This window comes from Haloarcula sp. KBTZ06 (genome assembly GCF_048595605.1).
Lineage (GTDB): Archaea > Halobacteriota > Halobacteria > Halobacteriales > Haloarculaceae > Haloarcula > Haloarcula hispanica.
The window spans coordinates 3,036,925-3,089,659 of the sequence record NZ_CP184337.1; the positions used below are offsets into that span (position 1 = coordinate 3,036,925).

Below are 52,735 nucleotides of genomic sequence, written 5' to 3' on the forward strand. Positions count from 1 at the left end.
AGGCCAGAAACGTGAACCAGAAGTCCCCTAATTGGGTGATGAGGGCGAACAACACGACGACTGCGCCGGGCAGCGCCGACAGCACCTCGGTGACGCCGACAGCCCGTATCACTGTCGCCAGTCGCGCACTCGGTCGACGAGCCGTCCGGGGAGGCCGGTGGCAGTAAGCGTCACACCGACAGCAATCATGATAGCGTAAAGGCCCAGTACCGACAGCCAGATGACCAGCATCGCCAGCACGGCCCAGAGCCCCTTCAGGTAGTAGAACGCGCCGAGGGTCATGATCGTGCCGTACAGCAAGACGATGTAGGGGCCCCACTGTCGGGCGTGGCCGCGGCGCATCCGGCGGCGGACGTACTGCTTGAGGTCCGACCGCACCTCGTCACGGTGGAGTGTCCGGTCCTCGACGTCCTCGCGAAACGACTCGAACTCTTCGCGGAGTTCCTGTAGCTCCTCGTCTGTCAGCGCATCAGTGTCTCGTCCGGTCGGCCCGGTTCCGGCTGGCGGGGGTGTGTCGGTCTCGTCAGCGTCCTCACTCATCGCTTTGCCGGACCGTCGGTGCGATACCTGTTGTAGTTGCCGGTCCGCGAGCGCCGCGTTGACCGCTGCGCCCACGAGTAGCACCTGTCCGGCGAAGTAGAACCACGTCACGAGCAGGAGGACCCCGCCGATGACGCCGTACACCTGGTAGGAGTCGGCCTGCGCCGCGTACACGTTGAACCCTGTTCCGAGCAGCGTCCACCCGGCACCGGCGAACACCGCGCCGGGGACGGCCGCCCGTATCGTCATCTCCTGATCGGGAAACAGGTAGTACAGTGGGAGGAAGGACACCGTTAGTACAGGGATGAGTGCGAGTCCGCCCAGCGCAACCTGGACGCCCAGCACCGTTCCGAGAGCGCCGATGACGCCGAGCCCGCCCAGCGCCACGACGATGCCGCCCAGCGCGGCCAGCCCGTCGACGAGCTCGCCGACAATCGAACCGGGGCCGTCCGTCCCGTAGACGCGGCTGAAGGCCGCGTCAAGCCCGCGGAACACCTTGAGCGCGCTCCAGAGCGTGACGCCGACGCCGAGCACAGTCGCTCCCCCGCGGCCAGCCCCGCTTGTCAGCGCGTCTTCGAGCAGCGTCGATGCCGTCGGCGAGAGCACGTCTCCCGCAGCCGTCACGATTCGCTCGGCAAAGGCCTCCCCGCCCGCCAGCGTGCCGACGACCAGCGTCAGCAACAACAGCGGCAGGAGCGAGACGAACATGTAGTAGGCGATGCCGGCCGCGAGAAAGGAGACCTCCTCCTCTTGGACAGTGCGGACGACATCCCGAGCGACGGAGACAGCGCGTGTGCGATCCACGCGAGCATCTCGGGGTGGAGCCCCAAATATACTGTCGACTGGCTGACGCCAGACCGTCGTTCTGGCCGTCGACACCCGTCAGTCGTCGAGCGCCGCGTCGGGCCGGTAGGACCGGCTCACGACCCGCCACGTCCCCGACCGGAAGCGATAGTAGGTCACTGCCGCGGGAACGGCCGTCTCGACCACGAGCGAGGCGTACAGCGCGAGCTCGCCGAGCGGCGTGACGTAGCCGAGATACGCCAGCGGGAGGGCGAACAGGTACATCCCGGCCAGTTGGGAGTAAAACGGCCAGCGCGTGTCGCCGCTGGCCCGGAGCGGCCCGGTCGAGCCGCCGTCGACACCTCGGAACACGACACTGGCACAGGCGACGGAGACGAACACCGTCACCAGTGGGAGCACTGTGGGGTCCGAGACGAACAGGCGGGCGATGCCCCGCGAGAACGGGAGCAGCGTCGCCGCGACCACGATGTACACGCCGACACTTAGCCTGAGCACCGTCTGCGCCCAGACGGTCGCCTCGGCCTCGTTACCGTCGCCCAGAGCCTGTCCGACGAGGCTGCTCGACGCGAGGCTCAGTCCCCAGTTCGGCGTGTCAAGCAGCGCTCGGACGCGGAGCGCCACGACGTAGGCCGACACGACGCCGGGCCCGAACAGGCCGACGATGAACAGCCGGGGGAACTGCGCCCCAGTCCGCGCGAGGTTGGCCCCAACCAGCGGCGTCCCGGTTTTCGCGAGGTCCCGCCCCAGTCCCCGGTCGAGGAACGGCCGCGACACCGGAATCCGGACCGGAAACGCGCCGATTATCGGCAGGCCGCCGCGAGCCAGCCCGACAGCGAACCCAGCCGTGACGAGCACGTTCGCAATGACCGTGCCCAGCGCCGCACCGACGACGCCGAGGCCGAACCCGAAGATGAAGACGGCGTTCAACGCGATGTTGACGACCGCGCCGCCGGCCCGCAACAGCATCGGCGTCCAGGCGTCGTCGGCTCCCACGAGCGTCCGACTGGCGATGAGGTTCAGTGCGGCGAAGGGGACACCGAGGGCGACGACGCGCAGGTACTCGACCCCGTACCCGACGGCCTCGGACCCCGTCCCGACGAGATCGACGAGCAGACCGGGGATGACCCAGTACGCCGCCATCAACGGAAGTGTCAGCCCCAGAACGACGGCGGCGCTGGTCGTGACGGTGACCGCCAGTTCCCTCTCGGCGTCGGCCCCGTAGCGCTGGGACACCATCCCGATGGTTCCTCCGGCGACGCCGCCGCCCAGTGCGAACACGAGTTCCCAGAACGGTGCGGCGAAGCCGACGCCGGCGATGGCGGTCGGCCCGAGTGCCAGTCCGACCATCGCCACGTCGACCGTCGACTTCGACATCCGGGCCAGTCCGGTGACGATCCGGGGCCAGGACAGGTCCGTCGCTCGGCGGACCCGCTCGCGCTCGACGAGGTCGAACCGCGCGAGCAGGCCGCCGATGAACAGCAGGACGCCACGGACCGGGTTGTACGTGGAGGGCACGTCTTCGCCACTGCTTTGCGGCCGAACCCGAAAGGTGTTAAGAAAGGGGAGCCGCCCTCACAGGGTTTATACAGCGCCGCTGCAACGACCGGATATGGATACGGAAGCGGCCATCCGGCACGGGACGATGCAGGTGACCGTCCTGTTGCTCGTCGCGGCCGCACTGGCTATCGGTTTCGGCGTCGCCGGCGTCGGCGCGTCCCTGCCGATTGTCGTGGGCCTGCTGGTACTGACGGCTGTTCTATTCGCCGCCCGACCGGACGAGGACCGATTCGGTCCCGTCGCCGGTGTCGACATGGACGGCATCGTCAAGTCGCTGTGGCTCGCGCCGCTCGTCACGGCCCTACCGCTGCTCGTCCGCCTGTCGGCCACACCCGGAGAGGTACAGGCCATTGGCGGCATGCTCGGCCTCGCGGGGATGGCGAACTACTTCCTGCGGCCGGTGTATCTGCTGGGCTACGACCTCGTCTCCGCGGTTCGAGAGAGCGTTGGCCGGGCGAACGGTCGGTAGTTCGTGTCCAGACGGAGCTATAGTAACAATTGAAACGATTTACACACTGATCGCACTGCCGTCGTGCGATCAGGTGTGCATTGATTTTCAATGGCTACTATAGATTCCCGACCCGCTACTCCGCCGTCGCCTCGCGGATTTCGACCACGTCGGCGTCCGTCTTGAACGTCGTGCCGCCGTAGTGCGTTCGAGAGGCCTCGTAGCCAGTGTCCCGAAGTTTCTCGATGAACTCGTCCATGGCTTCCGCGCCGCGTCCCCAGCGCTTGCAGAGGCGGTGCTGGTCGTAGTGGGTTGGCGTGTCGATCTCCTCGCTGAGCGTCGCCAGCAGTTCTGTCGCCTCGTTGGCGGTGCCCATCTCCTCGGTCACCTGTTCGGACACGGCGTCGGCGAATGCCGGGTCGCAGGTCCGACCGAGCCAGATGGGGCCGGCCGTCTGGAGGTGCTTGTCACAGACCGGACAGTCCTCGGGCGGGTCGGCGATGAGGCCGTAGTCGTGGTCGCGCCAGAGGCAGTGCTGGCAGTGGTGGACGTAGCCGAGTTCGTCGATGCAGTCGTTGGCGACCTTCGCGCCGTGGTCGAACTCCAGGTAGGTCCGGGCGTAGTGTTTCGTCGCGTGGCTGAGAATCGGCCTGGCGGCGATGTCGTAGCGGGCGGCCGTCCGGACCATCGCCGACAGGAGGACGCGCATCCCCATCTCGGCGTGGAACTCGGTGTTGCGCGGGACCGCGCCGTAGGACCGAACGCCGCTCTCGAAGTGTGCGCCACACAGCGGGGCGGTGTCGGTGGCCGTCACACAGAGGAGGTGTTTGGTGCCCTGTACCGCCGCGTCGGCGAAGGGAATCGGCGTGCCGAAGGGGTCGACGTCGACCACGTCGAACGCCTCCGAGTGCATGAGCACGTTCGCGTCCGACCGACGGACCGAGGCGGCAAGGTCGTTGCGTTCGAGATTCTGCTCGCACAGCGCCGTCGCGTCGTCGTCGATGTCACACAGCGTCGTCTCCCAGTCGTTGGCCGCCGCGCGGACGCCCCGGATGCCGCTCGCGGCGGTGGCGTCCAGGTACGTCGACACGCGGGGGGTTCGCTCTCGGTAGGCCCGCAGCGCCGCCACGGTGATGTCGCGGTTCAGCTCCTGGACGGGGTTGAAGAACACGTCCGCGCCCTTCCCCGCATCAGGCTGTTCCGGCACCGTGACCGTCACCCGGCCCTCACTGACGCGCATACTCCCCGGTCCGTGCGTGCGCCGTTAAGTCGTTCGAAGGCTCTCCGCTCACGCCGCTTCGGCGGCCGTCCGTTCCTGTGGCAGCCGAACGGTCACCGTCGTTCCGTCGCTCGTGTCGAAGTTGAGGTCCCCCTCAAGCGTCGTGGTCGTCCAGCGGACGAGCCAGAGGCCGATGCCGCTGCCGTGGTTCAGGTCCGTTTCGCGGCCCCGCTCCAGCACGCCGAGTTCGTGTTCTGGAACGCCAGGGCCGTTGTCGCTGACGGTCAGCACGACATCGTCGCCATCGACCTTCGCACCGACGGTGACGACGGCGTCCGGAACGTGCTGGAGAGCGTTCTCGACGAGATTGGTAAGCAGGATTTCCAGCAGGGCGGGCTGGGTCGTCAGCCGGAGGTCGTCGAGTATCTCAACCGTGACCGAGCCACCGTATTCCTCGCGGGCAGACTCGACGACTCCGGTGGCGAGGTCGGCAAGTGCGACGGATTCCAGGCCCGCGTCGCCAGCACCCGCTTCGGCGAGCGTTCGAGCCTTCTGGCCGGAGTCGACTAAACGACTGACCGACCGCTCGATGGTCGCCGCGTGGTCGGACTGCTCGCCGTCGAGTTCGTCAGCGAGCAGTTCCGCCCGGGCCTGGATGACGACGCTCTCGTTGCGGACGTTGTGTCTGAGAAAGCGGTTGAGCACTTCGAGGCGGCGCTCGCGGCGGATCTCGTCTGTGATGTCCTGAAAGACGACTGTGTATCCCAGTTGCGTCCCCGCCTCGTCCCGGAGCGCCGTCTGCCGGACCTTGAACTCCCGGTGTCGACCACCGGCCTCGATGGACGCCCGCGAACTCCCGCCGTCTGTCGCGATGTCGTCACCCGCTAGAAAGCTGTTCAGTGGCTCTGTCAGGCCTTCGCGCTTATCCACGCCCAGCATCCGCTCGGCGGCGGGGTTGAGGTTCACGACCCGTCCCTGTTCGTCGACGATGGCGACCGGCGTGGCGATGTCGTGGATGGCCGCCCGCTCGCCGGCCCGCCGGGTCGCCGGGTGGAACTCGAACATGTCGCTCCGGACGAACGCGTACAGGTCAAGGGCGATGTGGGGCAGGAACAGGAGCGTCGTCAGATTCACCGCCGGAACCGGTCCGACGCCGCCGGCCCACAGCAACACCCCGGCGCCGGGCGGTATCGGGCTCAGGCCGACCGCGAGCGCCTCGCGCCGGTACAGCGGGCCGTAGCTGACGACCGTATCGAACACCAGCAGGGTCCCGAAACTGACGAACAGCATCGCGACGATGATCGTGAGCAGCCCCACCGGCAAGACGGCGTAGTCGGCTCCCGCGCTACCGGCGGTCGGCACGACCCGGAATCCCTGCCAGACCACGGTGTGGAGCGGGTTCGTGACGACGAGCGCCGTTCCGGCGAGCGGCAGCACCGCTACGGCCCGGTACCAGCCGCTTTCGAGGACGTTCGTCCGACCGGTGTATCCCAGCGCAAAGGAGAGGAAACAGAAGCCGATCCAGATGATACCCAGCCAGGACACCATCTCCAAGGCAAGGCGCAGTGTCGGGTCGAACACCAGCAGCGCCGCGCCGTAGCTGAAACACCAGCCCGTCTGCGTGACGATGGTCGCGACGAACCACCGCGCGCCCGGCTTGTCCCAGTGCGCCTGGAGCTGGGCCAGCAGATACAGCGACCCGAATCCCGAGGCAAACGAGCCCAGCGCCAGCCACGGGAGGTCGAGGTTCATGCCGGAAGAAACCCGTATTCCGTGTTTATTCTTCCGGGCACAGTACAAGCACTGATAACTCCCTGCTGCGGCTGCGAGCCAGCCGGGACGTGGCTGCTGAAGCCGACGCCGTTTTGTCACCCCTTTCCGTAGCATGGATGTGACCGGAGTCGAGGAGTGGGTGGCCGACCTCGAAGCCGCCGGGGAGCTGACCCCCGACGCAGTGTCGGCTATCGTCGACGTCCACGGCGACCGCGGCCACCAGGCCATCGAGGCTGTCGGCGAGAGCCGCGTCAAGCAGTACCGCGATTTCACCGTCGTCGTGGGCCACGACGACGAGTACATCGTCGAGGACGGCGGCTGTACCTGCGCCGACAGCGAGTACAATCTCGATGCGGACGACCCCGACCAGCTCTGCTGGCACGCCATCGCCGTCCGCGTCGCCGAGGCTATCGACGCCGTCGACGAGCACGATATGTGGTACTCTGAGGTCCGGGAGTTCCTCTAGACCACCTTTTTCCACGGGGGCATCGCGCTCGCCGCTGGCGAGCGCTCAACCCCCGCGCAAAAACGTGGGCGAAAAAGGCCGGACTCGCCGCAGAGCGGCGAGTCCGGGGAAACCGCGCGCCGTCGGCGCGCGGTATGCTATGCGGTACGGCTTCCTCACCGCTCTGCTACTGCTACCGCTCTGCTCCGTTCCTGCTACCGCACTATCCCGTTACCGCTCCACCGGCCGCCCAGCGCCGTACGCAATCCGACCATCCAGCGAGAACCGAAGGACGGACCGGGTACCGAGGTCGAGGGAGCGGAGCGTGTCGGCTCGCTCGTGGTCGCCCGGGTCCACGTCGATGCGGTCGCTCAGTGGTGCGACCCCCAATTTCCCCCGGAACTCGATAGGCGTCCGTTCGAGCCGTCCCTCCCGAACTGCGTAGCTCTCGACCGTTTCGCGGCGCTCCCAGGTTCGCGGCCAGTCGATACTGACCGTCGCCACGCGGTCGCCGTCCTCGACAACCGTCGTCTCGCGGCGTGTCGCGCCGTCGCGGTGGCTGATGTCGGCGACCGTCTTCGGATAGCCCCAGATCTCGTCGCCGAGGGCGCGCGCGGGTTCGGTCGTCACCGGCAGTGACCAGACGTAGCCGCCAACATCGCGAGTCAGCAGTGGAATCAGCGGTGGTCGCCGCCCGTCTGGCGTCGCCGCGACTATCACCGCGAACTCGTCGTAGGGGACCATCGCGTCGTCGCCGATACGGTGGTATTCGACGGCGAGGAACACGACCGCGGCCCGACGGGCCGTCGCCCGAATTGGCGTCAGCCCGTCGGGAAGCAGCGACTCGGCAACGTCGTATCGCGCCGGGAGCACCGCGCCGGCGACCGTCGCCTCGGTGACCAGCGGGAGCGTCACCTCGTGGCCGGTCGAGAGCCGAACTCTGTCGCCGTCACCCAGTCGCGTCACCGCAGCCACCGCCCCAGAAACGAACTCGCTCGACCGAACCCGCGATGAATTGGGTCCTGCAGTCGCGCCGGGAGCCAGTGGGTCCACCGGACGAACGTGGCGAACGCGCCGACGGGGTAGCGTGCCTTCGGTGGGTCGTCGGTCGCCGCGGCCAGCACCGTCGCGGCGACGGTCTCCGGCGTCGTCGCCAACGGCCCACCGGTGAGCACCCAGCCGGTTTCGAGCGCGTCGTACGTCCGGTCGTAGGTCGGCGTCCGATCTTCGTCGTTCAGGCTTCCCAGCGCGCTGTCGGCGAAGCCGGTGTCTACCCACGCCGGTTCGACGAGCGAGACGTGGATATCGTCCTCGCCGGCGATCTCTATCCGGAGCGCGTCGGTCAGCGACTCGACGGCGGCCTTGCCGGCCGAATACGCGCCCAGGCCCGGCGACGCGGTGTGACCCAGCACGCTGGATACCGTGATGATGCGCCCGCCGTGTTCGCGCATCTCGGGGAGCACTGCCTGTGCGAGTCGGTGTGGGCCGTGGACCAGCACGTCGAACTGCTCGCAAACGTCGTCGCTGGCTATGTCTTCGACTGGCCCGGCGACTCCGTAACCGGCGTTGTTCACCAGACAGTCGAGTCGGCCTGTCTCCTCGATGACCTGGTCGACGACGGCTTCGATCTGTGCTTCGTCGGTCACGTCGAGTTCGAGACAGCGACAGCGCTCGCGGATGTCCGCAGGGAACTCCGCTCGAACGTCCGTCGCATACACTGTCCAGCCGTCGTCGACGAACGCCCGCGCCGTCGCCGCTCCGATACCCGACGCTGCACCAGTGAGCAGAACGACAGAATTACTTGTAGACATACGGACACATACCGAGTCCAGAACTCAGTGGTCGAGGCAGTAGTCGACGAAGTTCCGGAGGATGCGCAGCCCCGTCTCGCCCGATTTCTCCGGGTGGAACTGCGTGCCGAAGACGTTGCCGGCGTCGTTGGCGACGATGGAGGCGAAGTCGGCCCCGTAGTCAGTCGTCGCCACCGTCGCGTTCTCGTCGTCGGGGACGGCGTAGTAGGAGTGGACGAAGTAGGCGTGCTCGCCGTCGACGCCCTCGACGAGCGGATGGTCCCGCGTCACGTCGAGTTCGTTCCAGCCCATGTGTGGCACGGTTTGGTCGCGGCTGAACCGGACGTTCTTCCCGGGAATGAGGTCGAGCCCTTCGGCGTCGCCCTGGCCTTCGTGGTCGGCCTCTTCGCTCGTCGTCAGGAGCATCTGCATCCCGAGGCAGATCCCGAACAGGGGCTTGCCGGCCTCGGCCTGTTCGACCAGCGCCTCGCGGAACGGCCCGGCGTTGTCCATTCCTTCGGAGAACGCCCCGACGCCGGGCAGGACGATGCCGTCGGCCGCGTCGAACTCCGCAGGGTCCTCCGAAAGGGAGACCTCTGCGCCGGCGCGTTCGAGCCCGCGCGTGACGCTCCGGAGGTTCCCCAGTCCGTAATCGACGACGACCACGTCCGCGGTCGTCTGTCTGACACTCATACGGGATCGTAGGCGAACAGGGGCTAAGTGACTTCCTGTTCGAACAAACCTTCGGCACGACCACTGTCCGGCGGGAGGTGTCGCTTACAGTCGGACACCCGGACCTGATAAGGATATCAACTATGAAAATAGGCCGGCCCAGTTTTATTGACCTACCGCATACGGCCGTTGATGGTTGATCCTACAGACGTTCTGTACGTCGACGGTAACGTTCTCATCGCTGAGTTTCCCGAAGAGATGGAGATGACAGACGAGACATTCGCGAAAGTCAATGAACGGTTCGAGGAACTCGCCTCACAGCCGGCGGTCGATACGCATATCTCGAACCTCCAGATGGAGGCGTCACTGAACGACGACGTATTCACGCGAGCACAGGAGGCCGCCGAGGCGGGCAAGGAGTTCGGTATCACGGACTGGGTCATCGTCTCCGAGGGAATCAAGAAGATGGCGCTCAAGAGCCGGGTCGGCGAGATTCCTGGTGTCGACATTTCGCTGGTCGACACGAAGGCAGAGGCGATGGACATCGCAGCGAAGTAGCGGTTCCGGGCCGCACTACCCGACTATTTTAAAACTCGCCGAGCCGCGACTGTCCGCTCTGGGCGTCGGTGAACTCCGCGGCAGTCGTTATCGCGGCCTCAAACGTCTCCTTCTGGCTGGGGTCGTACAGCGTCGCCGCCGGGTGGACGGAGACGAGCACGCGGCGTGGCTGGCCGGCGATAGCCACGTCGAACACGTCGCCCGCTTCGCCGGTGACGGCGACGTCACGCTCCAGCAGGTGCTCAGCCGGCACTTTCCCGAGCGTGACGACGACCTCGGGGTCGACGCGGTCGATCTCCGTCTCCAGATAGTCGCGGCAGTTCGCGAGTTCACCCGTTCGCGGGTCGCGGTTGTCCGGCGGGCGACAGCGCACACAGTTGGTGATGCGCACGTCGCCGCGGTCGAGGCCGGCCTCGCGCAACGCCTCGTCGAGCACGTCGCCGCTCCGCCCGACGAACGGCTCGCCCTGTTCGTCCTCGTTCGCGCCGGGGGCCTCCCCGACGAACAGCAGGTCCGCGTCCGCGGGGCCGACGCCGTTGACGATTCGCGAGCGCGAGCGGCAGAGGTCGTCACAGCGCTCACAGCCGACGACGTTGAGGCCGTCCATCTGCTCCATGTCCCGTCGTTTGCGCCGGGGGCTCTCAAACGCAGCGGTCCGCCGGCAGGCACCCGACCGCGGACGCTGGCCGTGACTACCGCTTTACACCCGTCGCTTCGATCTGCACCGCCGCGTCGTTCGGCAGGTGTGCCACGCCGACGACAGTCCGTGACGGTCGCTGTCCGTCGAAAAACGCCGCGTACGCTTGCTTGACCGCTGGTAGCTGGTCCATCTCCGTGAGGTACACCGTCGTCCGCAGCAGGTCACGCGGTTCGAGACCGGATTCGGCAGCCATGGCACGAATTTGGTCGAGCGCGGCGAGCGTCTGTTCCTGAACGTCGCCGCTGCGAGCCGTTTCCGCGTCGGGGAACTGGCCGTCGAAGAACATGAGTTGGCTGTCCTGCTGGCGCGTGCCGTAGACGCTGTGTTCTGTCGGCTGGTCGCCTTCGTACCGGGTCACGCTACTGTTGATGTTCGTTTGCTCGTTCGTTTCTGCGGGCTCTACAGCATTCCTCGCCTGCGTTCTGCTTTCTGCCATTGTATCTCTACAAACACAGTGCCGGACAATCAGACTATGTTTAGCTATTGCTAAATACAACCTACGATAGGATATTGCTACCGCCTATGTCGTTCAAACCTCCATCTCTAACTTAGTAACAGCTAATGAGTCGTTGGGGTATCTGAAGGACGTGAATTCGGGCCGTCCATTGTACCGATGGGCAATACGATACCGCATCCGGTCGGTCGCTCCCGCTGTGTGAGTCACTCCATTTCGACCAGTCCCCGCGCCGCCAGTCGGGCGACACGGAGTGGTTCAGGACGGCCGCCCTCCGGCGTGAACGCGCAGACGACATCCGCGGCGGCGCTGTCGTCGAGGCCGACGCTCCGGACGTACACCGTCTCGTCGTTCACCGACACCGGTCGGCGCTCCGGCTGGGCACGGTAGGTCGCCAGCCGGTCCTGCACGACATCGGAGTCGTCGAAGGCCTCGCGGATGGCCCCTTCGAGTCCCGGCGAGGACTCGAAGGTGACCGAGACGACCGGCAGGTCGGTGTGGTCGTGAATCTGTTCGAGGTCGAGTACGTTGAACCACGCCGGCGCGATGCCCGCCACCAGCAAGTAGCGGACGTCCTCGCGGTCCAGTCTGTCGACCATCGCACACACCGTCTCAGTCGCGTCGCTCCCACCGACTGTGGCAGTACTGAAAACAAAGCCGTCAGCCACCCGACTGGCGCGAACGACAGCACCAGCGAACTGACTGGTCTCAGCCCGATACGACTCCGCCACGCCGAGGGCCCGTGCCCCTGATTTCACGTGTTCTGGTTGTCTTTGATGTCTTCCAGTCTATCGAGTAGTTCGTCGTTCGACGCGGTGAACTCGTACTCGATATCGCCCTCGTGGGCGTTTTCTTCAGCATCGAGGCCGTCCTCGTCCTCGAAGTCTGTGTCGTACTCCTGATTGTCTTGTTCCGATTCGTCGTAGCTCCCGAACCCCATGGTACGTGTACAACTATGACGTTCTTAGTAAAAAATCACTCGGCGACACTATCGTGTTTGATAACCGATATTTTCTCGGCACTGTGAGTCGAAATACCCTATTCCGGTCGGGTTGCCGGCGGACAGTACACTCAAGCGGGCCGCGCCACAGGTTTCGTGTATGGACGTTCACAACGTCACCGCCGAGGCCGAGACGTTCACCTGCAACGCCTATCTCGCGACTGGCGAGCAGACGACGCTGGTCGATGCCGGCGCGATGCGCGGCGTCGTCGATGTCGTCCGCGAGCACGTCGATGCGCTCGACGCCGTCGTGTTGACCCACCAGCACGGCGACCACGTCCAGCAGCTCGACGCCGTCCTCGACGCCTTCGACGCGCCGTTGTACGCCTACAGCTCCCACCCGCGCCGGGACCACGAACTCGCTGACGGCGACACGCTCACGGTCGGTGACGAGGACTGTGAGGTCGTGTACACGCCGGGCCACGCCGACGACCACGTCTCGCTCGTCTCCGAGTCGTCCCTGTTCTCCGGCGACGTGGTCGTCCACGACGACGGCGCGTTCGAGGGCGGCTCCTTCGGCCGCACCGACCGCCCCGGCCAGTCCCGCGAGCGCCTCATCGAGAGCATCGAGCGCATTCTCGACCGAATGCCGGCAGGCGTCGAACACATGTACTCGGGTCACGGCGGCGTCTTCCACGGTGACGTTCGCGAGGTCGTCGAACGCGCCCTCGACCGGGCGCAACGCCGCGAGCCGAAGTATCCCGACGAGTGACCGCTCGAAACCGGCGCAATGCTCTAGTGATAGGGCCGATATTCGACTCCATGAACCAGCGACTTCTGACGGGGACGGCCCTGGCGCTCTCCGGCGTCGTGCTGGCCGCTATGCAGGCCCTCCATGCGTTCCAGCAAACCCGGATTCCGGTGGCAATTGCAGTCGATGCGCTCCCCTTTGTGGCGATGGGACTGGCGATAGTGTACGCGGGCGTCTGGCTCGTCCGTGACACGACGTTCGAGGGGGCCACGTCCCGGGTGGCCGCGTGGGCCGCCGGCGGGACCGTGGCGTTTGCCGCCATCGCGGCGCTCCTGTTGTTCAGCCAGCGCGTGACCTCCGGGTCACTCGCCCGAGCGTCGTACCTGACGGTGGACCTCGTCACCGTCGGCGCGCTGGCGGGCGTTCTGGTCGGGCTGTACGACGCCCGGAGCCGCAGTCGGCTCCGCGAACTGGCGGCCGAGCGCGACCGTATCGAGGCCTTCGCCGGGAAGGCGGCCGATGTGAACAACTACGGACGCGCCATCGCCAGCGCCCCCAGCGTCGACGGCGTCGCCGCCTTCGTCGTCGAGGCCTTCGGGACGATGACCGGCATGGAGGAGACGGCCGTCATCCGGCTCAAGGACGGCGATGCAGTGGTGCTCGCGAACACGATTCGAACCGTGCCGGTCGACGTTGTCGGCTCGCTCGCACAGGAAGTCCGGACACAGCAACAGGGTGAGATCACTGTTCACGACCGGCCGTTCTCCGTCGACATCCCCGAGTCAGTCACCGACTGCGTGTCGGCGGTGGTTTTGGACGACGAGGGCACGGCGACGGTCGTTCTCTCAGTCACGACGGACGAGACGACTGTCGGGGAAGAAGATCAAAAGCTGCTGGAACTCATCGTCTCACACGCGTCGGTTCGCATGGCGACGCTCGACCGGCAATCAGCGGACAGAGAACCCACTGAGAAGTAGTTGATTGGCGACGAACCGCCACCGGATGCCGGCGGCAACTGACCCGAAAATCAGGCGCTGCGGGTCTCTTTCGCCTTCGGACGCAGGTTGCCGTAGCCGCACTTCCGGCACTGCTGTGCGCGCTGTGGGTTCCGAGCGTTACACCGCATGCAGATCTGCTTGTTGAGGAGTCGGTCGGACGCAGTCTCGAAGCTAGCCATGCGCGCCTCTTTCCGGTGCGCGCGTTTAAGCTTTGAGTTTCGGTACGGGGAGCGGTGACCGTTCGAGCACGGGAATCGGACTCCGGACGTCGCCGGCTTTAGATGCCCGAACGGCGAAGCCAGGGTATGTACAATCAGGTCGCAGACCTGCCAGTTACCGTCGAGAACTGTGCGTTCGAGCGCCGAGAGCGGGCGACCTCCAGCGGGTTCGACCGGGTCACCACTGTTGTCCACCTCTCCGGTGCGGGTGAGACCGGAAGCGGCGAGGACGTGACGTACACGGCCGAGGCCCACGACGCGCTGCAGGACAGCGATACGTTGCAGGGTTCGGACTCCCCGCTGGCCGGCGAGTACACCGTCGACTCGTTTTCCGCGGCGCTGGAAGCGGCCGACCTGTGGCCCGCCCCTCCCGACCAGGAGCGCTTTCGCCACTACCGGCGCTGGGGGTTCGAGAGCGCGGCGCTAGACCTGGCGCTGAAACAGGCCGACACGGATCTCGGGACGGTGCTCGGCCGGCAGTACGACCCGGTGAACTTCGTCGTCTCGACGCGGCTCTCGAACGCGGACGACGACACACCACCGACGGCTGACAGACTGGCGATGCTGTGTGAGCGTTACGGCGACCTTTCGTTCAAACTCGACCCCACGCCGTCTTGGAGCGATGCCCTCGTCGACGCACTGACGGACTACGATGTTCGCGTGTTGGACCTGAAGGGGCTGTACGAGGGGACGGACGTCGACGTAGGGGCTGACCCCGAGTTCTACCGCCGCGTCGTCGCCGGCCTCCCCGACGCGCTGGTTGAGGACCCAGACCTGACCGACGCAACTCGGCCGGTTTTCGACGGCGAAGAAGCGCGCGTCACCTGGGACGTGCCTATCACCGGCGTCGAGAGCATCGAGGCGCTGCCGTTCGACCCGGCGTGGCTCAACATGAAACCGTCCCGTTGCGGGACCGTCGAGTCGGTGCTTGCGACCATCGACTACTGTGAGCAACACGGCATCGACCTGTACGGCGGCGGGCAGTTCGAACTCGGCGTCGGCCGCGACCACATCCAGGCGCTGGCGTCGCTGTGCTATCCTGACGGGCCGAACGACGTCGCGCCCGGCGGCTACAACGACCCCGACCCGGACGCGGAGCTGCCGACGAGTCCGCTTGCGCCACCCGACGCGCCGGTCGGCATCGGAACCGGGTTCTGGTAAACGCCCTTAGAAATGAAGCCGAAGCTACATTGTTGTCTGGAGGCTAACTATTGTCATGCGGTGCCAAGCCTGCGGAGAACGCATCGAAGATGTACTGGAGGCACACGCACGACGGGCCTGTCCACACTGTGATGCGCCGCTCCTCGATAAGCCAGCAACGCCCAAATGACTACTCCTCGGCGAGGTAGTCGTCCTGTACGTCGATGACGTCGCTCGAATCCTCGCAGTTCGCGTACCGCTCTAGCGGTTCCTCGTTCAGTTCAAGGAAGGTGTGGCCCCAGGAGAACGTCGAGAGGATTCGCTCGGCGTGGTCGCGCTCCCCGAGAATGGCGAGCGCACCGGCGAACGCTTCGACGGTATTTAGCTGGAACGCGGTCCCGTAGTTGACCGGATTGCCGGCGACGAGAAACGGGAGCGAGCGGTGCACCCCTTCGAGGTCGAACGCCTCCCGTTCGGCGGTCTCCCAGGAGCAGTCGAGCGCGACCAGTCGGCTGTGTCGAGCGCCGTCGCCGGCGGTCGGCCGGTCCGCTGGAGACAGCGCCTGCTCGGCGAAGGGGTTGAGCACGATGCCGGGCGGCGTCGACCGCGTCGCGCGGTGGAGTTCGGCCTCGTCCATCCGGGCCAGCTTCCGCGCGCTACATTTGTCGGGGTCGTCGTCACCCTCGTACCGGACGTGCAGTTCCACACGAGCGCTACTACGGTGGCGAATAAAAGCGACTCGTTCGGTGACACTGTGCAAACACTGTTATAGCCGGGCTTGGTTGTACAACGTGTGCTTTCAGAGGGGACGACGGCACCACTGTTCGAACTACCGGCGCTCGTCGATGACGACTGCCAGCGAGTCGGACTAGCCGACTATCTCGGCGAGGATGTGGTCATCCTCGCGTTCTATCCGGCGGATTTCAATCCGGCCTGTGACGAGACGTCCTGTGATCTGGACGAACTCGACCTCTTTACGATGCAGAAGGACGTGACTATCCTGGGTCTCAGCCCGGATTCGGTGTACAGCCACCGGGCCTTTGCCGACCGCTACGACCTGAACATCCCGCTGCTGTCCGACACCGACCACGATGTCGCCCGCGAGTATGGGCTCGACTTCGTGGACGACATCGGCCAGCAGCTCATCGAGCGCGCTGTCGTCGTCATCGACCACGACGGCGACGTGCAGTACGCCTGGAGTACCGACGACCTTCAGGAACTCCCCCGTGTCGGGGAGATCAAGGACGCTATCGCTGACACCGGTGGCGACGACACCGCGTTCGCCCGCTACCGCGTCGGCCACGCCCACTACACGGAGGGCCGGCGCGCGTTCACCTCGGCGATGGAGGCCTTCCGCGAGTCGGAGTGGATGGTCGCACAGGGCGACTTCCAGCAGGCACGCGACGAGTTCGCAGACGCCGAAGACCACTTCGACACCGCGGTCCGGTTCGTCGACGACGAATCCCTGAAACCGATCTACGAGGACGCAAAGACAAAGGCGAACTCGCTGTGGCAGGCCAGCGACTGGCTCACCCAGGCCGCCCGCGCCTACTCTAGCGGGAACGGAGCCGAGGGCCAGCAACTCCGGGACGACGCGGAGCGCCCGCTCGAAACTGCCCGTGGCTACGAGGAACCGCCCGACCCCGACGACCCGTGGCCGCCGGACCTGGAGACGCTGGAAAAGGAGGACGACGACGACCGGCCGGCGTTTCTCACACAGGAGGAGACGGCTGTGGACACCTCGCTCGACGTTGACATCGACGCGGAAGTCGAACGGACAGACGGCGAACTGTCGGAGACAGCATCGTCGGCTACCGAGTCGCTGGAGTCGACGCCGTCATCTGAAGCCGCCGATGCGGCCGACGACATACGAGACACAGCCGACGGACCGGCGGCAGAACCAGCCGAGGAGACGACACCAGCGGGGACAGCTGACCAGTCGACGAATCCGCCGCCTTCGACCGACGAACCGACTGCACCCGTAGACCAACCGTCAGCGTCGGAATCTGCGGCAACGTCGGCCGACGACGCGCCGCCGGAGTCAGTGTCGGTACCCGACGGAGAGGGTGATATATCGGACGTCGATGACGCCGATATCGAGGAGATACAGGCCGAACTGGCCGCCAGCGAAGCCGAGACCGAGCCGACGGACCCGCTGGAAGAGACTCCAACCGCGATGGTCGAAGAGCCGCCCGACACGGTCGGCAGCGCGGCCGACGAATCCTCGGCACAGGACGCACCGGACGACGACGCCTCGACACAGGACGCACCGGACGACGACGCCTCGACACAGGACGCACCGGACGGCGAGCAGTCGACTGCCGGCCCGTCGCCGGACGTCGCTGCCTCCGAGACAGAGACCGACGACGCAGTCGAACTGGACCTGGCCGACCCGATGGCCGACGACGGCGACACGGGAGCAGCGGTCGACCCCGAGCCGGACGACGGTTCGGTCCCGGAAACAGACGGTGAGACGGCCGACGGAGAGAGCGATAGAGACACCCCTGAGGAACCCGAATCAGGCCCGTGACGCGACCCGATCTCCGTCAGCGTACACGGGCCTACTACGACGCCATCGACGGCGACGACTACGACCAGTTGGCCTCGCTGCTCGCCCCGTCGTTCGTCCACGACCGCCCCGATCAGACTATCGAAGGCCGGGACCGGTTCGTACAGTTCATGCGTGAAGAGCGGCCCCAGACAGACACCACGCATCCGCTGGACGGCCTCTACTGTCGCCCGGACAGCGTAGCGGAGCCGGCCGACGGCGACGACACGGCGACGGCGGAAGTCGTCGCCCGCGGCCGCCTGCTCGATACCGACGGCGAGTGCATCGTCGGTTTCGTCGACGTGTTCACGTTCGCCGGGGACGATATCGAGCGCATCGAGACGTACACGCGCTGAGGCTTGACTGCTTTCGGATTTGCTGTGTCACTGTCCCGGCAGCGACAGCCGGACGCCGTAAGCCGACCCGTCGGTTTCGGTCCCGACGAACGTGTCCAGGGACCACGGTGTCTCCCGAACCGCGGCGCGGAACTGCGACGGCGTGACCAGCAGCAGGTCGGTCCACGGGCCGGCCAGCCTGTCGTACTCGACGCGGAAGGTGCGGTAGGCGACACCGGGCTGGGCGAGGTGGGCTGCGCCAGTCTCCGGGTCTGCCCGGTCGAGCGTGTCCACGTCGGCGACGAGACGGCCACCGGGCCGTGTCACCGCCGCCAGTTCGCTGAGCGTCGCCCGGAGGTCGGCCAGCGAACTGCCGAGGCCGAGTTGTTTGCCCAGGGCAACGACAGTATCGAACCCATTGCCCGGCGGCCGCCGGAGGTCGCCGACCACTGCATCCGTGACGCCGCGCTCGCTGGCGACCGCGACAGCCCCCGGACTCCGGTCGACCGCCAGCACGCTGTGGCCGCGCTCCTGCAGCGCGAGCGCGTGCCGGCCGACGCCACAGCCGGCGTCGAGGACCCGTCCAGTAACGTCCGAGAGCAGACGCTGTTCGATGGGATGCCACTCGGACGGCGGCTCGAAGTAGCCCGCAAGATGCGCCTCGGTCAAATCGCCGTCGTCGCGGCGATAGCGGGGCCGCTCGGCGAGGTCGTCGCGGTGGAAGTCCAGTACCATCTGCCCGAAAGCGTCGTCCGGCATACTTCGGCGGTGCTGACGAACGAATGTAATAGTGCATTAAAATATGGTGTCGTGTAACGCACCGCATACGGGAAAGCGGGACACCGGCCGAGCGCAACGGACCGCGGCGGCCTACTCTTTCTCGCCGGCTCCGACGGCGCTCTCGCCGATTTTCTCGGAGCCCTCGATAACTTCCTGGCCGCCCATGTACGGGCGGAGGGGTTCGGGAACGGTAATGGTGCCGTCGTCGTTCTGGTAGTACTCCATGATGGCGACGAGGACACGCGGGACTGCCAGACCAGAGCCATTCAGCGTGTGGAGGTAGTCGGCGGATTCGTGCCGTTCGGGACGGTAGCGAAGGCCGGCGCGGCGCGCCTGGAAGTCCTCGAAGTTCGACACCGAGGAGACTTCGAGCCAGCGGCCGCCGCGGTCGGGGCCGTCCGCCATGTCGTCGCCGGGGGCCCACACCTCGATGTCGTACTTCTTGGCCTGTGTAAAGCCCATGTCGCCGGTGCACATGTCAAGCACGCGGTAGGGAAGTTCGAGACGGTCCAGTACCTCGGCGGCCTCGTCCAGTAGGCTCTCCAGTCGGTCGTAGCTGTTCTCCGGCCGGACGAAGTTGACGAGTTCGACCTTGTGGAACTGGTGGACGCGGACGTAGCCTCGCGTTTCTGTCCCGTGTTCGCCGGCCTCGCGGCGGAAGTTCGGCGAGAACGCCTGGTGTTTGACCGGCAGGTCGTCGTCCAGCAGGATCTCGTCGCGGTACATGTTGGTGACCGGCACCTCCGCCGTCGGCAGGAGCCACAGGTCGTCGCTGTCGTAGTCGTCGTCCTGGCGCGCGCCGACGCGGTAGGCGTCCTCGTCGAATTTCGGGAGCTGGCCGGTCCCTTCCATCGAATCGGAGTTGACCGGAATCGGCGGGAGCACGTCGACGTACTCCTGTTCGCGGTGGACGTCCAGCATGAACTGGATGAGGGCGTGTTCCAGACGTGCCCCCTCGCCCTTGACGAACTGGTAGCCGCCGCCGGACACCTTCGCGCCGCGCTCGAAGTCGAGCAGGTCCAGCTCCTCGCCGAGGTCGTAATGCGGGACGACCTCGTCGGGCAGGTCCCGCAGGTCGTCGAACCCCTCGCGGTAGCGCTCGACGTTGTCTGCCTCGTCCTCGCCGGTCGGGACCGATTCGTGAGGGATGTTCGGCAGTTCCAGCAGGGCCTCCTCTAACTGGGACTCCAGTTCGTCGGCGCGCGCTTCGACCTCCTGCAACTCGTCTTTGAGTTCCTGCGAGCGGTCGATGGCTTCCTGTGCTTCTTCCTCCTTGCCGTCCTGTTTCAGCTGGCCAATCTTGCTCGACACCTCGTTGCGTTCTTGCCGGAGGCCGTCGCCTTCGGCTTTCAGTTCCCGCCACTCCTCGTCTATGTCGAGGATTTCGTCGAGGTCGACGCCCGTGACGCCCTTCCGCTCGATAGCGTCACGGACCGTCTCGGGGTGCTCCCGGACGAACTGTCTCGATAACATGGACGACGGTTCTCGGCGGCAGAAATTAGGCGTGTCGGTCCCGCGGTGGGGCTGCCCCCGACTGTCGACTTGTGCGTCTCCTCCGTTACGTTTCGCCGCCGACCTTGACCGCCAGTACCGGCACCGGCGAGGCCCGAACGACCGACTCGGTGACGCTGCCGATGAGTTCCTTGGACGGCCCGGTCCGCCCCTCCGTCGCCATCACGACGACGTCGATGTCGTTGCGCTCGACGTAGTCTACGACTTCCTCGTGGGGGACGCCCTGTTCGACCGCTGTGGTCACGGTGTCGATGCCGGCGTCTTCGGCCTGCGCGCGCAGGTCGTCGACGGCCTGCTGGCCGGCGTCAGCGAGGCGGTCGAAGATGCTGCTGTCCTCGAAATCGGGAATCTGTTCGACTACCTGTTCGGTTTCGAGGACGTGCAGCGCGTGCAGACTCGCATCGTGGCGCTGTGCGAGGTCGATAGCGTGTTCGGCCGCAGTTACGGACCCCTCGGAGCCGTCGGTCGGAACGAGTACGGCGTCGTACATACAGTGGTGTTTCTGATTCCGGGTAAATGGCTTTGCCCTTCCTGACTATCGGTTGTCAAGACGGCCACAGCACAACGGTTTTGCCCCCGCCGGTCACGAGGAAGTGTATGGGAATCGGTGACGTTTACGAGGTGACGGTCGGGGACTGCACAGACGTCCACTACGTCGACACCGGGATGTACGACGTAGCCGAGTACGGCTCCGTTTACATCATCGACGCCGAGCGGCCGGCGCTGGTCGACACCGGCATCGGCGCGCACCACGAGAACATCCTTTCAGCGATGGAGTCAGTCGGTATCGCGCCCGAGGATCTGGAGGTCATCGCGGCGACGCACGTCCATCTGGACCACGCCGGCGGGGCCGGCTACCTCGTCGAGGACTGTCCGAACGCGACGGTGTACGTCCACGAGTCCGGGAAGCGACACCTCGTCGACCCCCAGCGGCTCTGGGAGGGGACCAAACACGCCGTCGGCGACCAGATCGAGTACTACGGCAAGCCGATCCCAGTCGCCGAGGACCGAATCGAGACGCTAACCGACGGCGACGTGATCGACCTGGGCGATCACTCGCTGGACGTCATGCACGCGCCGGGCCATGCCCCACACCAGGTCGTCTTCTACGACCCCGTCGTCGACGGTGTGTTCACCGCCGACGCCGCCGGTATCTACACGCCGGCGACCGACGAGATGCACGTCACGACGCCGCCGGTCAACTTCACGCTGGAGGGGGCCCTCGACGACGTGGCGATGTTACAGGACCTCGACCCGGACATCCTCATGTTCGGCCACTACGGCCCGGCCGAAACCGGCGACAAACTGGAGACCTACGCCGAGATCCTGCCCGAGTGGGTTGCCGAAGTCGAGCGCAAGCGCGAGGAACTCGACGACGACGAGGCGGTCATCGACTACTTCGTCAAACGGGCCGACACCGATACCTGGGGCGAGCGCAAGGGCCGCGCCGAGATGCGGCTGAACGTCCGCGGCGTCCTCGTGGCTCTCGACAACCGCGAAGAATAGCCAGCGTCACATCGGCCGTGGACTGGGCTCCCGATAGAGCCTTCGTGTGCCGTTGAGTGAGTGCGTTTATACGAGGCCGATACGTTAGGCTGGACAGATGGAGGCCAACTGTGGCTGGTAGTTCGGGGATACTGATTCCGCTTGTCGCCGGCATCATCGGACTTGGCGTCCTTGCACAGGTCCTCGCCGCGCGCCTGCGGGTGCCCAGTATCATCTTCTATTTACTGGTCGGTGTCATCATCGGCCAGCCCGGACTGGGCATCATCGGTGACGGCACCTTCGGCGGGGCGCTGTCCGCCATCGTCGGCTTAGCGGTCGCAATCATCGTCTTCGAGGGGGCCTACCACCTCCGGTTCGACCGTCTGCGTGAAGCCCCGGCTGCGACGTTCAGACTCGTTACCGTCGGTGCGGCTATCGCACTGGTGGGTACCGCTATCGCCGTCAAGTTCGCGTTCAACTCCGCGGCCGTCTCCTGGAACCTCGCGTTCCTGATCGGTGCGCTGCTGGTCGCAACCGGGCCGACGGTCATCACGCCGATCCTCAACGTCGTTCCGGTTCGGGACCGCGTCGCGGCCGCGCTGGAGACGGAGGGGATCGTCAACGACGTGACCGCGGCGATCATCGCCGTCGTCATCTTCGAGACGGTCAATCCGGCGGCGTCGAGCGAGGGGCTGTTGCGGGCGTTCGCGCTTCGATTGGGGACGGGGCTACTCGTTGGTCTCCTCGTCGCTGGCGTAGTGTACTACCTCCTCCAGTACGTCGACCTCTCGCCCGGTGACGCGCCGCGGAACTCCCGACTGCTCGTGCTCGCCGGGGCGCTCATCGCCTACGCGGGTGCGAACACGATAGCGACCGAGGCCGGCGTCGCCGCCGCCGCGACGGCGGGGATGGCGCTCGGGAACGTCGACCACCCCTACGAGGAAGACATCGAGGAGTTCAAGGGCGACATCACGCTGCTGGTGCTGTCGTTCGTGTTCATCGCGCTGGCGGCCCAGTTGGAGCTCGCGTCACTCATCGACGTCGGACTGTCTGGCATTATCGTCGTTCTCGCCGTCGCGCTGGTCATCCGGCCGTTGCTGGTGTTCGTCTCGGCCGTCGGTGACCGGTTTACGACCAACGAGAAACTGTTCGTCAGCTTCGTCGGCCCGCGCGGTATTATTCCGGCATCTGTCGCCACGCTGTTTGCCGTTGAACTGAACGCCGCGGCCGAGGAGGTCACCGGGGCACAGGCCGAACTACTGGGGACGCAGGCGGATATCTTGCTGGGCACCGTCTTCCTTGTCATCTTTGCGACCGCCCTGTTTGAGGGCGGACTGGCGCGATTCATCGCGGAAAAACTGGATGTGATACCAATGCGAGTCATCATCGTCGGCGGCGGACAGGTGGGCCGAGCGCTCGCCGCACGCCTCGAAGACCGGGGCGAGAACGTCGTCATCATCGAGCAGGAAGAAGAGAGCGTCGAACGAGCCCGCAACGAGGGGTACGCCGTCGAGATCGGCGATGGCACCGACACCGATATGTTGCGGTCGGCCGGTGCGGACAACGCCAAGACCGTCGTCGCGGCGACCGGCGACGACGACGCGAACCTGCTGGTGTCACAGCTTGCGAGTTCGAAGTTCGGCGTCGACCGGGTCATCGCCCGCGCGAACAACCCGGACAACGTCGAGGCCTTCGAGGACCTCGGCGTTCGGACCATCTCCTCGGCGATGGCGACGGCCTGGGCCATCGACAACCAGATCGAGCGCCCGGCCATCGCCCACTGGATGACCGACATCGGTCGCAGCGGGGATGTCCAGGAAGTCGAAGTCAAGAACCCGGACCTCATCGGCAAGCCGATCAGTGAGGTCGGGCCGATGCTGCCCGACGCCTGTCTGGTCGCGCTCGTCAGCGGTGAGCTCCACGAGAATGCCGAAGTACCCACGGCCGACTACGTCCTCGAAGAGGGCGACATGGTGACGCTGCTGGGCCGTCGGGAGTCCGTCCGCGACGGGATGAAAATGGTCAGTGGCGACTAGTCGTCGGTAAGCCGTGTAACGTCTGACTCGTCGACGCCTTCTGTCCACGGCGACTCGCCGCGGTCGCCGTCCGTCTTGTACGTGCCGCGAGCGCTCGCGATGTGATGGCCATCGGTGTCGTACACTTCTGCGTCGACGACGGAGACGCTCCCGCCGCTCCGGATCACCTCCGCCTCAGTCCGCAAATCGGCGGTTGCGGGCGCGAGGTAATCGATCCGCATGTCGACCGTCGGCGAGACGGTGCCGGATTGCGAGACGACGGCCGCCCCGCCGACGGTATCGACGAGCGAGTACGTGACGCCGCCGTGTGCGATTATCGATTCGGGGTTCGAGGAGTGACCGTCCTCCAACGGGAGTTCGCCTGCCGCATAGCCGTCCTCGACGGCAGTTATTTCCATCCCTAACTGCTTGACAAACGGGATGTCGTTGAACATCGATTGGAGACTCATGGCTACCTCCAGGGAACCGAGTCTGATAAGTCTCCGAGAACGAACAACAACGGGTCAGGTGTGGTCGGTTCTACAGAACACGGCTTCCTGTCAGTCGCCCGCGACCGCTCCGTCCACGCTCTCTTCGTCCTCCGTGGCTTCTTCGGGGAGTAGATGCTCCGGGCGACGCAGGTAGCTCGGTTTCTGTGCGAACGCTTCGATTCGCTCCCACTCCTCAGGTGTGATGTGACCGTCCATACACAGTCCTCATGGTTGACACAACTTTAATCCTCGCAATCTAGATTAAAATTAACACTCACTACCCGGAACTGCCACCATCACAGTGCGTATCCGCTACCGAGAATGACGGCGTCAGTGTACTGTGGTGCGCCGCTACCGGCGTACTGCGCCCGCTCACTCCTCTTCTCAGCCATCCGGTGTCCTAATATGATTTTAGGCAGATATGTGGGTAGTACTATATGTCTGCTGTCGCTACCGGATAGTATGCAACCACAGCGGGCGACGTACGTGAAGAAGGCCTGCGCCTACATCACCAGAAACGGATCGGAACTCCTGGTGTTCGACGGACCGGGCCACGACGGGCTACAGATACCGAAGGGAACCGTCGAACCGGGCGAAAAACCGCGGGTCGCCGTACAACGGGAAGCCGTCGAGGAGAGCGGTCTCGCCTCCTTCGAGCGCCTGCAACACATCGCCACCGACGTCTGGACGCGTCGTGAATCACCCCCGAAGCGGTACGTGCGGTCGTTCTACCACCTTCCCGTCCACGAGTCCCGTGATCACTGGGTGCACACTGTCACCGGCACGGGCGAGGAGCGCGGCGCGGAGTTCGAATTCTCGTGGGTCGATCTCCCGACCGACGCCACCTTCGCGCTCGACCTCGACGACTACATCCACTCACTGACGAGTCCCGCCGAGGCGGCGACAGCCGGCGACGTGGCTGCCGATTAGCGACTGTCTTCTCTCGACTCTCGCTCGCGCGAGCGCCTCGACGTTCGCAAATAACGCACTCGAAAACGACGTACTGCGGTAAAATCCCGAAACTGCGCCGATAGCACCCAGTCAGGGCAGTCGGAACTCGATTGCCGCACCCTGGCCGAAGCCGACACACTCCGTCGCCAGGCCGAGCTCCGCGTCGCGGCGGTTCATCTCGTGGACGAGCGTCACCGGAAGGCGCGCGCCGGAGGCCCCGAGCGGGTGGCCGATGGCGATTGCGCCGCCGTTGACGTTGTAGATGTCGTCGTCGAAGCCGAGTTCGCGCTGGCAGTACAGGCACTGGGAGGCGAAGGCCTCGTTGAGTTCCACCAGGTCGTAGTCGTCCGTCTCACGGTCGGTGCGCTCGGTGAGTTTCCGGACAGCGGGGACCGGGCCGATACCCATCACGGTCGGGTCGACGCCGGCGACTTCGTGGGAACCGATCTCCGCCAGGATGTCGAGCCCGCGGTCTTCTGCGAACTCGCGCGACGTGACCATCAGCCCCGCCGCGCCGTCGGAAACCTGCGAGGCGTTGCCGGGTGTGACTGACCCGTCCGACTTGAACACTGTCGGTAGCTGGGACAGCTTTTCGAGCGTGGTGTCCGGGCGGATACCCTCGTCTGCTTCGAGCTGGCCGTCCTCGGTATCGATTGGGACGATTTCGTCGTCGAAGCGACCGGACTCCGTCGCGTCGGCGGCGCGCTGGTGGCTCCGGAGCGCGTACTCGTCCTGTTCCTGTCGGGCGACCTCCATCTCGCTGGCGACCTTCTCGGCGGTCATTCCCATCTGAAGCTCGCCGATATTGTAGTGCTCGGCCAGTCGCGGATGGACGTTGTGGGTGTTCTCGTCCATCTGCACGCGGGACATCGACTCGACGCCGCCGGCGATGAGCACGTCGCGCTGGCCGGCCGCGATGGCGTCGGCGGCCCGCATCAGCGCTTCGGCGGAAGACGCACACCAGCGGTTGATGGTCGATGCGGGGACGCTCTCGCCGAGGTCCGACAACAGCGCGATGACGCGAGCCATGTTGTTGCCCTGTTCCCCGCGCTGCTGGGCACAGCCCCACAGCAGGTCGTCAACGTCCTCGGCCTCGACGCCGGTCGACGCGAGCAACTGATTGATGAGCGGCACCGAGAGGTCTTCGCTCCGGACGCCGGCGAGTGCGCCGTCCTCCTTTCCCTGTGGCGTTCTGACTGCATCCACGATGACAGGTGTGGGCATGGACAACGGAACGTCTCGGCCTGTGTTAAAACCTGACAAACTCTACACAGTGGGGGAACCGTTGTCTCCGACCGGGCCAACCGCTCCCCGAAACAGTCGGACAGTGGGCTCACTCCTGTTCGAACGCCGGCGGCAGACCGGCGTGTCTGAGCCCCTCCTTCTCGTCGATGTGGAACCGATAGACTGCGATGTCGCCGTCCTCGATAGCGTCCTCGAGCAGTTCCGGCCGCCACGCCGTATCGAGCACGTCTGCGAGTTCGTCCCACTCGGACTCGGGGACGGCCTCGATGCCGCCCTGCAGCAGGACGCTCTCCCAGTGGAACATCGATTCGACCTTGTACACGAGCACGGCCGCGTCCGCTGCCGCCTCGGTCAACTGTTGTTTGCGACTTGCCGACCCACCGATGAAGGTGAAATACAGCGAGCGGTCACCGTCGTACCCGAACGACAGGGGGATCATGTACGGTCCGTTCCCGGTCGGCAGGCCCAGCACGCCGACCCGCTGGTTCGACAGAAACGCCGCGATGTTGCTGTCGTCCATGCGCGTGAGTCCGGCCGCTTCGAGGGTATCTATTGTCATATAGGTGTAACTTCAACTGAAACCTGTTTAATTAATTCGGCTATTCTTCGCTACGGAGAATTGCCCGCCCGGGCGTCTCGGTCGCCGCTACCCTTCCTGTGTTGCACCGGGGGCGTGGCGCTTGATTCGCTCGATGGCAGCGACGGCTTTGTTGCGCTCGGCGTACCCCTCGCCGGAGTCAGCGATGATTTCGCCGTTGCGGTGGCGGAGTCGCCAGCGCCACTCCTCGCCTCTGTCCTCGTACACCTCGAAGGCCGCGCTCCCGATCTCCAGTAGGTCGGCGTCGGCGGCGTAGGACTGGACCCGCTCGACGGCATCCATGGCTTTCGACCGATTTGCGTACCCCTCGCCGGAGTCGGCGACGAGTTCGCCGTTGGCCGCACGCAACCGCCAGCGCCACTCCTCGGCGTTGTCCTGATACACCTCGAAGCCGTCGTCGACCTCGGAGTCGGGCGCGAGTTCGCCGACGCGGCGGGCCGCCCGCCGGGCGTTCGACCGGGAACTGTACCCCTCGCCGCTGTCGGCGAGAATGTTGCCGTTGCGGTGGAGCAAGCGCCAGCGGAACTCCCCGGCGGCGTCGGCGTACACCTCGTACGCCACGGGGTCGATCTTGAGATAGGCCGCACCGGGGACGTACGCGCGGACGCTCTCCAGCGCCCGTCGAACGTTCGACTTCGAGGCGTACCCCTCGCCGCTGTCGGCAAGGATGTTGCCGTTGTCGTGGCGCAAGCGCCAGCGGAACTCCCCGGCCGAATCCTCGAACGATTCGAACGTCGCGTCGCTTTCGGGAGCCGGCACGACCGGCACGTCCTCGGCGGTGTCGTCCTCGGTCGCGTCCTCGAAGAAGACGACGGCTCCGCCGGCGGCGTTGGACTGGACGCTGCGGAGCCCCTGCATCGCCTTCTGGCGCGACGAATAGCCCTGTGCGCTGTCGGCGATGATATTGGAGTTCCGGTGGCGGAGCCGCCAGCGGTACTTGCCCGCCGAGTCCTCGAACAGTTCGAACGTCGCCTTGCTGTCCATCGCAGCCGCGATGGTGCCGTGGGCCGCGGCGAGTTCCGCCTCGGTAGCTTCTGTGACCGTCGCCATCTCCTCGCGGGCGGCCTCGCTGGTCGCCAACTTCTCGGCCAGCGTGTCGCGCTCGCGGCTCGCTCGGTCAGCGGCCTGGGACTGCTGTGTCGCTTCCTGGGACGCCTGGTCGGCGTCCTGTGTGGCTTGCTCGGCCACTTCGGTTGCTTCTTGTGCCGTCCGCACGGCCTCGTCGTACGCTTCCTTCCGCCCGGTCAGCAGCGGGGAGACAACCGCGCCGACCGCCATCAGGCCGAGGCCGACGATGTACAGCGTCACCGCCGGGTTCCCCTCGGGGCCGGTCCAGTTCGATGGATAGAACGTGGTGAACCACACCATCGCGACCAGTCCGATTACGGCACCGAGATAGGTGAGTATCAGCCCACGCCGTGTCAGCGGCAGTCTGATTGTCGGTCCCGCAAACAGCAGTATGAGCCCGATAGCTCCCAGCAGATAGCCGAACTGCCGGGGCGTGCTCCGCGATGCTGTCAGGTAAAACAGAAGGAGGCCGACGATACCGAGCACGATGCCGATGACGAACAGCCAGTAGCCGTAGGCCTCGTCGTCGGTCGTCGGCTCGCCGATGCGGTTCCGATACACGCTGATTAATGTGTTATCAGTTGCCACGTTGGGAGTACACAGAGGGGGTATATTACCTTGGTGTCGGACACCGGGGCTTCGAGTGACTTATACCGGTTGCGTGGTAACATCAGTGGGAATGAGCAATCCGGAACTGGATGTCGTTGAGTTTCTGCTGACGGCCACTATCTACAGCGAGCGGCGGGACCTGGAGCCGGACGACCTGCCGGCCTCGTACCGCTCCGTCTTCTGGAGCGACGGCGAGATCGAACGGCCGCTATCGGTCACCAACACGACCGCGAGCGAGGCCACCGGCGTCGAGCGGCCCTGGGCGGCCATCTCCGGCCTGATGTTCACCGACCGCGACGACTTCTCGGGGAGCATCTCCATGACGGACCGCGACCTCGCCGAGGAGTGGTTCCTCGAACGGGTTGACGCCGCGGCCCTCGAAGACAATCCGGTCCTGGCGAAAGCCTTCGAGGACCAGGTCGAGGGCGCTGACTACGAGCGGGCCCGCGAGCAGAACCGACCGTCGCGCGCCGACCGCGCGTTCATCGACGCCAAACTGGAGGAGGCGTTCGACACCGACGACGAGGACGACGAGGAGATGCTGGACCTCGTGGACGTTCGCGCCCCCGAAGAGGTGGAGATGACCCTGGCCGACCTGGTGTTGACCACCGACCAGGAAGACGAGATACAGAAAATCGTCAAAGCCATCGAGCACCGCGACTACCTCGCCCGCATCGGCCTGCGAGAGATCGGGAAACTGCTGTTCGTCGGTCCGCCGGGGACCGGCAAGACCAGCGTCGCCCGGGCGCTGGCCCACGACCTCGACCTCCCGTTCGTCGAAGTGAAGCTGTCGATGATTACCAGCCAGTACCTCGGCGAGACGGCCAAGAACGTCGAGAAGGTGTTCGAGGTCGCCAAGCGGCTCTCGCCGTGTATCCTCTTCATGGACGAGTTCGACTTCGTCGCCAAGACCCGGTCCTCCGACGAACACGCCGCCATCAAGCGCGCTGTCAACACCCTGCTCAAGAGCATTGACGAGATATCCTTGATTCAGGACGAGGTGCTGCTCATCGGCGCGACGAACCACCCGGACCAGCTCGACGCCGCCGCCTGGCGGCGCTTCGACGAGATCGTGAACTTCCCCAAGCCGGACCACGGGATGCGCGCGGACATCCTCCGTATCGTCACCCAGCAGATGGAGATCGACGACTTCGACCCCGAGACGCTGGCGGAGCTAACCGAGGGACTGACCGGCAGCGACCTCCGGCTCGTGCTCCGTGAGGCCGTCCTCAACGCCCTGACCGAGGAGCGGACCACGCTGACCCAGCAGGACCTTGAAGACGCCATCATCGACTTCGAGGAGCGGGACAACCTCAAGAACATGGACATGATGGACGGCGACGCCGACGCGCTGGTCGCCGGGAGCGGCGGCTTCTCCGGCGACGGTGGCAGCGACCACGACCACGATCACGACCACTGAGCGGCGGATCACCCGTTCGAGCGCCGGCTCTGGCCGTCGTTATGAGCGATTTACTTATCAGTACAGGAACCATTCCCTGTAGCCATGGCTGACGATGACGTGTTCACCGAGACAGACGACCCCGCGGAATCGTGGGTCGACGTTCGCATGACTGACCCCGATGAAGGCGAGTGGGATGTAGACGTAGTTATCGCTGAAAAGCAAGTCGAGTACGTCGACCTACGTATCCGACCGGCACTGCTCGAAGGGTTCCTCGACTGCCTGTTCGACGACCTTTCCGACGAGCGCGCCCAGTCCCTGCTGGCGGCGACGCTGGAGCGACAGGACGTCGACCCGTCGGACCTCGCTGGCGAGTAACGAAAGCGAGGGGCTTAGGCGAGTCGCTCCCTGAAGGGACAGTAATGGAGGTCACGCTGCTTGGAACCGGCGACACGACGGGGACGCCGACCGTCCAGTGCGACTGTGACACCTGTGAACGGGCGCGCGACCCCGACGAGGAACTCCGGGCCCGCGTCCGCGAGCGCGGCATCGACCCAACGGGCGGCGTCGAGCGGTCGCGCTTCTCCGTCGCCGTGGCGAACGACGAAACCGGGGAGTCGCTACTCATCGATCTGAGCCCCGATTTCCGCCACCAGTTCCTCCGCGAAGGGGTCCCGCTGCCGGACGCGGCTATCGTCACGCACGTCCACTTCGACCATCTCGACGGTCTCGGGAACGCCTATCGCCTGTTCGACGAGCTGCCGGTCCACGCCGCCGACGAGACCGACCCGGTGACCGGCGAGAGTGTCGCAGAGGGCGTCCGGTGCCGCTATGACTACCTCGATACGGTGTCTGTCCACGCACAGACGCCGTTCGAGCCGTTCATCGTCGCCGGCTTCGAGGTGACGCTCGTCCCGGTCACGCACCCGCCGCTGCTGTGCTACGGCCTGCGAATCGAGGAACCACAGACCGGCGCGGTGCTGTCGATCTCCGGCGACACCTGCTACGACGTGCCCGACCGCTCGAAATCAGTGCTGACCGGGGCCGACCTCGCGCTCGTCGAGGGCATCGTCCATCCGGAAGCCTGCGAGTACCACCCCAAGGGCGGCACGCACCACGACGAGGATGGCGTCCCGCGGACGTTCGGCACGAAACACATGACCCTGCCCGGCGCGCGGGACTTCGCCGCCGACATCGAGGCCGACGACTACCGCATCGTCCACACCGCACATTACGTCCCCGCGGACAGGGCCTTCGCCGATGACATCGGTCTCGACGGCGAGCGGTTCACGCTCTAATGGCCGTTCGGCTCCGTGAAACAGGGCGTAGCTTATAGGTACTGGCGGATAATGCCGCTATATGGACAGGCGCGGCATCGCGGAGGTCGGTGGGCTGTCGCTGGCCGGCGGTGTCCTCGCAACCGCCGCCCAGCAGGGCCTCGTGGGTGGTATCGACTGGGTGCTGGTGGTGGGACTGGTGGCCTGTATTGGTATCGCGGCCGCGGCAAACTATCAGGCCAGAACGAAACACGCGGCGCAGGTCGCAACTGAGGCCCCCGAAGTGACAGAAGACAACTACGAACAGCACGGCCGTCCGACAGCCGGCGACGGCGGCGTCCCGCCCGATAACGCGCCGTCAAGCGACGACACCCGGTAGCGGTGACAACTTCTCGTGGCTATCCGAACCGATCCAGTCCCGACTGGCGACGCCTGCGCCCGTCGGGGTCTGCCCGCCACGGCGTCCGCTCGGCCCGGAGTGAGTCGCCGTCGACGGCCGGCGGGTCGGCTGCCTCGTACCCACCACAGTCCGGGCCGCAGTCGTCGCTTTCGCGGACAGCGCGCCCTTTCCACTGACAGTACGGAATCCCGTCGCTGTCGGGCGAACAGCGCTCACACGTCGGGTAGTCGAAACTCCGCCACCCCTTGCCGTAGGCTCGCTCGGCCAGTTTTCGACGGGCACGGGCCTTTTCAGCGGAATCGACGATCCGCACGTCCGTCCGGACCGGCCCCTCCTCCAGCAGTTCGACGCCGGCATCGTCGGTCGGCAGTGGTGTCGCCTCCCGACGGACGTCTATGGTTCCGCTGTCGGGGTCGAACCGCCAGACGCCGACTCCCTCGGGAATCCGGTTGAGGTGCGCGCCGGTGACGTAAGAGGCCGTCGCCAGTACGACGCGGTCGGCGAGCGCGAGCGACACGTCGGTCCGCAACTGGGATTCCAGGTCGCCGGGCCGCCCGAGGTCCGGCTTGTTTTCGATGGCGACGATTCCGTCGAACCAGTCGGGGTACCGCGTCGTTTGTCGGACGTACGTCCGGCCGCCGCGGCGCTCGCGCTCGAAGAATCCACGCTCGGCCGCCAGTTCGACGGCCCGTTCGGCGCGGTCGGGGTGGCAGTCGAAGGCGTCTTTCCAGTACCGCGCCCGGCCCGGCCCGACGTTGCTTTCGATGGCCGCTGTCGGCAACCGTTCGGGAGTGATGGCCGCCCGCTCATCGAACTCGGGCCCCGGCTTGACGACGACAGTGTCGAGGACGCGCCGGCCGTGGACCGCGCCACCGAGTTGGCGGCTCACTAGACGGCCCTCGCGTTCGAGGTGGGCACACAGCGCCAGTTCGAAGTCGAACTCCCGCACGACCGGACGGAGGGCTGGGACGGGCAAAAGCCCCGCGCCCGGTTACCGCCTAGCGACGAAGAGACAGGCCAGCGCCGCCAGTCCGAGAAGTGGACTCAGTGAGAGTATCGCCAGAAGGCCGAGATACACAGTCAGCACTCCGAGGAGGGAACGAACGGTCAGCGGCGGATACGTCGGTCTATACAGTTCGGGGTCGGTGTACGGTGCAGGCTGGTACATTACAGTGAAACGATGGTCCAGAAACGCGATAAGAATAATCTGAATGATATTTCTGCGGGAGGCGCGTACCGGCGCTCTCCTGCAGACGATTTCAGTCAGCGGGAAAATAGCTCGCTGGGCACAGCCCCGACCGTATATCCGGCGAATCGGCTCAGTGCCCGCAGGCCTGCCGCTCGAACTCGACTGGCTGGAGGTCCCTGTCCAGATAGGCGGTCAGTTCCGCCTCGGCCAGCGGAATCCGGACCGCGAGCCGCCACGGGTCGGTGCCTTCGACGGTCGTGTACTGGTCGTCGACACACCAGGGGAGCGTCCAGTAGGGGCGACTCGACAGGTCGACGCCGTGGTCGTCGTAGAACGCCGCGACGCGGGAGTCGTCCAGTAGTGTCAGCCCGACGGGCGAACAGAGTTCGTGTCGACACTGTTCACAGACGAACTCGGCGCGGACCGACACGTCGAGACAGCAGTCGCCATCGCGAGATATCTCCGTCTCCATCCGCCCGGCGCAGTCGGGGCAGACGCCGTCAGCGGCCAGACAGTGGAGGTGGCGCACCCGCTCGGCGAAGGCCGTCGCGACTTCCGCCGGCGTCCGGTCGACCAGGCCACCCGGCGGGAACGGGTACTCGCCGTGGGCCTTCCCGCAGTCCTCGCAGTCGATGGCGAACTGCTCGTCGGCGTACTCGGCCAGCAGACCGCCGCCACACCGCGTACAGGCCCCGGTCACCGGGAACGGGTCGATATCGGGCGTCCGCGTGAACGTTCCTGCCCGCACCGCGCGGATGACCTGCGCCCCGGCGTGCCGGAGGTCGTATCCGTCCACTCCCTGGCTGACGAACTGGCCGGTGAGCTCCTGCAGGTGATAGTTGAACTGCCCGCTGTCGGCCAGTTCTACGGCATCGAACAGTTCCGAGAAGCGAACCGGCCGGTCCTCAGCGCGCCACAGCGCCTCTAGGATGTCCAGGCGCGTCTCGCTCGCGATGACCGAGAACGCCGTCGCCGGGTCGATGTCGGCATCAGTTTCGGGGGACTCATCGACTCGCATCGTGCGTGAACTTGTCCCCGTGGGAACAAAAGCGTTCACAGAAACACAGTTACGTAACACTGCTGACGAGAGCGGGCTGTAGCCGCACTCACCTCAGCGGCGGACTCTCACTCACCAAACCGGAGCTATCGCAACGGCGACTGCCGGCGTGACATCCGACTCGTACAGCTTGTCGCTCGCACCAACCGACAGGGGTCGCGTCGCTATATCGAGGGCGATACCGAGCAATATGGTGACGTTGCCGCCGTCAGCAGAGACCAAACCGGCGATTGAACCGGGTTCGGCGGGGGTGCTCCGGGCGCAAACAGTAGGTTTATCAGTTGCACGCGGCGAAACTCCACCAAGATTACTCTCGAAATGACATCGAACAAACAACCGGAGGTGAACATCGGACTCGTCGGGCACGTCGACCACGGAAAGACGACGCTCGTACAGGCGCTGTCCGGCGAATGGACCGACCAGCACTCCGAGGAGATGAAGCGCGGTATCTCTATCCGACTCGGCTACGCCGACGCGACGTTCCGTCGCTGTCCGGAGGCCGAGGAGCCGGAGGCCTTTACCGTCGACGAGCACTGCGACGACCACGACGTCGACACCGACCACCTCCGGACGGTGTCGTTCGTGGACGCACCCGGCCACGAGACGCTGATGGCCACCATGCTGTCCGGCGCGGCCATCATGGACGGGGCCGTTCTCGTCATCTCGGCGACTGAGCCTGTCCCGCAGGCCCAGACCGAGGAGCACCTGAGCGCGCTCGATATCATCGGTATCGACAATATCGTCATCGCCCAGAACAAGGTTGACCTTGTCGACGAGGAGCGGGCGATGCAGAACTACGAGCAGATTCAGGAGTTCGTCGAGGGCACCGTCGCCGAAGGCGCACCGGTTGTCCCCATCAGCGCGGGCCAGGAGGCCAACATCGACCTGCTTATCGAGGCTGTCCAGTCTGAGATTCCGACGCCGGAACGGGACCCGGACGAGGACGCCCGCATGATGGTCGCACGCTCGTTCGACATCAACCGTCCCGGTACAACCTGGGACGACCTGATGGGCGGCGTGCTTGGCGGGTCGCTCGTTGGCGGCCAACTGGACGCCGACGACGAGATCGAACTCCGTCCCGGCCGCGAGGTCGAGGAAGGCGGCCAGACGGAGTGGCAGCCCGTGAAGACGACGGTCCGATCGCTACAGTCCGGCGGCGACTTCGTGGACACGGTCACGCCGGGTGGCCTGCTCGGCGTCGGGACCGGTCTCGACCCCGCCATCACGAAAGGCGACGCCCTCGCCGGCCAGGTCGCCGGGCCGCCCGGGAGCCTCCCGCCGGTCCACGAGACGTTCACGATGGACGTCGACCTGCTGGAACGCATCGTCGGCGACGACGGCGGCGAAGTCGACGAGATTTCGACCGGCGAACCGCTGATGCTGACTATCGGTACCGCCACCACAGTCGGTTCGGTCACAAGCGCGCGCGACGAGGAATGTGAAGTCGCGCTCAAGCGCCCGGTCTGTGCGGCCTCGGGCTCGAAGATCGCCATCAACCGCCGTGTCGGCGCTCGGTGGCGGCTCATCGGTGTCGGCACGCTGCGGTGATGATTGTGCTGGACACGAACGCACTGATGATGCCGGTCGAATGCAACGTACGGCTGTTCGAGGAACTCGATAGGGTGCTGCCGGACGCGACGGACTACGTCGCGCCCGCTGCCGTCCGCGACGAACTGGCGAAACTGGCCGACGGGGCCGGTGCGGAAGCGACGGCCGCCTCTGTCGGGCAGGACCTGCTCGACCGGTGTGCGATTCGGGAGACGACGGCGGACTACGCGGACGACGCCGTCCTCGAACTGGCACAGACAGACGATGCGACACACGCGGTCACGAACGACAAGCCCCTCAAACGACGCCTGCTGGACGCGGGCGTTCCAGTAATTAGTTTAAGGGGCCGGAACAAACTGGGTATCACTCAACCATAACACATGTATAAACGGGTACGCCTACGCGATACGGTCGAAGTCCCGCCACGCTTTCTGGCGGAGGTCAGTCCGGGGCTGGTCAAACGGCTCCTGCAAGAGAAGCTCGAAGGTCGAATGGACGAGGACGTCGGCAGCGTCGTCTCCGTCATCGAGGTCCACGACATCGGCACCGGCGCTGTGTTGCCGAACAAGCCCGGCGTCTACTACGAGGCCGAGTTCGACGCGCTCACGTTCGACCCGCAGATGCAGGAAGTGGTCGACGGCGAGGTCGTCGAGGTCGTCAACTTCGGGGCCTTCATCGGCATCGGGCCGGTCGATGGCCTGCTGCACGTCTCCCAGATATCCGACGAGTATCTGGCCTACGACGAGGAGAACCAGCAACTCGCCTCACGGGAGTCCAACCGGACGCTCACCGTCGGCGACGCTGTCCGGGCGCGCATCGTCACCAAGAGCATCGACGAGCGCAACCCGCGGGACTCCAAGATCGGCCTGACAGCGAAACAGGTCGGCCTGGGCAAGCACGGCTGGCTTCAGGAGGAGCGCGAGCGCCGCGAAGGCACGGCGGAAGCCGGTGATAGCTGATGGCGGACCGACTCGTCTGTCGCGACTGTCACCGCGTCCAGAGCGCGGAGATCGAAAGCCAGTGTGAGGCCTGCGGCGGCACCGCACTGACCGAGGACTGGGCCGGCTACGTCGTCATCGCCCACCCGGAGCGCTCCGACATCGCTGAGGAGATGGAAGTGACCGAGCCGGGCAAGTACGCGCTGAAAGTCCGCTAACGTGTCCGACGTCGTTCTCGAACTCCCGAGTGACTTGCGGCACGAGCTGAAAGAGCCGCTCGGACGGATTTATACCGATACAGCGGCGCTGCTGGCCGACGCCGGTGACCCCATCATCGCCGTTGGCGATATGGTCACGTACCACCTCATCGAGGCCGGACGGGTGCCCGACCTCGCGCTGGTCGACGAACGGACCAAGCGCTCGGCCGTCGACGCGGACGTGTCGGCGGCTATCGACGGGTTTGACCGGAAGCGAGACGTGTCAAACCCGGCCGCGACGCTCACCGCCGAACTGCTTGCTGCGCTCAGGGACGGTATCGACAGCGGCGAGACGACACTTCTCGATGTCGACGGCGAGGAGGACCTCGCCACGCTCCCCGCAGTGCTCGCCGCACCTGCCGGTGCCAGCGTCGTGTACGGCCAGCCGGACGAAGGGATGGTGCTGGCAGACTGTGACGCCGAAGCCCGGGACCGGGTCCGGTCGCTGCTGGAGCGGATGGACGGTGACGCCGAGCGGGCGATTGCGCTCGTGTCGGAGTAACCGGCGAGAAAACGGGACGCGACTGGTCTTATTCCGGCCGTGGAACGCTGAGGTTCTGCATATCTGTTTCACAGCGGTCGCAGGTGACTGTCGAGCGCTCGCTACAGAGGCGCTTTCCGCAGTCCGGGCATTCGAATAACTGTTCGTCGTCGTCGCACGGGGCGGGGTCTGACCACGTCGGCATACTTGGTACTAATTAGCATTTGTCATGGCATAAACCTTGCTCATACCGCAATAAATCACAACGCATGTCCAGAGAAGGTGGACGTATGTTCACTCAAGAACGTGGACGTGTCTGACAAGTGAACGGTGGACTCGCCGCTGGAAGTAGTCGGTGACAGTCCAGCCTGCGCCGGTCCCTGCCTCGCGCCAGTCGCGGTCGGCGACCAGCACGCACCGTCCTGCGACGCGGTCGGCTTCGCCGAGTGCACCGGAAACGAGGGGGGCGAGTTCGCCCTCGATACGGGACTGGCGGCCGTAGGGGGCGTCGAAGACGACGGCGTCGACGGCGTCGTCGGCAACCGGTAGTTTGGACGCATCGGAGCGGAACACCCCCCAGTCGCCCGGGTCGGGATAGGCGTCCCTGTTGGGATGGCCGTTGCCGTCGAGCGCGTAGCTCAGGTTCTCGCGCGTCCCCGAGACCATCTTTTCCTGTGCGTCGCCGCCGACCACGTCGGCCCCGACCAGCCCCGCCTCTAGCAGGAGGCCGCCGGTGCCACACATCGGGTCCAGTATCGTTGCGTCCGGGCCGGCTCCGGCGATATTGACCAGCGCGCGGGCTTCGAGCGGGTCCATGCTGCCGGGCTGGAAGAACGGGCGGTCTGTCGGCTGTCGGCCGCCGAAGTCCCGCACGCTCTCGGCGGTAAGCCAGCCCAGCGCACAGCAGGCCTCGCCGGTCCCGCCCTCCTCGTCGCCGTCGGGGTCTGAGAGATAGGCATAGAGGACGTGGTCGGGGTCGTCGAGGTCGACGGGAAAGCCGCGGTCGGTCAGCACCCCGCCCAGCGTCCGCTCAGCCTGTTGTGTGTCGATGCCAGTGCTCGCTCGCACGTCGACCGCTCGCACGGCGACGCTCCCCTCGCGGTCGATGGTCGCGGCCGACAGCAGCGCGGCGGCGCTTTCGATGTCGGGGTCCGCGGTTCCGATCAGGTCACAGGCCCGGTGGGTGAACGCGAGGTGGCGAACACGGTCGCTGATGCCCCGTGCCGTCGCTAGTCCGGGCGCGAGGGTGTCGACGGCGCTCGCGGCGCTTGCTGCCTCCCGCCGCGCGAACGCGTCGTCCTGCCCGCCGAGTTCGAGGACGTACACGCCCGAGCGGTGTGGCCGAGCGGCTATGAGCGTGCCGGTCGCGCCCGGGAACAAAACGCACAAGCGAGCGGCCGCCGAACCTCGAGTATGCTCCAGTCCGGGTTCTCTAGCCTGACCGGTGGCGGTATCCTCGCCGTCCTCGTTACCGTTCTCGTCACCTGGCTCTTCTACGCCGTCACGCTCCACCTGGCCGCGACGTTTTTCATTGGCGACGTGCCCAGCCAGCTCGCGGCCAAAGCCGCCACCGCACCGGCGGTCGTCTCGCTGATCCTCCAGCGCTGGGGGGTCGAGTCCGGCGTCGTCTCGGCGGATCTGGGCGTGCTGGTCGTCCTCGTGCTCACAATGCTGGCCGACGGTATCGCGATTAGTACCACGTACCGGCTCTCGACCCGCTCGACAGCCCCGCTCGTGGCGCTGCACCTGGCCTTCGCAGCCGTCCTCGGGTTCGCGCTGAACAACATCTTCAGCTTCGTGTAACCCCCGTTGAGTCCTTGTTGGCGGGCTGTCCGATGTTTCACCCGGATAATAAACAACATGCAGAACGTGAAAACCAGAACTAATTAGATATTTTGAATTATAGGATTAGTATGATTAAACGCGAGGTTCGTTCCGCTGAATCGGTAAGCGAAGCGGTCGTCCTGGCTGTGAGTATCGCTGAGGATTGCCATCCACGAGCGCTCCCCTCACTGTACGGCGTTGTCAATCCCGAATCACTGAATGACTTGTTCAGACAGGACAGCAAACGTGAGACGCCCGAAACCGATTCTATCTCGTTTCGGTTCAGCGAGTCTCTCGTCACGGTCGACGCCGATGAGTGTATCAAAGTCGAGTACGCTCCGTGAGCGCGTGAGAAACAGCACGAGCAAAACGGCTATTCGACCAGCCGCTCTATCTCTGTCACCAGTATGTCACTTGCGCCCACGTCTTTGAGCGAGCTAATCGTCTCGAAGACGGCGCGCTCCTCGACGACGGCGTGAACGGCGAGCTGGTCGGAGCCGGCGATGTCCATCACCGTGGGCCCGCCCATGCCCGGAAGCACGTCTTCCACGTCGTCGAGGGCGTCTTCGGGGGCGTTCATCATGAGATAGCGTTTGTCTTCGGCGGCGAGGACGGAGCCGAGCGCGGTGTCGACCTGCTGGACCTTCTCGTCGTCAGCGGTGTCCTCGCGGGCGAACAGACGCACGGAGCTTTCCAGTACCTCGTCGACGACGGCGAGGCGGTTCATCCGGAGCGTGGTCCCGGTCGAGGTGATATCGACGATGCCGTCGGCGATGTCGACGTGGGGGGTCAGTTCCGTCGCGCCGGACACCTCCGTCACGTCCACGTCCACGTCGACCCGTTCGAAGTACCGCCGGGTGATTTTGGGGAACTCCGTGGCGATGCGGCCCCCTTCGAAGTCGTACACGGTCTCGATGTCGCTGTCCTCCGGCGCGGCCAGAACGAGGCGACAGCGGCCGAAATCGAGGTCGCGGAGTTCGACGAGGTCGTCGGTGTCGGACTCCCGGACCTGGTCGAGGCCGGTGATACCCACGTCGGCAGCGCCGTCCGCGACGTACTCGGGGATGTCGGCGGCGCGGGCGTACAGGACGGTCACGTCCGGGTCGACGGTGTCGGCGTGCAGTTGGCGGTCGGCCCCGTCGACCAGGTGGAGGCCGGCCCGTTCGAGCAGTTCCTCGCTTGGTTCGTGCAGGCGGCCCTTGTTGGGGACGGCGATTCGCATACGCCTACTGGCAGGCCGCGGGGCAACTGTCTTTCCCCTCAGACTGACCAGCTGCGGGCGGAGCCGTTACAGGCGGTCCCGGCGTGGGAGGACGACGAAGGTAGCCGCGGCCAGGAGCGTCAGACCGGCGAGACCGTAGAACGCGACCGCAAACAGGTTCTGGTCGGCGAGCAGGCCGACAGCGGTCGAGCCCAGCGAACTAATCCCGAAAAAGCCGGTCCGGAGCAGGCCCCAGCCGGTGCCTTCGGCGGCGTCAGGCAGCGTGTCGACGATGTAGGCGTTTGCCAGTGGGCCGACGCTCATCCGAACCCCGATGAGGCCGGAGACGACGGCCAGCGGCACGACGCCGTGGACGGACGGAATGAGTACGAGGGGAACGGTACTGACGAGCGCGACAGCGGTCAGGACACTGGGCGTTCCGTATCGGTCGGCGAGCCGACCGGTGACTGTCTGTGAGAGTGCGCCACCGACGAACAGCACCGAGAGGAGCGCCCCAGCGGTTCCCTGTGAGAGGCCCCGGACCGTGACCAGATACGTGGTGAGAAACGCTGTCACGGCCTGGAACGCGAACAGCATCAGAGTCTTGCCCGAAACCGACAGCACGAGCCGGCGGTCCCGAAAGCCGGTGAGGACCGTTCGGAGGTCCCGTCGGAGGCTCCGTTCGGACTCGACGGTCGGACGGTCCGAGACCGAGAGCCAGAGCGCGCCGGCGACAAGCATGAACAGCGGGGCGGCGCTGGCAAGCGCCAGCCGCCAGCCGTACCGGGTCGTGACGAACGCGGCGACGGCGGGCAGTGCGGCCGCCCCGAGGGAGCCGGCAGCCATCACGACACCGAAGGCGGTCCCCTCGCGGGCGTCGAACGTCCGCGAGAGGGCGGTCCCGCGGGTGGGGCCGTACAGTCCCGTCCCGAGCCCGAACGCGCCCGTCGCGATGAGGAACAGCGAGAACACCGGCGCGAAAAAGTAGCCCAGCAGCCCGACGCCGGACAGCAACGCCGCGGCCACCAACAGCGTCCGCTCCCCGATCCGGTCGATCAGAACTCCGGCCGGAAACTGTACCGCCGCGTACGTGAGCCAGAGCACCGTGACCGCGAGCCCCGCCTGTGTGTTCGAGATGACGAACTCCTCGCGTATCGTCGGCAGAACCGCAGGCACGACGAAACGCATCCCGAGGACGAGGAACCAGCCGGCAGCGACGGCAAGCAGCATTCGGGCCGGGCTTCCGTGCCGCATCGCGCTGACCCGCTGTCGGATGCGCTCTGCCGTCGCCATGTTCTTGGCCTTCCGAACGCGCCGGAGGGGAAAGACCCCTACGGAACAGGCACCGTCTCGGCGGTCAGCCTGTTCCAGGGATATGGCAACACGCCACACAGCGGCGCTGTGGACCCTGCGAACTAAGACCCGCGGTTGCGAAGCCACCGCCATGAGTGAACTCCTCGTTACCGGCGGGCAGGTCCTCCGGCCGGACCTGACCGTCGAGCGTGCGGACGTACTGGTTTCACAGGACAGCGGCGACATCGTAGCCGTTGACGAACCGGGCACACTGGACGGCGACGACGAACTCGACGCCAGCGACGGGCTGGTCATCCCCGGGCTGGTCAACGCCCACACCCACGTCGCCATGACGCTGCTGCGCGGCCTCGCGGACGACAAGCCCCTCGACGCCTGGCTGCAGGAGGACGTCTGGCCCGTCGAGGCGGAACTGACCGCCGAGGACATCCGCGCCGGGGCGGAACTCGGGCTGGTCGAGATGATCCGGTCGGGGACGACAGCACTATCGGACATGTACTTCGAGGTCGAGGAAATCGCGGACGCAGTCGACCAGGCCGGGATGCGGGCCGTTCTGGGCTTTACTGCAGTCACCGTCGGTAAGGACGACGAGGCCGCACGGTCTGATCTGCAGGAGAGTCTCGACGTGGCTCGGAAACTCGACGGCGCGGCCGACGGCCGTATCCGGACGACGTTCCAGCCCCACTCCCTGACGACCGTCGGTGAGGAATACCTGCGCGAGTACGTCCCGAAGGCCCTCGACGATGACCGCTCGATTCACCTGCATGCCAACGAGACGCGCGACGAGGTGACACCCATCGTCGACGAGCACGACCAGCGCCCGCTCGCCTACGCCGACGACATCGGCCTGCTGGACGGCGACACCTACGTGGCCCACGGCGTCCACGTCGACGACAGCGAGATCGACCTGCTGGCCGAAACTGGTACCGGCGTCGCTCACTGTCCAGCCTCGAATATGAAACTCGCCAGCGGGATGGCCCCCGTGCAGGACCTGCTGGACGCCGGCGTCACCGTCGGCATCGGAACCGACGGCGCGGCCTCAAACAACGACCTCGATATGTTCGACGAGATGCGCGACGCGGCGATGATAGGTAAACTCGCGGCCGACGACGCCAGCGCGGTCGACGCTGGCACTGTCGTCGAAATGGCGACGGAAAACGGCGCAAACCTGCTCGGCTTCGACAGCGGCCGTCTCGAAGCCGGCGCGAACGCGGACCTGGCCGTCATCGACCTCGACGCTCCCCACCTGACGCCGGCCCACGACCTCGTCTCGCACCTGGCCTACGCCGTCCACGGGAGCGACGTTCGCCACACGGTCTGTGACGGCGAAGTGCTCATGCGCGACCGCACGGTCGAGGTGTTCGACGAGCAGGCCGTCCGCGAACGAGCGAGCGACCACGCGTCCGCGCTGGTCGAACGAGCCGGTGACTGAGTGAGCGGAATAAACGCTGAGAACGGGTTTTAAACGGTATAACTATATCTCAGGCGGTGTTGTCGATGCTGCGAACGGCGTGAACGAGTTGAACGGGAGGGGGTGTTTATCGCGCTCTCGGCGAACGTATTGGCTACGATGCGCACCAAACTCTTCGCACTGTACGCCGCTGTCGGACTGGCCCTGCTGGCCGTCGGTCCGGGTCTGGCGGCCGCTGCGGACTCGGCCGGCAACACCGGCGCGGGGAACACCCTCGCGGTCGGTGTCTCACAGGCTGACGACGGCAGCGCGACGGTATCGGTCACACAGAACGAGACGGGCGTCGAGAACGCCTCTGTCGCCGTGGAATCGGCTGACAACACCTCCTACGCTGGGACCGGCAACTACACGACCGACAGCGACGGGACGGTCGGACTGCCCGCGCCCGAGCAGAACGTGACGGTCGACGTGACGGCGACGGCCGACAATCACACCGCGACGACGACGGCGGACCTGTCCGTCGCGCCGACGAACGCCACCAACGTCACCGAATTCGACACCTTCGGACTCGAAGTGTCGGCCTACGTGAGCGACCTGTTGAGCGACGAGAACCGGACCGGCGGCATCGGCCCGGCCGTCGCCAGCTTCGTGACGGCGAACAACCCCGGCAACGCGCCGGACCACGCCGGCCCGCCCGCACACGTCACCGGTGCAAACGAGTCCGACGACAACGAGACCCACCCCAGCGAACGACAGGGTCCGCCGGCCGACATCTTCGGTGACGACGAGAACGAGACCGAAAACGAGACGGACGACCGACGCGGCCCGCCCGAGGACGCCGGACCGCCCGAGGACCGCGGCCCGGACAGCGATGACGACGAGAACGAAACCGAGGACGACCGGCGCGGCCCCCCGGAAGACGCTGGGCCGCCCGAGGATCGTGATGACGACGCGGAGAACGAAACCGAAGACGACGAGAACGAAACCGAAGCACCGGACGACGAGACTGAGGAGTCAGACGACGCTGACGAGGACGACGATGACGGCGGCAACGGCAACAACGGCAACAACGGCGGCAATGGTGGCCCACCGGACGACGCCGGCCCTCCGGACGAGCGCGGTAACTGAGCGGCTTCGGTAGCGTTTTAGGAACTCTCTCCGTCTGTCGTGACATGACGACGCCTATCTCCGAGCGACTTGACGACCTCGACGAGGCTCGCGATTCCGGCCGCCGAAAGATGGACTGGGCCATCCAGCATATGCCCATCTGCGGCGCGCTTCGCGAGCAGTTCGAGGCCGACCAGCCCTTCGACGGCGAGCGAATCGGCATGGCGATGCACGTCGAAGCCAAGACCGCCGTCCTCGCGGAAATCCTCGCAATCGGTGGCGCGGAAGTCGCCATCACCGGCTGTAACCCGCTTTCGACGCACGACGACGTGAGTGCCGCACTCGACGCCGTCGACGGCATCACTTCCTACGCCGAGCGCGGCGTCGACGACGAGGAGTACTACGAGGCTATCGAGGCTGTCATCGGCCACAAGCCGACCATCACCGTCGACGACGGAATGGACCTCGTCGCGGCCATCCACGAGGACTATCCGGAACTCATCGACACTATCATCGGTGGGGCAGAGGAGACGACGACCGGCGTCCACCGACTGCGCGCGATGGACGATGACGGCGAACTCGACTATCCTGTGTTCGCTGTCAACGACACGCCGATGAAGCGCCTGTTCGACAACGTCCACGGCACCGGCGAATCCTCGCTGGCCTCGATTGCGATGACGACGAATCTCTCGTGGGCCGGCAAGACCGTCGTCGTCTCCGGGTACGGTGACTGCGGCAAAGGTGTCGCAAAGAAAGCCAGCGGTCAGAACGCCGACGTGATTGTGACCGAGGTCGAGCCCCGCCGTGCGCTCGAAGCCCACATGGAGGGCTACGACGTGAAGCCGATGGCCGAGGCCGCCGCCGAGGGCGACGTGTTCATCACGACCACCGGCAACCGCGATGTCATCGTTGAGGAGCACTTCGAGGCGATGCAGGACGGCGTCCTGCTCGCCAACGCCGGCCACTTCGACGTAGAGGTCGACCTCGACGCGCTGTCGGACCTCGCCGCCGACACCTACGAGGCCCGCGACGGCGTCCAGACCTACGAGATGGCCGACGGCCGCCGCCTGAACGTGCTGGCCGAGGGCCGGCTGGTCAATCTCGCGACGCCCATCGCACTCGGGCACCCCGTCGAGGTAATGGATCAGAGCTTCGGCGTGCAGGCCGTCTGTGTCCGCGAACTGGTCGAGAACGGCGACGACTACGAGGCCGGTGTCCACGCCGTCCCGGACCGGCTCGACAAGGAAGTCGCGGAGATCAAGCTCGACGCTGAGGGTGTCGACTTCGACTCGCTGACTGACACCCAGGCCGAGTATATGGATTCCTGGCAGCACGGGACGTAGGGCGGCCGACTGAAAGGAGGCCGCCGGAACGCGCAGCGGGGAACGCAGTGACCCGCGAGACGTAGGGCGGTCTGAGCGGAGTGAAGACCGTCTTTCAGTCGAGCGGCGGAGCCGTGAGACATAGCGAGACCGACCAGCGGGAGGCCTCGAATACCCGTGCGGGGAGCGATGTGACCCGCGAGGGCTTCGGGCGCTCCGAACGAAGCGAAGACCGTCTTTCAGTCGAGCGGCGGCACCCCTCCCAGAGCGCCGACCACTGGCGGCTTTTTTCGAGCCGCGCTACGACTCCCATATCCAGTTCCGACACTGGCCGCCGCCACGATGATTACGGTCGGCGCTGACATCCGCATATGCCTGTCCACGAGACCGCCCAGGTCGAGAACGCGACGCTGGGCACCGTCGAGATTCGCGAATACGTGACGATCCACGACGCCGACATCGGCGACGGCGTCCAGATTTACGAAGGGGCCTCGATCAAGAAGGCGACTATCCATGGACCGACCGATATCAACGCGAACGCCTACGTCGAGAACGCGACGCTTGGCGAGTCCGTCCAGGTCGGGCCCAACGCCTCCATCGTCGGCGTAACCCACGACCTCACCGACGCAGGCATGGAGTTTCAGAACGACACGTTCGACGAGATAGTCATCGAGAACGGGGCTTTCGTCGGCGCTGGCGCGGTGATCCTTCCGGGCGTCACGGTCGGCGAAAACGCCGTCGTCGGTGCCGGAACCACCGTCACCGAAGACGTCCCAGCCGAGACCGTGGTCCGGAGCGCCACGGGGACGGTACAGCGCTCCCTCTGAGCGTTGGCACAGCACCCCGGTTTCCACGTCCCAGCGGACCGTCCCGGGAGACGGACAGTAAAACCGCTCGCTCCGCTGGTGTCGCCGATAGACCGTCGACTAGCCCTACTCGGTTACGTCGACGAAGACCGTCGACTGAATCCACGCAGACGGGTTTTCGGGATCGCCGATGTGGGCGACCGTGTCCACGCCGACGTCGTACTCTTCGAATGTCGCTCTGATGCTCTCTTGTGAATCGGTATCGTGCTCGTGCGTCATCGATGTGCTCCGTGTCTCGTCTGGCAGTTCCCTCGTCGGGGATGACTGCACTGGTCCGGTTCCCCGACCGAACCGTGTGCAGTCGCCGACCCGCGTCCTTACCACACTTTGTCGGTAGGGGTTGGCAGGTATCGGCTTGTCTACTAGCTGTATTCACCCGCCGCCGGCCTGGGACTATATGTATAGCCTCGCGATATCGCCGCACTGACTCTCGCAACGGATGTCGGGAATCCGACACCGACCGTCCCGGTGACGGCAATTTTATTCACTCCCATCCGAAAGGTGGTGGCAATGGAACCGCTCCACGCACGCTACCCCTTTCTGGCGCGGTCGCGGGAGGCCGTCGAAGCCGCGGCGGTGGACTTGGGCGAAATCGTCGCCACTGACGAGACGGTCACGGCGCGCGCGCTGGAGCGGGTCGAATCAGCAATCACGGACGGCACTGTCGGGGAACCACGGCGGACCCGCGTCGAACTGCTGTCGTACCCGGTCGCCCGCGTGCTGGTGTCGCTCGTCGACGTGCACATCTGCACCCGGAAGTACGCACAGGCGGAGGCCGAGGCGGCCTACGACCGGTTCACCGAGGAGTTCGCGACGACGACGGAGCTGAAATCGACCCAGCGGGAGACGCTGGACCGCACGGAACTCCTCGCGGAGTTCGACCTCGCAAGTGCCGTCAGCGACACTAGTGACGGCTACCGCATCGAGGTCGGCGCGTATCTCGACCTGGCGGCCGACCAGCGGGGCGATTCCTGGCGGCTGGTCAATCGGCCACTGGCCGACGGCGAGGTCAGGGTCACCGCCGAGGAACTGAACGTCCTGCTGAAGCAGGCAATACGTCACCGAGTCACCGACGGCTTGCCGTTCGACGTGCCTGACGCTATCGCGGACGAACTGACCGAGGAAGTCGACCGCCTCGAAGAAGTCCTCTCGGAACTGGAACTCACCCGCGAGATCGACACTGTCGTCCCCGAGCTGTTCCCGCCCTGTATGAAGTCCCTGCTCGACCAGGTGCAGAAGGGCGAACATCTCGAACACCACTCCCGGTTTGCCATCGCGACCTTCCTCATCGGCATCGGGATGACGACGGACGAAATCGTCGACCTGTTCCAGGTCAACCCCGGCTTTGGCGAGGAGGCGACCCGGTATCAGGTCGACCACATCCGCGGGGATACCAGCCCGACGGAGTACTCGACGCCGGCGTGTTCGACCATGCAGTCCTACGGCGACTGTGTCAACATGGACGACCTCTGTGAGACGATTTCCCACCCGATGGGCTACTACGAGCAGAAGATAGACGACACCGACGAGGAGGAACTGGTCGACTGGCGCGAGGACGGGGACGACGAAGAGGCCGACGCCTAGAACTGCTGGCGTTCGAGCCAGAGGCCGGCAGCGGTCATAAACACGACGAAGAGGCCGATTGCGCCGATAAGCGCGTAGCCGCCTGTCGCCTCTACGGTTGACCCGTCCAGATACATCTGTGAGGCGGTGATAGTTGCGCCGACGAACAGCACGACGGCGACCGCCGAGATGACGATTTGCAGGAGCGTCTCCCGCTCGATATCCATGCTCTGCGGTTTCACAGGGCCGGCAAAAAGGGTATCGAAGCGCCGGAGCCCGACCGCCGAGCCATTTAGGGCCGTGTAGCACCTACGTTTCAACTGGACGCATTGGAAAATACAGCCGCGTCCGTACCTATGACGTTCATCGAGCCAACAGCCGACCGGCAGCATACCGCACTTGCACCGGACCTCCGTTCCCTCCCGGACCGGGCCGCCCGCGCCTGGACCGAGCGCATGGCCGTGCGCCCGCGAGCGGGCAGTACGTACGCTGTGACGACGGAGAGCGAAAGCACGTACCTCGTCGACGTCGCACAGCACTCCTGTACCTGTCCCGACAACCGCATCCGCGGCGAGCACTGCAAACACCTCCGGCGCGTCGCCATCGAAATCACTGCCAAGCGGATCGCGCCGCCCGGGAAGGAACGGGCGACCTGTGACGCCTGTGGTACCGTCACCTTCGCCGCCGCGGACGCACAGGCGCCGCATCTCTGTGGGCACTGCCGACTGGAGACCGGCGACATCGTGCGGGACCGCGAGACGGGCGACAGACTCGTCGTGACGGCCGTCACCGACACGTCGGCCGACGACTGGACCATCGAGGCAACGGGCGAGACAGTCGCCGACTACGACACCAACGATGGCTACCCATCCGACGACCTCGTGGTGCTGGTGACGTATCTCTCGGACGCTGTCCGCGCGACCGACCCGCGAGAGTACGCCTTTCCCCTGTCGCGGCTCCGCCGCGTCGAGGACGCCGAACTCATCGGCAGTGAGACCCAGTAATCGAACGCCTGCGAACCGCTACTCCAGCATCGCCGCAGCTTCTTCCTTGTCGAGGTCGCCGCGCTCGAAGGCCGACAGCACGTCCAGCACGCTCTGGTCGGGGCCGTCGTCGCCCACCTCGTCCAGCGTGACCTTCTCGGAGTTACCCACGAACTCGTCGAAGTCAGTCCCGTCGGAGAGGGCCTTCTCCTTCTTGACGCGGTAGTTGCCGCCGTCGGTCGTGTGGAGGTCCGCCGGGTGGAAGAAGTACCAGTCCTCGCGGTCGAACCGGACGCCGATACGCGGCTTCGCGCCGAAGTTCCGGGCGAAAAACAGTAGCGCCTCGACCTCCTCGCCGGTGAGATAGATGGGGTCGCCGGCGCTGGATTTCGCCTCGATAGCGTAGAACGTCTCGCCGTCGCCCGAGAGCACGTCCGGCAGTTCCCGCTCGGTCGCGCTGCCGCTGGCCGGCGCGCGCATCACCGCAAAGCCCGCCTCGTCGAGTGCGTTGACCAGTTCGCGCTCGCGGCGGTCGCCCTTCGCGTTCGAGTTTGCCATTATCAGGACGTGGAGCGACGGGGGTAAAACCGTTCAGATACGGCCAGACCGTTCATTCCGTTCAAAGGGCCGTACATCGATTTGACCTATCGCGGGGCATATACGCACCAGTCCCATCCCACGTCATGGAATGATTTCGTTCGCAACAGCAGAGACAGTAATGATAGCGGCGCAGAACGGGGAGCGACGCCAATGAGACGACGACGATTCATCGCCACGGGCGCGGGCGTCGGGGTCGGTCTCCTCGCCGGCTGTTCCGGGTCGAGCGACTCCGGCGGGTCTGACGGGACCAGCGGTGACGGAACCAGTGACGGCGGCTCCACCGACGAGGACGCGATGACGGACGACGGCGGAACCGTTGGGACGTTCCGGCTGCTGATCAGCGACCAGCCCGCGGCTATCGGCGACTTCGACTCGCTCGACGTGTCCTTTTCACGGGCCCGCATCTTCCATGCAGGCGGGGAGGATACAGGGAGTGAGACCGAAGCCACGGAGTCGGCCGGGGCAACCGAGACGAACGAAACTGCCACGACGGAGGCGACAGAGACAAACGAGACTGCAACGGCCGAACCGACCGAGACGGCGGAGATGGACGACGTAGACCAGCCGGAGGACGAAGCCGACGAAGATGAGACGGAAGACGAGGAGGGCGACGACAACAACGGCTTCGTCGTCCGCGACCTCGACGGCGCGACCGTCGACCTCACCGAGGTCGTCGGCGACAAGGCCATCGGCGTCCTCGACGGCGAACTCGAAGCGGGCCGCTACAGCAAGATCGAACTGTACGCCGAATCCGTCGACGGGGTCGTCGACGGGGCGTCGGTCGACGTGAAGATCCCGAGCGAGAAGCTCCAGCTCACCAAGCCGTTCGAAGTCGTCGCCGGCGAATCGGTCGACTTCGTCTTCGACATCAACGTCGTCAAGAAGGGCAACGGCGGCTACAACCTCCTACCGGTCATCTCGGAGAGCGGCGTCGCTGGCAAGGACGTTGAGGTGGAGGAAGTCGGCGAAGGTACAGATGCCGACGACAATGACGATGACGACGAGGAGACCGAAGTCGAGACGACGGAAACCGAGGAAACGGATCGCGACTCGATGACGGAGTCGGACCAGCGCGGCAACGAAACGACGGCCGCCGAGTAACGCTCAGCTACGCTTAGTCTTCGATTCGGGACTCCAGTTCCTGAATGACCTCGTCGGTCGTCCCGCCGTCGCCGCGAACCGCCTGCGTGTAGCGTTTGTATTCTTTGGGAGACACCTGGACAGTCTTGGTCTCGCCTTTGTGCGAAATTTCCAGTTTCACGGTGCCGTGTGGGTTGTTCCGTCGCCGGAAGCTCGCCATCGCCGTGAAGACGAACCAGAACGCCACGCACGTCCCGATGAAGTACGCCATCGTCGTTTCGAACGCCAGCGTCTGTCCGCCCACCGTCCAGTTGTAGGGATATGCTACCTGAAACAGCCCGACGCCGACCAGACAGAGGAATGCGCCGACGGTGACACCGCTCTGTTCCCGGCGGCTCGAGGGGAGCACGGCGACGACACTCAGGAACATTGCGGGGATTCCCAGCCCACCCAGCGTCCCGCCGAGTTTCTCGGCGGCGTGGGGTGCAGTTGCGCCGACGACTGCCGACAGCGGCGTCGTCACCAGAAGTATCGCCACGACCACCGCCAGCGCGCCGACGAACCCCAGGGTCGCACCGGCAACGACGCGGCGGGGATCGCGTCCCTCCCAGCGCCGGTCGTTGTACGCGTCCCCGAGATTCTCCATACCGGCCCGTTGGCACCCGACCCACAAAACGGTACGTCAGACGCGTGTGCGACGCTGTACGGCGGCCAGCGCGCCGTCGCCAGCAGCTGTCAACGTACCGAGATGGTCGCTGTCGACCGATTCAAACGAAGCGTCCGGAAGCCGCTGTGCGAGGGCGTTCCCCGTCGACGGGGCGACGTTGGCGTCGTTTCGTCCCTGAAACACAGTAACCGGCACTGAAATGTCTTCGAGGGCAAACGGCCATGGCTGTGAGAGGAGTCGCTGCTCGCGGATGATCCCGCTTGGACCGCGTGCCATCGACGTGAGCATATCCGCACGGACGACCCGAGCCACCTCGTCGGCTGCCAGGGCGTCTGTTTCCGGTGTCTCCTCGGCAACGAACCCGACAGCGTAGGACGGATCCCGGCGGAGGGCGAACCATCGTTGCAGCCGGAAGAGTCGCCCGAGCGCCCACGGAGCGTGTCGGGACAGCGCCCCCACGAACTGCTGGACGCGCCCCGTCGAACCGATTGACGGTGGGCCGCTGCTGCCCAGGAGCGCGATTCGCTCTATCTCGGGCAGTCGGTGACAGGCCAGCGCGAACGCGCCGCCGCCGGAGAAGCCGACGGCACCAGCCGCGTCGACATCGAGATGGGACAGGAGGTTCGCGGCGTCGTCCGGCCAGTCCTCGAACGTAACAGCTGCGTCTTCGGAGTTCCCGATGCCCGGCCGGTCCGGAGCGATGAGGTTGATGCCGCGTTCGCGAGCCGGCGCGGCGAGCAGCCGTGCGGCGACGTGTGATCCGGGGGTACCGTGACAGAAAAGGACCGGATAGCCGTCGGCGTCACCGTAGGTGGCGTAGGCCAGCCGCCGACCGTCAGAGAGTGAGAGCGACTCCGTCTCGGAGTCCTCGGGCAGCCAGTCGGTGGCCGGGATCGGCGGCGCGGACCCCATCCGTCGTTATTCGCTCTGGATGCGCGGTGCGAGCATGTACGTGACTCGGCCCTGCCCTTCGGCGAAGCTGAAGTGCATCTTGACCGGGAACTCCTCGCCGAGTTCCATCTCGACCTCGGCGTCTTTCGGGATGGCCTTGTTCATGTTCTTCAGGTAATCCAGCGAGAACAGCGAGTGGGCGTCCCCGGGAGTGAGGTCGATGAGGTCGTCGCGGGTGAGTTCGAGGTGGACGTCGTCGGTGTCGCCCTCGGCGTCGACGTAGAACAGTTCCTCTGTCGCGTCGACGCCCAGCGCGATGTGGTCGCTGACCATGTCCGCGGCGGTGACCGACCGGTCGATGTCCTTCCCCTCGATGACGATGTTCGCCGAGAGGTCCAGGTCCGGGAGGTCGGGCTCCTGACGGATGGAGTCGGGGTCGATAAGGGCGAGGGTGTATTCCAGGCCGTCGATAGAGATGTGGAGCTTCCGTGTCTCTTCGTCCAGATCGAGGTGGACGAGCTGGCCGGCGTCGGCCATACCGGCGATGTCTTCGAGGCGGGAGAGGTTGACGCCGATGAGCCCACCATCAGTCTCGTAGGACTCGAACGCCGCCGCGTCGAGTCGCAGGTCGACCATTCCAACGTTTGCCGGGTCGACTGCCCGGATTTCCAGCCCGTCTTCTTCGAGGTGGATCTTGCACTCGTCCACCAGCACGCTCA

At 65.7% G+C, this 52,735-nt stretch carries 64 protein-coding genes (2 of these 64 running past the window's edge); 29 read left to right on the plus strand and 35 right to left on the minus strand.

What is annotated here, in order from left to right:
• From ACNO8S_RS15810 to ACNO8S_RS15820, 3 genes are all read right to left on the minus strand, one after another.
• On the minus strand, positions 1–112 hold the start of the coding sequence (locus tag ACNO8S_RS15810) for a phosphatase PAP2 family protein (RefSeq protein ID WP_420182268.1). It extends 782 nt beyond the left edge of the window; 112 of the gene's 894 nt are visible here — the first part of the coding sequence; the start codon lies at positions 110–112; its stop codon lies off the left edge, out of view.
• The gene (locus ACNO8S_RS15815) at positions 109–1,344 is read right to left on the minus strand and encodes a YihY/virulence factor BrkB family protein (protein ID WP_050037325.1); all 1,236 of its coding nucleotides are present in this window, start codon (positions 1,342–1,344) and stop codon (positions 109–111) included. The genes ACNO8S_RS15810 and ACNO8S_RS15815 overlap by 4 nt, the downstream gene beginning before the upstream one ends.
• Positions 1,345–1,422: 78 nt before the next feature.
• On the minus strand, positions 1,423–2,859 hold the full coding sequence (locus ACNO8S_RS15820; protein WP_129755835.1) for an MATE family efflux transporter: 1,437 nt from the start codon (positions 2,857–2,859) through the stop codon (positions 1,423–1,425).
• A gap of 94 nt (positions 2,860–2,953) precedes the next feature.
• On the opposite strand from ACNO8S_RS15820, the gene ACNO8S_RS15825 reads away from it, so the two are divergent.
• The gene (locus tag ACNO8S_RS15825) at positions 2,954–3,370 is read left to right on the plus strand and encodes a hypothetical protein (RefSeq protein ID WP_050037327.1); all 417 of its coding nucleotides are present in this window, start codon (positions 2,954–2,956) and stop codon (positions 3,368–3,370) included.
• A gap of 115 nt (positions 3,371–3,485) precedes the next feature.
• Here the strand turns inward: ACNO8S_RS15825 and ACNO8S_RS15830 are convergent, their stop codons facing one another.
• Both ACNO8S_RS15830 and ACNO8S_RS15835 read right to left on the minus strand, forming a co-directional pair.
• Complete coding sequence (locus tag ACNO8S_RS15830; protein ID WP_050037328.1) at positions 3,486–4,589, minus strand: tRNA (guanine(26)-N(2))-dimethyltransferase; 1,104 nt, start codon at positions 4,587–4,589, stop codon at positions 3,486–3,488.
• A 48-nt stretch (positions 4,590–4,637) separates the two neighbouring features.
• Positions 4,638–6,320 carry a histidine kinase N-terminal 7TM domain-containing protein gene (locus tag ACNO8S_RS15835; RefSeq protein ID WP_420182269.1) on the minus strand — a complete coding sequence of 561 codons (1,683 nt, stop codon included), beginning with the start codon at positions 6,318–6,320 and terminating at the stop codon, positions 4,638–4,640.
• Positions 6,321–6,453: 133 nt separating this feature from the next.
• Between ACNO8S_RS15835 and ACNO8S_RS15840 the strand changes: the two genes are divergently transcribed.
• On the plus strand, positions 6,454–6,807 hold the full coding sequence (locus ACNO8S_RS15840; protein ID WP_014039100.1) for a hypothetical protein: 354 nt from the start codon (positions 6,454–6,456) through the stop codon (positions 6,805–6,807).
• A gap of 210 nt (positions 6,808–7,017) precedes the next feature.
• On the opposite strand, the gene ACNO8S_RS15845 is transcribed toward ACNO8S_RS15840, so the two are convergent.
• From ACNO8S_RS15845 to hisH, 3 genes are read right to left on the minus strand one after another with little or no spacing between them, the layout of a single operon-like run.
• Positions 7,018–7,752: an acetoacetate decarboxylase family protein gene (locus tag ACNO8S_RS15845; protein ID WP_420182793.1), complete on the minus strand. Its 735-nt coding sequence runs from the start codon at positions 7,750–7,752 to the stop codon at positions 7,018–7,020.
• Complete coding sequence (locus ACNO8S_RS15850) at positions 7,749–8,597, minus strand: SDR family oxidoreductase (RefSeq protein ID WP_420182270.1); 849 nt, start codon at positions 8,595–8,597, stop codon at positions 7,749–7,751. Before ACNO8S_RS15850 ends, ACNO8S_RS15845 begins: the two co-directional genes overlap by 4 nt.
• Before the next feature lie 24 nt (positions 8,598–8,621).
• The gene (gene hisH, locus ACNO8S_RS15855) at positions 8,622–9,269 is read right to left on the minus strand and encodes an imidazole glycerol phosphate synthase subunit HisH (protein ID WP_008307104.1); all 648 of its coding nucleotides are present in this window, start codon (positions 9,267–9,269) and stop codon (positions 8,622–8,624) included.
• Positions 9,270–9,440: 171 nt separating this feature from the next.
• Here hisH and ACNO8S_RS15860 point away from each other — a divergent pair, with 171 nt between their 5' ends.
• Positions 9,441–9,806 (plus strand): hypothetical protein, encoded by a 366-nt coding sequence (locus ACNO8S_RS15860; protein ID WP_014039103.1) that lies wholly within the window; start codon positions 9,441–9,443, stop codon positions 9,804–9,806.
• A 28-nt stretch (positions 9,807–9,834) separates the two neighbouring features.
• Here the strand turns inward: ACNO8S_RS15860 and ACNO8S_RS15865 are convergent, their stop codons facing one another.
• The 4 genes from ACNO8S_RS15865 to ACNO8S_RS15880 all read right to left on the minus strand — a co-directional run bounded on the left by ACNO8S_RS15865 (position 9,835) and on the right by ACNO8S_RS15880 (position 11,900).
• Positions 9,835–10,422, minus strand: a complete 588-nt coding sequence (locus tag ACNO8S_RS15865; protein ID WP_050037332.1) for a uracil-DNA glycosylase — start codon at positions 10,420–10,422, stop codon at positions 9,835–9,837.
• Between the two features lie 76 nt (positions 10,423–10,498).
• Positions 10,499–10,942: a RidA family protein gene (locus ACNO8S_RS15870; RefSeq protein WP_420182271.1), complete on the minus strand. Its 444-nt coding sequence runs from the start codon at positions 10,940–10,942 to the stop codon at positions 10,499–10,501.
• A gap of 224 nt (positions 10,943–11,166) precedes the next feature.
• Positions 11,167–11,718, minus strand: coding sequence for a DUF99 family protein (locus tag ACNO8S_RS15875; protein WP_129755841.1), 552 nt, complete (start codon positions 11,716–11,718; stop codon positions 11,167–11,169).
• On the minus strand, positions 11,715–11,900 hold the full coding sequence (locus ACNO8S_RS15880; protein ID WP_004515979.1) for a DUF5786 family protein: 186 nt from the start codon (positions 11,898–11,900) through the stop codon (positions 11,715–11,717). Before ACNO8S_RS15880 ends, ACNO8S_RS15875 begins: the two co-directional genes overlap by 4 nt.
• A gap of 160 nt (positions 11,901–12,060) precedes the next feature.
• On the opposite strand from ACNO8S_RS15880, the gene ACNO8S_RS15885 reads away from it, so the two are divergent.
• A complete protein-coding gene (locus ACNO8S_RS15885) occupies positions 12,061–12,672 on the plus strand; it encodes an MBL fold metallo-hydrolase (protein WP_050007199.1) in 612 nt (203 codons plus the stop codon).
• 50 nt (positions 12,673–12,722) lie between these two features.
• Positions 12,723–13,628, plus strand: a complete 906-nt coding sequence (locus ACNO8S_RS15890; protein ID WP_014039108.1) for a hypothetical protein — start codon at positions 12,723–12,725, stop codon at positions 13,626–13,628.
• Between the two features lie 50 nt (positions 13,629–13,678).
• Here the strand turns inward: ACNO8S_RS15890 and ACNO8S_RS15895 are convergent, their stop codons facing one another.
• Positions 13,679–13,828, minus strand: a complete 150-nt coding sequence (locus tag ACNO8S_RS15895; RefSeq protein WP_004960523.1) for a 50S ribosomal protein L40e — start codon at positions 13,826–13,828, stop codon at positions 13,679–13,681.
• A gap of 126 nt (positions 13,829–13,954) precedes the next feature.
• On the opposite strand from ACNO8S_RS15895, the gene ACNO8S_RS15900 reads away from it, so the two are divergent.
• A complete protein-coding gene (locus ACNO8S_RS15900; RefSeq protein ID WP_191450542.1) occupies positions 13,955–15,028 on the plus strand; it encodes a hypothetical protein in 1,074 nt (357 codons plus the stop codon).
• Between the two features lie 169 nt (positions 15,029–15,197).
• Here ACNO8S_RS15900 and ACNO8S_RS15905 read toward each other — a convergent pair whose 3' ends face one another.
• Positions 15,198–15,713 (minus strand): DUF367 family protein, encoded by a 516-nt coding sequence (locus ACNO8S_RS15905; protein WP_014039110.1) that lies wholly within the window; start codon positions 15,711–15,713, stop codon positions 15,198–15,200.
• Positions 15,714–15,800: 87 nt separating this feature from the next.
• On the opposite strand from ACNO8S_RS15905, the gene ACNO8S_RS15910 reads away from it, so the two are divergent.
• Complete coding sequence (locus ACNO8S_RS15910; protein WP_420182272.1) at positions 15,801–17,537, plus strand: redoxin domain-containing protein; 1,737 nt, start codon at positions 15,801–15,803, stop codon at positions 17,535–17,537.
• The gene (locus ACNO8S_RS15915; protein ID WP_014039112.1) at positions 17,534–17,911 is read left to right on the plus strand and encodes a nuclear transport factor 2 family protein; all 378 of its coding nucleotides are present in this window, start codon (positions 17,534–17,536) and stop codon (positions 17,909–17,911) included. The genes ACNO8S_RS15910 and ACNO8S_RS15915 overlap by 4 nt, the downstream gene beginning before the upstream one ends.
• A 27-nt stretch (positions 17,912–17,938) precedes the next feature.
• Here ACNO8S_RS15915 and ACNO8S_RS15920 read toward each other — a convergent pair whose 3' ends face one another.
• From ACNO8S_RS15920 to ACNO8S_RS15930, 3 genes are all read right to left on the minus strand, one after another.
• Positions 17,939–18,649 (minus strand): class I SAM-dependent DNA methyltransferase, encoded by a 711-nt coding sequence (locus tag ACNO8S_RS15920; RefSeq protein ID WP_420182273.1) that lies wholly within the window; start codon positions 18,647–18,649, stop codon positions 17,939–17,941.
• Positions 18,650–18,760: 111 nt separating this feature from the next.
• Positions 18,761–20,143, minus strand: a complete 1,383-nt coding sequence (gene serS, locus ACNO8S_RS15925) for a serine--tRNA ligase (protein WP_129755845.1) — start codon at positions 20,141–20,143, stop codon at positions 18,761–18,763.
• Between the two features lie 85 nt (positions 20,144–20,228).
• Positions 20,229–20,672 carry a universal stress protein gene (locus ACNO8S_RS15930; protein WP_014039115.1) on the minus strand — a complete coding sequence of 148 codons (444 nt, stop codon included), beginning with the start codon at positions 20,670–20,672 and terminating at the stop codon, positions 20,229–20,231.
• A 107-nt stretch (positions 20,673–20,779) separates the two neighbouring features.
• Here ACNO8S_RS15930 and ACNO8S_RS15935 point away from each other — a divergent pair, with 107 nt between their 5' ends.
• Both ACNO8S_RS15935 and ACNO8S_RS15940 read left to right on the plus strand, forming a co-directional pair.
• Complete coding sequence (locus tag ACNO8S_RS15935; RefSeq protein ID WP_420182274.1) at positions 20,780–21,688, plus strand: MBL fold metallo-hydrolase; 909 nt, start codon at positions 20,780–20,782, stop codon at positions 21,686–21,688.
• Between the two features lie 110 nt (positions 21,689–21,798).
• Positions 21,799–23,703: a cation:proton antiporter gene (locus tag ACNO8S_RS15940; protein WP_129755847.1), complete on the plus strand. Its 1,905-nt coding sequence runs from the start codon at positions 21,799–21,801 to the stop codon at positions 23,701–23,703.
• Here ACNO8S_RS15940 and ACNO8S_RS15945 read toward each other — a convergent pair.
• Complete coding sequence (locus tag ACNO8S_RS15945; RefSeq protein ID WP_050037338.1) at positions 23,700–24,152, minus strand: PaaI family thioesterase; 453 nt, start codon at positions 24,150–24,152, stop codon at positions 23,700–23,702. The genes ACNO8S_RS15940 and ACNO8S_RS15945 overlap by 4 nt on opposite strands.
• Positions 24,153–24,242: 90 nt before the next feature.
• Positions 24,243–24,389: a hypothetical protein gene (locus ACNO8S_RS15950; protein WP_008307084.1), complete on the minus strand. Its 147-nt coding sequence runs from the start codon at positions 24,387–24,389 to the stop codon at positions 24,243–24,245.
• 246 nt (positions 24,390–24,635) lie between these two features.
• Here ACNO8S_RS15950 and ACNO8S_RS15955 point away from each other — a divergent pair, with 246 nt between their 5' ends.
• Entirely contained in the window at positions 24,636–25,103 is a 468-nt protein-coding gene (locus ACNO8S_RS15955) for an NUDIX hydrolase (RefSeq protein ID WP_014039119.1), read from the plus strand.
• A 111-nt stretch (positions 25,104–25,214) separates the two neighbouring features.
• Here ACNO8S_RS15955 and ACNO8S_RS15960 read toward each other — a convergent pair whose 3' ends face one another.
• The 3 genes from ACNO8S_RS15960 to ACNO8S_RS15970 form a co-directional block, all read right to left on the minus strand.
• Positions 25,215–26,348 carry a thiolase family protein gene (locus tag ACNO8S_RS15960; RefSeq protein ID WP_023843054.1) on the minus strand — a complete coding sequence of 378 codons (1,134 nt, stop codon included), beginning with the start codon at positions 26,346–26,348 and terminating at the stop codon, positions 25,215–25,217.
• 109 nt (positions 26,349–26,457) lie between these two features.
• Positions 26,458–26,928: a pyridoxamine 5'-phosphate oxidase family protein gene (locus tag ACNO8S_RS15965; protein ID WP_014039121.1), complete on the minus strand. Its 471-nt coding sequence runs from the start codon at positions 26,926–26,928 to the stop codon at positions 26,458–26,460.
• A gap of 87 nt (positions 26,929–27,015) precedes the next feature.
• Positions 27,016–28,596 carry a DUF1508 domain-containing protein gene (locus tag ACNO8S_RS15970; RefSeq protein ID WP_420182794.1) on the minus strand — a complete coding sequence of 527 codons (1,581 nt, stop codon included), beginning with the start codon at positions 28,594–28,596 and terminating at the stop codon, positions 27,016–27,018.
• 118 nt (positions 28,597–28,714) lie between these two features.
• On the opposite strand from ACNO8S_RS15970, the gene ACNO8S_RS15975 reads away from it, so the two are divergent.
• The 4 genes from ACNO8S_RS15975 to ACNO8S_RS15990 all read left to right on the plus strand — a co-directional run bounded on the left by ACNO8S_RS15975 (position 28,715) and on the right by ACNO8S_RS15990 (position 31,699).
• A complete protein-coding gene (locus ACNO8S_RS15975) occupies positions 28,715–30,064 on the plus strand; it encodes an ATP-binding protein (RefSeq protein ID WP_008307079.1) in 1,350 nt (449 codons plus the stop codon).
• 84 nt (positions 30,065–30,148) lie between these two features.
• Positions 30,149–30,421 (plus strand): hypothetical protein, encoded by a 273-nt coding sequence (locus tag ACNO8S_RS15980; protein WP_014039123.1) that lies wholly within the window; start codon positions 30,149–30,151, stop codon positions 30,419–30,421.
• 44 nt (positions 30,422–30,465) lie between these two features.
• Positions 30,466–31,341, plus strand: coding sequence for an MBL fold metallo-hydrolase (locus ACNO8S_RS15985; RefSeq protein WP_420182275.1), 876 nt, complete (start codon positions 30,466–30,468; stop codon positions 31,339–31,341).
• 61 nt (positions 31,342–31,402) lie between these two features.
• Positions 31,403–31,699 carry a hypothetical protein gene (locus tag ACNO8S_RS15990; RefSeq protein WP_014039125.1) on the plus strand — a complete coding sequence of 99 codons (297 nt, stop codon included), beginning with the start codon at positions 31,403–31,405 and terminating at the stop codon, positions 31,697–31,699.
• A 19-nt stretch (positions 31,700–31,718) separates the two neighbouring features.
• Here the strand turns inward: ACNO8S_RS15990 and ACNO8S_RS15995 are convergent, their stop codons facing one another.
• From ACNO8S_RS15995 to ACNO8S_RS16005, 3 genes are all read right to left on the minus strand, one after another.
• Entirely contained in the window at positions 31,719–32,669 is a 951-nt protein-coding gene (locus tag ACNO8S_RS15995; protein ID WP_420182276.1) for a DUF5787 family protein, read from the minus strand.
• A 42-nt stretch (positions 32,670–32,711) separates the two neighbouring features.
• A complete protein-coding gene (locus tag ACNO8S_RS16000; RefSeq protein ID WP_175055148.1) occupies positions 32,712–32,888 on the minus strand; it encodes a hypothetical protein in 177 nt (58 codons plus the stop codon).
• Between the two features lie 151 nt (positions 32,889–33,039).
• Entirely contained in the window at positions 33,040–33,927 is an 888-nt protein-coding gene (locus tag ACNO8S_RS16005; protein ID WP_420182277.1) for a DUF7351 domain-containing protein, read from the minus strand.
• Positions 33,928–34,284: 357 nt separating this feature from the next.
• Here ACNO8S_RS16005 and ACNO8S_RS16010 point away from each other — a divergent pair, with 357 nt between their 5' ends.
• Genes ACNO8S_RS16010 through ACNO8S_RS16030 form a run of 5 tightly spaced genes read left to right on the plus strand, consistent with a single transcriptional unit; the run spans position 34,285 to position 37,211 of the window.
• On the plus strand, positions 34,285–35,514 hold the full coding sequence (locus ACNO8S_RS16010) for a translation initiation factor IF-2 subunit gamma (protein WP_420182278.1): 1,230 nt from the start codon (positions 34,285–34,287) through the stop codon (positions 35,512–35,514).
• The gene (locus ACNO8S_RS16015) at positions 35,514–35,891 is read left to right on the plus strand and encodes a hypothetical protein (RefSeq protein WP_004960452.1); all 378 of its coding nucleotides are present in this window, start codon (positions 35,514–35,516) and stop codon (positions 35,889–35,891) included. Before ACNO8S_RS16010 ends, ACNO8S_RS16015 begins: the two co-directional genes overlap by 1 nt.
• A 3-nt stretch (positions 35,892–35,894) precedes the next feature.
• Entirely contained in the window at positions 35,895–36,473 is a 579-nt protein-coding gene (locus ACNO8S_RS16020) for a DNA-directed RNA polymerase (protein WP_004516007.1), read from the plus strand.
• Complete coding sequence (gene spt4 / locus ACNO8S_RS16025; protein WP_004960449.1) at positions 36,473–36,670, plus strand: transcription elongation factor subunit Spt4; 198 nt, start codon at positions 36,473–36,475, stop codon at positions 36,668–36,670. Before ACNO8S_RS16020 ends, spt4 begins: the two co-directional genes overlap by 1 nt.
• A gap of 1 nt (position 36,671) precedes the next feature.
• Positions 36,672–37,211, plus strand: coding sequence for a GTP-dependent dephospho-CoA kinase family protein (locus ACNO8S_RS16030; protein WP_014039131.1), 540 nt, complete (start codon positions 36,672–36,674; stop codon positions 37,209–37,211).
• Between the two features lie 28 nt (positions 37,212–37,239).
• Here ACNO8S_RS16030 and ACNO8S_RS16035 read toward each other — a convergent pair whose 3' ends face one another.
• Positions 37,240–37,395, minus strand: a complete 156-nt coding sequence (locus ACNO8S_RS16035) for a rubrerythrin-like domain-containing protein (RefSeq protein WP_151102751.1) — start codon at positions 37,393–37,395, stop codon at positions 37,240–37,242.
• Between the two features lie 89 nt (positions 37,396–37,484).
• The gene (locus ACNO8S_RS16040) at positions 37,485–38,516 is read right to left on the minus strand and encodes a TIGR01177 family methyltransferase (RefSeq protein ID WP_146417725.1); all 1,032 of its coding nucleotides are present in this window, start codon (positions 38,514–38,516) and stop codon (positions 37,485–37,487) included.
• A gap of 87 nt (positions 38,517–38,603) precedes the next feature.
• On the opposite strand from ACNO8S_RS16040, the gene ACNO8S_RS16045 reads away from it, so the two are divergent.
• The gene (locus tag ACNO8S_RS16045; protein WP_014039133.1) at positions 38,604–38,993 is read left to right on the plus strand and encodes a DUF7473 family protein; all 390 of its coding nucleotides are present in this window, start codon (positions 38,604–38,606) and stop codon (positions 38,991–38,993) included.
• 110 nt (positions 38,994–39,103) lie between these two features.
• The gene (locus tag ACNO8S_RS16050; protein WP_014039134.1) at positions 39,104–39,358 is read left to right on the plus strand and encodes a HalOD1 output domain-containing protein; all 255 of its coding nucleotides are present in this window, start codon (positions 39,104–39,106) and stop codon (positions 39,356–39,358) included.
• 29 nt (positions 39,359–39,387) lie between these two features.
• Here the strand turns inward: ACNO8S_RS16050 and hisG are convergent, their stop codons facing one another.
• Positions 39,388–40,236, minus strand: a complete 849-nt coding sequence (hisG, locus tag ACNO8S_RS16055; protein ID WP_420182279.1) for an ATP phosphoribosyltransferase — start codon at positions 40,234–40,236, stop codon at positions 39,388–39,390.
• 66 nt (positions 40,237–40,302) lie between these two features.
• Positions 40,303–41,445: an MFS transporter gene (locus ACNO8S_RS16060; RefSeq protein WP_420182795.1), complete on the minus strand. Its 1,143-nt coding sequence runs from the start codon at positions 41,443–41,445 to the stop codon at positions 40,303–40,305.
• Between the two features lie 214 nt (positions 41,446–41,659).
• On the opposite strand from ACNO8S_RS16060, the gene ACNO8S_RS16065 reads away from it, so the two are divergent.
• The 4 genes from ACNO8S_RS16065 (at position 41,660) to ACNO8S_RS16080 (ending at position 46,193) form a co-directional block, all read left to right on the plus strand.
• The gene (locus ACNO8S_RS16065; protein WP_420182280.1) at positions 41,660–42,958 is read left to right on the plus strand and encodes an amidohydrolase; all 1,299 of its coding nucleotides are present in this window, start codon (positions 41,660–41,662) and stop codon (positions 42,956–42,958) included.
• A 138-nt stretch (positions 42,959–43,096) separates the two neighbouring features.
• Positions 43,097–44,065: a hypothetical protein gene (locus ACNO8S_RS16070; RefSeq protein WP_420182281.1), complete on the plus strand. Its 969-nt coding sequence runs from the start codon at positions 43,097–43,099 to the stop codon at positions 44,063–44,065.
• A 44-nt stretch (positions 44,066–44,109) separates the two neighbouring features.
• A complete protein-coding gene (locus ACNO8S_RS16075) occupies positions 44,110–45,387 on the plus strand; it encodes an adenosylhomocysteinase (RefSeq protein ID WP_146417728.1) in 1,278 nt (425 codons plus the stop codon).
• A gap of 350 nt (positions 45,388–45,737) precedes the next feature.
• Entirely contained in the window at positions 45,738–46,193 is a 456-nt protein-coding gene (locus tag ACNO8S_RS16080) for an acyltransferase (RefSeq protein WP_129755856.1), read from the plus strand.
• A gap of 105 nt (positions 46,194–46,298) precedes the next feature.
• On the opposite strand, the gene ACNO8S_RS16085 is transcribed toward ACNO8S_RS16080, so the two are convergent.
• Positions 46,299–46,451 carry a hypothetical protein gene (locus ACNO8S_RS16085; protein ID WP_008307040.1) on the minus strand — a complete coding sequence of 51 codons (153 nt, stop codon included), beginning with the start codon at positions 46,449–46,451 and terminating at the stop codon, positions 46,299–46,301.
• Between the two features lie 291 nt (positions 46,452–46,742).
• On the opposite strand from ACNO8S_RS16085, the gene priL reads away from it, so the two are divergent.
• Complete coding sequence (gene priL, locus ACNO8S_RS16090) at positions 46,743–47,816, plus strand: DNA primase regulatory subunit PriL (RefSeq protein WP_420182282.1); 1,074 nt, start codon at positions 46,743–46,745, stop codon at positions 47,814–47,816.
• Here the strand turns inward: priL and ACNO8S_RS16095 are convergent.
• Complete coding sequence (locus tag ACNO8S_RS16095) at positions 47,813–48,022, minus strand: DUF7472 family protein (RefSeq protein ID WP_014039142.1); 210 nt, start codon at positions 48,020–48,022, stop codon at positions 47,813–47,815. The genes priL and ACNO8S_RS16095 overlap by 4 nt on opposite strands.
• A gap of 129 nt (positions 48,023–48,151) precedes the next feature.
• Here ACNO8S_RS16095 and ACNO8S_RS16100 point away from each other — a divergent pair, with 129 nt between their 5' ends.
• On the plus strand, positions 48,152–48,799 hold the full coding sequence (locus ACNO8S_RS16100; RefSeq protein WP_420182283.1) for an SWIM zinc finger family protein: 648 nt from the start codon (positions 48,152–48,154) through the stop codon (positions 48,797–48,799).
• A gap of 18 nt (positions 48,800–48,817) precedes the next feature.
• On the opposite strand, the gene hjc is transcribed toward ACNO8S_RS16100, so the two are convergent.
• Positions 48,818–49,336 carry a Holliday junction resolvase Hjc gene (gene hjc / locus ACNO8S_RS16105; protein ID WP_014039144.1) on the minus strand — a complete coding sequence of 173 codons (519 nt, stop codon included), beginning with the start codon at positions 49,334–49,336 and terminating at the stop codon, positions 48,818–48,820.
• A gap of 192 nt (positions 49,337–49,528) precedes the next feature.
• On the opposite strand from hjc, the gene ACNO8S_RS16110 reads away from it, so the two are divergent.
• Entirely contained in the window at positions 49,529–50,479 is a 951-nt protein-coding gene (locus tag ACNO8S_RS16110; protein WP_014039145.1) for a DUF4382 domain-containing protein, read from the plus strand.
• Between the two features lie 13 nt (positions 50,480–50,492).
• Here the strand turns inward: ACNO8S_RS16110 and ACNO8S_RS16115 are convergent, their stop codons facing one another.
• The 3 genes in view from ACNO8S_RS16115 to ACNO8S_RS16125 are tightly spaced (at most 36 nt apart) and all read right to left on the minus strand, a layout consistent with a single transcriptional unit that may run on beyond the window.
• Positions 50,493–51,104: a DUF7139 domain-containing protein gene (locus tag ACNO8S_RS16115; RefSeq protein ID WP_014039146.1), complete on the minus strand. Its 612-nt coding sequence runs from the start codon at positions 51,102–51,104 to the stop codon at positions 50,493–50,495.
• A 36-nt stretch (positions 51,105–51,140) separates the two neighbouring features.
• Entirely contained in the window at positions 51,141–52,037 is an 897-nt protein-coding gene (locus ACNO8S_RS16120; protein ID WP_129755858.1) for an alpha/beta fold hydrolase, read from the minus strand.
• A gap of 6 nt (positions 52,038–52,043) precedes the next feature.
• Positions 52,044–52,735: the 3' portion of a DNA polymerase sliding clamp gene (locus ACNO8S_RS16125; protein WP_004516027.1), read on the minus strand. It continues 52 nt past the right edge of the window; only the last 692 of its 744 coding nucleotides appear in the window; its start codon lies off the right edge, out of view — the gene reads right to left on this strand; the stop codon is at positions 52,044–52,046.

Bases quoted from the DNA above. Each gene is read 5' to 3' on its own strand.
- ACNO8S_RS15930 (WP_014039115.1), bottom strand. From the start codon at position 20,672: ATGTACGACGCCGTACTCGTTCCGACCGACGGCTCCGAGGGGTCCGTA.
- serS (WP_129755845.1), bottom strand. From the start codon at position 20,143: ATGTTATCGAGACAGTTCGTCCGGGAGCACCCCGAGACGGTCCGTGAC.
- ACNO8S_RS15935 (WP_420182274.1), top strand. From the start codon at position 20,780: ATGGGAATCGGTGACGTTTACGAGGTGACGGTCGGGGACTGCACAGAC.
- ACNO8S_RS15890 (WP_014039108.1), top strand. From the start codon at position 12,723: ATGAACCAGCGACTTCTGACGGGGACGGCCCTGGCGCTCTCCGGCGTC.
- spt4 (WP_004960449.1), top strand. From the start codon at position 36,473: ATGGCGGACCGACTCGTCTGTCGCGACTGTCACCGCGTCCAGAGCGCG.
- ACNO8S_RS15825 (WP_050037327.1), top strand. From the start codon at position 2,954: ATGGATACGGAAGCGGCCATCCGGCACGGGACGATGCAGGTGACCGTC.
- ACNO8S_RS16065 (WP_420182280.1), top strand. From the start codon at position 41,660: ATGAGTGAACTCCTCGTTACCGGCGGGCAGGTCCTCCGGCCGGACCTG.
- ACNO8S_RS16050 (WP_014039134.1), top strand. From the start codon at position 39,104: ATGATTAAACGCGAGGTTCGTTCCGCTGAATCGGTAAGCGAAGCGGTC.
- ACNO8S_RS15900 (WP_191450542.1), top strand. From the start codon at position 13,955: ATGTACAATCAGGTCGCAGACCTGCCAGTTACCGTCGAGAACTGTGCG.
- ACNO8S_RS15980 (WP_014039123.1), top strand. From the start codon at position 30,149: ATGGCTGACGATGACGTGTTCACCGAGACAGACGACCCCGCGGAATCG.
- ACNO8S_RS15885 (WP_050007199.1), top strand. From the start codon at position 12,061: ATGGACGTTCACAACGTCACCGCCGAGGCCGAGACGTTCACCTGCAAC.
- ACNO8S_RS16035 (WP_151102751.1), bottom strand. From the start codon at position 37,395: ATGCCGACGTGGTCAGACCCCGCCCCGTGCGACGACGACGAACAGTTA.
- ACNO8S_RS15880 (WP_004515979.1), bottom strand. From the start codon at position 11,900: ATGGGGTTCGGGAGCTACGACGAATCGGAACAAGACAATCAGGAGTAC.
- ACNO8S_RS15860 (WP_014039103.1), top strand. From the start codon at position 9,441: ATGGTTGATCCTACAGACGTTCTGTACGTCGACGGTAACGTTCTCATC.
- ACNO8S_RS15920 (WP_420182273.1), bottom strand. From the start codon at position 18,649: ATGCCGGACGACGCTTTCGGGCAGATGGTACTGGACTTCCACCGCGAC.
- ACNO8S_RS16015 (WP_004960452.1), top strand. From the start codon at position 35,514: ATGATTGTGCTGGACACGAACGCACTGATGATGCCGGTCGAATGCAAC.
- hjc (WP_014039144.1), bottom strand. From the start codon at position 49,336: ATGGCAAACTCGAACGCGAAGGGCGACCGCCGCGAGCGCGAACTGGTC.
- ACNO8S_RS16000 (WP_175055148.1), bottom strand. From the start codon at position 32,888: ATGTACCAGCCTGCACCGTACACCGACCCCGAACTGTATAGACCGACG.
- ACNO8S_RS16115 (WP_014039146.1), bottom strand. From the start codon at position 51,104: ATGGAGAATCTCGGGGACGCGTACAACGACCGGCGCTGGGAGGGACGC.
- priL (WP_420182282.1), top strand. From the start codon at position 46,743: ATGGAACCGCTCCACGCACGCTACCCCTTTCTGGCGCGGTCGCGGGAG.
- ACNO8S_RS16075 (WP_146417728.1), top strand. From the start codon at position 44,110: ATGACGACGCCTATCTCCGAGCGACTTGACGACCTCGACGAGGCTCGC.
- ACNO8S_RS16095 (WP_014039142.1), bottom strand. From the start codon at position 48,022: ATGGATATCGAGCGGGAGACGCTCCTGCAAATCGTCATCTCGGCGGTC.
- ACNO8S_RS16010 (WP_420182278.1), top strand. From the start codon at position 34,285: ATGACATCGAACAAACAACCGGAGGTGAACATCGGACTCGTCGGGCAC.
- ACNO8S_RS16110 (WP_014039145.1), top strand. From the start codon at position 49,529: ATGAGACGACGACGATTCATCGCCACGGGCGCGGGCGTCGGGGTCGGT.
- ACNO8S_RS16085 (WP_008307040.1), bottom strand. From the start codon at position 46,451: ATGACGCACGAGCACGATACCGATTCACAAGAGAGCATCAGAGCGACA.
- ACNO8S_RS16100 (WP_420182283.1), top strand. From the start codon at position 48,152: ATGACGTTCATCGAGCCAACAGCCGACCGGCAGCATACCGCACTTGCA.
- ACNO8S_RS16020 (WP_004516007.1), top strand. From the start codon at position 35,895: ATGTATAAACGGGTACGCCTACGCGATACGGTCGAAGTCCCGCCACGC.
- ACNO8S_RS15850 (WP_420182270.1), bottom strand. From the start codon at position 8,597: ATGTCTACAAGTAATTCTGTCGTTCTGCTCACTGGTGCAGCGTCGGGT.
- ACNO8S_RS16070 (WP_420182281.1), top strand. From the start codon at position 43,097: ATGCGCACCAAACTCTTCGCACTGTACGCCGCTGTCGGACTGGCCCTG.
- ACNO8S_RS15835 (WP_420182269.1), bottom strand. From the start codon at position 6,320: ATGAACCTCGACCTCCCGTGGCTGGCGCTGGGCTCGTTTGCCTCGGGA.
- ACNO8S_RS15865 (WP_050037332.1), bottom strand. From the start codon at position 10,422: ATGGAGCAGATGGACGGCCTCAACGTCGTCGGCTGTGAGCGCTGTGAC.
- hisH (WP_008307104.1), bottom strand. From the start codon at position 9,269: ATGAGTGTCAGACAGACGACCGCGGACGTGGTCGTCGTCGATTACGGA.
- ACNO8S_RS15975 (WP_008307079.1), top strand. From the start codon at position 28,715: ATGAGCAATCCGGAACTGGATGTCGTTGAGTTTCTGCTGACGGCCACT.
- ACNO8S_RS15830 (WP_050037328.1), bottom strand. From the start codon at position 4,589: ATGCGCGTCAGTGAGGGCCGGGTGACGGTCACGGTGCCGGAACAGCCT.
- ACNO8S_RS15895 (WP_004960523.1), bottom strand. From the start codon at position 13,828: ATGGCTAGCTTCGAGACTGCGTCCGACCGACTCCTCAACAAGCAGATC.
- ACNO8S_RS15950 (WP_008307084.1), bottom strand. From the start codon at position 24,389: ATGGACGGTCACATCACACCTGAGGAGTGGGAGCGAATCGAAGCGTTC.
- ACNO8S_RS15955 (WP_014039119.1), top strand. From the start codon at position 24,636: ATGCAACCACAGCGGGCGACGTACGTGAAGAAGGCCTGCGCCTACATC.
- ACNO8S_RS16080 (WP_129755856.1), top strand. From the start codon at position 45,738: ATGCCTGTCCACGAGACCGCCCAGGTCGAGAACGCGACGCTGGGCACC.
- ACNO8S_RS16060 (WP_420182795.1), bottom strand. From the start codon at position 41,445: ATGCTGCTTGCCGTCGCTGCCGGCTGGTTCCTCGTCCTCGGGATGCGT.
- ACNO8S_RS15840 (WP_014039100.1), top strand. From the start codon at position 6,454: ATGGATGTGACCGGAGTCGAGGAGTGGGTGGCCGACCTCGAAGCCGCC.
- hisG (WP_420182279.1), bottom strand. From the start codon at position 40,236: ATGCGAATCGCCGTCCCCAACAAGGGCCGCCTGCACGAACCAAGCGAG.
- ACNO8S_RS15965 (WP_014039121.1), bottom strand. From the start codon at position 26,928: ATGACAATAGATACCCTCGAAGCGGCCGGACTCACGCGCATGGACGAC.
- ACNO8S_RS16120 (WP_129755858.1), bottom strand. From the start codon at position 52,037: ATGGGGTCCGCGCCGCCGATCCCGGCCACCGACTGGCTGCCCGAGGAC.
- ACNO8S_RS16045 (WP_014039133.1), top strand. From the start codon at position 38,604: ATGCTCCAGTCCGGGTTCTCTAGCCTGACCGGTGGCGGTATCCTCGCC.
- ACNO8S_RS15985 (WP_420182275.1), top strand. From the start codon at position 30,466: ATGGAGGTCACGCTGCTTGGAACCGGCGACACGACGGGGACGCCGACC.
- ACNO8S_RS15960 (WP_023843054.1), bottom strand. From the start codon at position 26,348: ATGCCCACACCTGTCATCGTGGATGCAGTCAGAACGCCACAGGGAAAG.
- ACNO8S_RS15870 (WP_420182271.1), bottom strand. From the start codon at position 10,942: ATGGCAGAAAGCAGAACGCAGGCGAGGAATGCTGTAGAGCCCGCAGAA.
- ACNO8S_RS16005 (WP_420182277.1), bottom strand. From the start codon at position 33,927: ATGCGAGTCGATGAGTCCCCCGAAACTGATGCCGACATCGACCCGGCG.
- ACNO8S_RS15945 (WP_050037338.1), bottom strand. From the start codon at position 24,152: ATGAGTCTCCAATCGATGTTCAACGACATCCCGTTTGTCAAGCAGTTA.
- ACNO8S_RS15990 (WP_014039125.1), top strand. From the start codon at position 31,403: ATGGACAGGCGCGGCATCGCGGAGGTCGGTGGGCTGTCGCTGGCCGGC.